This is a genomic window from Cupriavidus sp. UYPR2.512 (genome assembly GCF_000379565.1).
GTDB lineage: Bacteria > Pseudomonadota > Gammaproteobacteria > Burkholderiales > Burkholderiaceae > Cupriavidus.
Window position 1 is genome coordinate 1 of the sequence record NZ_KB902976.1, and the last position, 56,551, is coordinate 56,551.

Genomic DNA, 56,551 nt, shown 5'->3' on the forward strand with positions numbered 1-56,551 from the left:
GCGGTGGTGATGACGATGTCGGCCTGGACGGCGCGCTGGTGCACCAGCTCGGCCTGGCGCTTCATCCAGTCCGGCGGCATCGGGCGGGCATAGCCGCCCACGCCCTGGGCGATCTCGCGCTCTTCATCGGTGAGGAAGGGCACGTCGAGGAACTTGGCGCCGAGCGATTCGATCTGCTCCTTGACCGCGGGGCGCACATCGGAGGCCTCGATCACCGCGCCCAGCCGCTTGGCCGTGGCGATGGCCTGCAGGCCGGCGACGCCCGCGCCCAGGATCAGCACGCGTGCGGCCTTGACGGTGCCGGCGGCGGTCATCAGCATCGGCATGAAGCGCTGGTAGTGATGCGCGGCGACCAGCACGGCCTTGTAGCCGGCGATGTTCGCCTGCGACGACAGCACGTCCATGCTCTGCGCGCGCGTGGTGCGCGGCGCGGCTTCCAGGGCAAAGGCGGTGATGTTCGCGGCGGACATGCGCGCGTTGTTCTCGGCGTCAAAGGGATTGAGCATGCCGACCAGTACGGCGCCTGGCTTCATCTGCGCCAGTTCGGCGGCGTCCGGTGCGCGCACCTTGAGCACCAGCTGGGCGCCCAGTGCTTCGGCTGCGGTGCCGATGGTGGCGCCGACCGCCTCATACGCACCGTCGGGCTGGCTGGCGCTTACGCCGGCGCCGGCCTGCACGACCACCTTGTGGCCCTGGGCGACGTACTTCTTGACTGTCTCCGGGGTGGCGGCGACGCGAGTCTCGCCGGCCCGCGTCTCCTGCGGGATGCCGATGTACATCGTCAATTTCTCCTTTAGCTGGCGTCTTGTCTGGTTGGGCGGACCGACGTCTGGCCCGTGCGCGCTGCAGGCTTAAGCCGCAGCGCAACAATTTTTCGCAGCTTACAGGAATCTGACGTTCAATGGTGACCGGCCGGTCGGCTTTTGCGGCGACCGCCAAAGGGGGAGTTGCAGCTGGCATTTCAGCACCAGCCGGGCTTACCGGCCGGGGGCCAGGGCGGGTCGGCGGCGCTGCACGATGGGCCCGCAACCGGTAGAATGCGGGATTGCCTAAAAATTGAGCATCATGTCAAGTGACTGGAATGCCAGCGTGACCGTTGCCGCCGTGATCGAACGCGGCGGCCGCTTCCTGCTGGTCGAAGAGGAAACCGCCGACGGGCTGCGCCTGAACCAGCCCGCCGGGCACCTGGACCCGGGCGAGAGCCTGATCCGCGCCGTGATCCGCGAAACCCTGGAAGAGACCGCGCACACCTTTGAGCCGCGCGCGCTGCTGGGCTGCTACATGGGCCGTTCGCTGTCGTCGCGCACCGGCACCGATGTGACCTATGTGCGCTTTGCCTTTACCGGCGACCTGGGCTCGCTCGACGCCGGCCGCCAGCTCGACACCGGCATCGTGCGCACGGTCTGGATGAGCGCGGAAGAACTGCGTGCCTGCCCGGAACGCCACCGTTCGCCGCTGGTGATGGCCTGCGTCAACGACTACCTGGCCGGCAAGCGCTTTGCGCTGGACGCCTTGTACACGCACCCGTCGGCGCTGGCCGCGGCCGTCCCGCTGGGAGCACAGCCGTGAGTGGTGCCGGGAAACGTGTCGTCGTGGGCATGTCGGGCGGAGTCGACTCGTCCGTCACCGCGTGGCTGCTCAAGCAGCAGGGCTACGAGGTCATCGGCCTGTTCATGAAGAACTGGGAAGACGATGACGACAGCGAGTACTGCTCCACGCGCCAGGATTGGCTGGACGTGGTGTCGGTGGCCGACCTGATCGGCGTCGACGTGGAGGCGGTCAACTTTGCCGCCGAGTACAAGGACCGGGTCTTCGCCGACTTCCTGCGCGAATACTCCGCCGGCCGCACGCCCAACCCGGACGTGCTGTGCAATGCCGAGATCAAGTTCAAGGCCTTCCTGGACCATGCCATGTCGCTGGGGGCGGAAACCATCGCCACCGGCCACTATGCGCGCGTGCGGCAGAACGCGGCCGGCCGGTTCGAGCTGCTCAAGGCGCTGGACCATACCAAGGACCAGAGCTACTTCCTGCACCGGCTGAACCAGGCGCAGCTGTCGCGCACGCTGTTCCCGCTGGGCGAGATCCCAAAGACGCGGGTGCGCGAGATCGCCGCCGAGATCGGCCTGCCGAACGCGAAAAAGAAGGACTCCACCGGCATCTGCTTTATCGGTGAGCGCCCGTTCCGCGATTTCCTGAACCGCTACCTGCCGACCAAGCCGGGCCCGATGAAGACGCCCGAGGGCAAGGTCGTTGGCGAGCATATCGGCCTGGCCTTCTACACGCTGGGCCAGCGCAAGGGCATCGGCCTGGGCGGCAGCCGCGACGGCAACGGCGACGCCTGGTACGTGGCGCGCAAGGATATGGCGAACAATACACTTTACGTGGTGCAGGGCCACGAGCACCCATGGCTGCTGACGCCGATGCTGACCGCGTCGGACCTGTCCTGGGTGGCCGGCGAGCCGCCTGCCGCGGGCGCGGCGATGGCGGCCAAGACGCGCTACCGCCAGAGCGATGCGGGCTGCACGGTACAGGCGGTGGACGGCGATGCGCTGACGCTCGGGTTTGCCGAGGCGCAATGGGCGGTTACGCCCGGCCAGTCGGCGGTCCTGTATGACGGCGACATCTGCCTGGGCGGCGGCATCATCCAGTGAGCGCTGCCGCTGCAAGCAAAAACACCCGCTCGAGGCGGGTGTTTTCTTATCGGCCGCTGGGGATCAGCCGCGCGGCGGTTCCGTATCGATAAACGACTGGCGCTTGGACAGCTTTTCCTCCAGCGCCGCCAGGTTGGGATGGCGCTCGCGCCAGGCGATCTCGGGAAAGCGGAAGTCCAGGTAGGACAGCGCGCAGCCCACCGCCACATCGGCCAGCGAATAGTGCGTGCCGGTGCAGAAGGGGCGGTCGGCCAGGCCGTGCGCCATGGCCACCAGCGCCGCGTCGATCTTGCCGCGCTGGCGCTGCACCCAGCGCTCGCTGCGTTCATGCGGTTCGCGCTGGGTTGCCTCCAGGCGCACCAGCAGCGCAGCGTCGAGCAGGCCGTCGGCCAGCGCCTCCCAGCAGCGGACTTCCAGGCGTTCGCGGCCGCCCTGCGGGATCATCCGGCTCACCGGCGTCAATGTGTCGACATACTCGGCGATCACGCGCGAATCGTAGATCGCGCCGCCGTCTTCCATGACCAGGCACGGCACTTTGCCGAGCGGGTTGAACTGGCCGATCCTGGTCTCGGGTGACCAGACATCCTCTTCGATGAGCTGGCACTCGATCTTTTTCTCCGCCATCACCACGCGCACCTTGCGCGCGTAGGGACTGGTCCGGGATGCATACAGCTTCATGTTCTCCCCTTGAGCTTGTTATGAAGTGCATCGTCGCTCTGTGGCAGCGGCGGTGGGGCGCGCGGCTTGCCCGATGCACTTCATAACAGGCTACTGGAACGGCGTGCGCGAGTATACCCGTGGTCCATGGCGAATGCGGGCTTGCGCACCGATGCCCCGCGGCGGCGCTTTACCGCTGCCCGGAGCCGGGGCAGGGGTGGTAAAATCCCGCGTTGCGCAGCGCCGGCGGGCCTGCCGGCACAGCGTTTTGGACGCATCAGGCCGCATAAGATCGCTTTTTCGGTCCCTCCCGCCGCCAACGCTGACAGCGCCAGCCCCCGCGGCGCTCCTTGTTCGTCGCCTTCTTCCACTGCCTCCCTTTTCCCGGTTTCCAGCATGACCTCCTCTTCGCTTTCGCCGCTCACCGCCCTGTCCCCGATCGATGGCCGTTACGCCGCCAAGGCCGATGCGCTGCGCGAATGGCTGTCCGAGGCCGCTTTCATGCGCAACCGCGTCAAGGTCGAGGTGCACTGGCTGATCGCGCTGGCGCAGGCCGGCCTGCCCGACATGCCCAAGTTCTCGGCTGCCTCCGAGGCCGCGCTGCTGGCGCTGGTGGACAAGTTCAGCGAGGCCGATGCCGCCCGCATCAAGGAAATCGAGGCCGTCACCAACCATGACGTCAAGGCGGTCGAGTACTGGCTCAAGGAGCAGGTCAAGGGCAATGCCGAGCTGGAAGCCGCCAGCGAGTTCATCCACTTCGCCTGCACCTCGGAAGACATCAACAACACCTCGCACGGCATGATGCTCAAGGGCGCCCGCGAGGGCGTGGTGGTGCCGGCGCTCAAGCGCGTGCACGCCCGCCTGGTGGAGCTGGCCAGGCTCAATGCCGCGCAGCCGATGCTGTCGCGCACCCACGGCCAGCCGGCCAGCCCGACCACGCTGGGCAAGGAAATGGCCAATGTGGCCGCGCGCCTGGCGCGCGCGATCCAGCGCATCGAGCAGGTCGAACTGCTGGGCAAGATGAACGGTGCGGTGGGCAACTACAACGCCCACCTGTCGGCCTACCCGGCCTTCGACTGGGAAGCCTTCTCGAAGCAGGTGATCGAGACCCGCCTGGGCCTGGCCTTCAATCCGTACACCATCCAGATCGAGCCGCACGATTACATGGCCGAGCTGTTTGACGCGATCGCCCGCGCCAACACCATCCTGCTCGACCTGAACCGCGACGTCTGGGGCTATATCTCGCTGGGCTATTTCAAGCAGAAGACCAAGGCCGGCGAAATCGGCTCGTCGACCATGCCGCACAAGGTCAACCCGATTGACTTCGAGAACTCCGAAGGCAACCTGGGCCTGGCCAACGCGGTCCTGCGCCACTTGTCCGAGAAGCTGCCGCTGTCGCGCTGGCAGCGCGACCTGACCGATTCGACCGTGCTGCGCAATATCGGCGTGGCCTTCGGCTACAGCCTGCTGGCCTATGAGGCCTGCCTGCGCGGTCTGGGCAAGCTGGAAACCAACCCCGAGCGCCTGGACGAAGACCTGGACAACTGCTGGGAGGTGCTGGCCGAGCCGGTGCAGACCGTGATGCGCCGCTTCGGCGTGCCCAACCCGTACGAGCAGCTCAAGGAGCTGACCCGCGGCAAGGGTATCTCGCGCGAGGCGCTGCAGACCTTCATCAACGGCCTGGCGATCCCCGACGACGCCAAGAAGCTGCTGCTGGACATGACGCCCGCCAGCTATATCGGCAAGGCCGTGGTGCTGGCCGAGCGTATCTGACGCCATATTCCGCCCCTGAACCGGGCGACGTTCCGCAAAAGCCATCCGCCAGGATGGCTTTTTGCTTTTCTGATGCAGCCAGGTGGGGGCAGGGCGCTGCGGCTTTGTGCCGCTTGCGACAGAATGTCACTTCAAAGCATTTGAATAACTTAATTAAGTACTGTCCTTCATCGGCGCACAGCCCGCGGCAATAATGCGAGAATCGTAAGCGCACGGGCGGGCCAGTCCCCGCCGATGCCTTCCCCAAAATTGTGAAACGCTCCTGCGCGGGCGAGAGGAATCCGATGCGTTCTACTGCCAATGCCCCCACCGGCTACGGTGCCACCGCGATCGCCTTGCACTGGGTCATTGCGCTGGCGATCTTTGCCGCGTTCGGGCTCGGCCTGTACATGACCGGCATTCCGGGGCTGACGCCGACCAAGCTCAAGCTCTACTCCTGGCACAAGTGGCTGGGCGTGACGATCTTCGCGGTTGCCGCGCTGCGCGTGTTGTGGCGTGCTACCCATGCGGCACCGCCGGTGGCGCCCGGCACGCCGGCCTGGCAGGCCAGGGCCGCGGCCGGCGCCCACCACCTGCTGTACCTGCTGATCGTGATCGTGCCAATCAGTGGCTACCTGTACAGCTCGGCCGCGGGCGTGCCGGTGGTCTACCTGGGCCTGTGGAAGATGCCGGCGCTGCTGGAAAAGAACGACGAACTGAAAGAAGTACTGAAATTTGTCCATATCTGGCTGAACTACCTGATGGCGGCGGTGGTCGTTGTCCATGCGGCGGCGGCGCTCAAGCACCAGTTCGTCGACCGCGACGGCACGCTGGGCCGGATGCTGCCGTTCCTGCGCTGAGGCGCCGCCCCGGCCAACTTTTTCCGTACCGCGGCGCGCTGCGCCGACCCTGACAGGAGTTTTTTGAGATGAAACGCAATTCCCGCCGCGGCTCGCTCGTCATCGCCGCCGTCCTGGCCGCCTCCGGCATCGCCGCCAACCTGGCCTGGGCGCAGGTCGACGCCGCCAAGAGCTCGGTGACCGCGGTCGCGCGCCAGATCGGCGTGCCGATGGAAGGCAAGTTCAGGAAGTTCGATGCCGCGGTCAGCTTCGACCCGGCCAAGCTGGCGACCTCGTCGGCCAAGGTCGAGATCGATGTGTCCAGCTTCGAGATCGGCGACGCCGAGACCACCAAGGAAGTGAAGGGCAAGGACTGGTTTGACGCCGCCAAGTACCCCAAGGCCGTGTTCCAGTCCACCAGCATCAAGAACGGCACGCCGGGCAAGTACGACGTGGCCGGCAAGCTGACCATCAAGGGCAAGACCGTGGACGTGGTGGTGCCCGCCACCTACCGTCAGGAAGGCGCCGTCCAGGTGTTCGAGGGCGCCCTGCCGATCAAGCGCACTGTCTTCAATATCGGCGACGGCGAATGGAAGGACACTTCCGTGGTGGCCGACGACGTGCAGATCAAATTCCGTATCGTGCTGGCCAAGAAGTAAGAAGCAAGGCCGGCATTCCGCTGACGTACCCGAGGCGTTCCTGAGAACGTTCCGCCCCAACCTGATTTGTCGGGAGATTCCATGAAACTGCGTTTCCTCGTTGCCGCCGTCGCGGCCATTTCCGCAACTGCCGCTTTCGGCGTGGCTTCGGCCAATACCGTGACGTACAACCTCGATCCGACCCACACCTACCCGAGCTTCGAGGCCGACCACCTGGGCGGCCTGTCGACCTGGCGCGGCAAGTTCGAAAAGTCCAGCGGCGTGGTCACGCTGGACCGTGCCGCCAAGGCGGGCGCGGTCGAGGTCAAGATCGACCCGGCTTCGATCGATTTCGGCAATGCCAAGCTGAACCAGCACGCCAAGGGCCCGGACATGTTCGACGTGGAAGCCTTCCCCGAGGCCGTCTACAAGGGCAAGTTCTCCAAGTTCAAGGGCGACGTGCCGACCGAGGTTGACGGCGTGCTGACGCTGCGCGGCGTGTCCAAGCCGGTCAAGCTGGAAATCCGCGACTTCAAGTGCATCCAGCACCCGATGCTCAAGCGCGAAGCCTGCGGCGCCGACGCCGTGGGCCATTTCAACCGTGCCGACTTCGGCCTGGACTATGGCGTGAAAATGGGCTTCAAGCCCGAGGTCAAGCTCGCTATCCAGGTGGAAGGCGTGCGCGCGGACTGAGCGTGCCAGCCCGCTGCGCCGGGCTGCCAAGCTGACAAGGCCGGCCATGCCGGCCTTTTTTTTGTTGTCCGGCTTCATTCAGGCGCCCGCCAGGGCACTTGGTTGTACGACCCGCGACGGGCACAGTACAATGGCCCGCGGCAATCCCTCTTTGATCGGGGCGTTGCTACTCCTGCCATGGCGGGGGCAGCCATGCCCGCAACCGGCTAAAGCGCATCACTATGAGCATTCGCTGCATGTCCCGATACCGGTAGCCACCCCCGCGACCCCCTCGCCCCTCATGCTGTACCCGGCCGTTCCGCCCTGGCTGTATGGCCCGCAGCGTTTCTCGGTTTTCCCTGGCGCAATACCGTGTATTCCAAAACGCAAATCGATCCGGTAGTTAGTTTCCGCAACTCGCAGGGTGAGCAGGTGCGGGGCACGATTGTCAATCTCCAGAGAAAGTCCCTGGTGATGGAAATCTACAACCCGTATTCGATCGTGCAGGTCAGCGAGGTGCTGAGCGAACTCAGCGTCCGCATGGGCTCGAAGAATGCCTACCTCGGCAAGGCCGTGGTCATGAGCCTGGTGAACACCGGCCTGACCGCGGTGGTGTCGCTGACGCTGATCGACGAGTGGCTGGAGCTGAGCAACCTGGACAACGAGCCCAAATCGGTCGCGCGCGAGTCGCAGCGGTTCGTGCAGGACTGGAATGAGCGCTTCAATATCCGGCCCGACTACCAGATCGTGGTCAATGAAATGCGCGCGTTCCTGTCCGAGGTGTCGCGCTGGGTGGAGCAGGTCGACATGACCAGCACGCTGCCCAAGGAAGGCGACACGCTGCGCATGGACGTATTCGAGGAGCTGGCCACCCCGATCGCACTGAAGATCCGTGAATATTCCGCGCGGCTCGACGGCGAAGCCGCGCACGTGCCGGAAGAGGACACCGTGATGCACCGCACCTTCACGCAAGCGGCGCTGCATCCCTTGCTGCTGCGCTCGCCGTTCGTGTTCCGGACCTATACCAAGCCGCTCGGCTATGCCGGCGACTACGAGATGGTCAACCAGATCCTGTCGGATCCGCGCCAGGGCCCCACCACCTATTTCCAGATCGTCAACGCAACGTTCCTGCAGTCGTCCGTGGCCGCCGCCCACCGCAACCGCATCGACCTGCTGGTCGATTTCCTGGTGCGCATGGCCGACCAGGCCCGTGCCGCGGGCAAGCCGTTCCGGCTGCTCAACGTGGGCTGCGGCCCGGCGGTCGAGATCAACCGCTTCATTACCGAGTACCCGGAGCCGCACTGGCTGTCGTTCCAGTTGCTCGATTTCAGCCAGGAAACGCTGGAGTACGCCCGCGAGCGCATCGAAGAAAGCTGCCGCAAGGCGAACGCGAAGATCGAGGTGGAATATGTCCACCACTCGGTGCACGAACTGCTCAAGCGCCGGATTGACCACGATCCGTCGCTGCGCGAGTTCGACGGGGTCTATTGCGCCGGCCTGTTCGACTACCTGTCCGACCGCGTCTGCGCGCGCCTCCTGAGCTATTTCTCCACGCGCACCCATCCCGAGGGGCGCATCCTGGCGACAAACGTCCACGTTGACAACCCGGAACGGTACAGCATGGAACATATGCTGGAGTGGTACCTGATCTACCGCGATGAGGCCGGCATGCAGTCGTTGCTGCCGTCCAATACGCGCGACGGTCGCACCTACGTCGACCCGACCGGCGTCAACGTGTTTGTGGAAGCGATCGTGACTGATCCGGCCAAGGCCTGACCACCATGCTGAAACGGACTGCGAGCAGGTATTCCCCGTATGAGGCTGACCTGCGCGAGTTTCGCCTGGTCTCGAGCCGGGCGGGCGCGCTGACGGCCATCGTGCTGGTGATGGCCGGCGTCGGGCTTGACTACGGGATCTATCCCAGCCACCAGCTGCAGTTCTTTGTCGCCCGCCTGGTGGTCTCGGTCCTGATCGGGCTGATCTTTCTGCTGCTGGCCAACCAGGCCAGCCGGCGCTTCGTGCAGCCGCTCACGCTGGCCTGGCTGCTGCTGCCGCAGATGATGATCACATGGATGATCGCCACCACCGACGGCGCGTCGTCCATCTACTATGCCGGGCTGAACCTTGTCATCTTCGCGGTCGGCATCGCCATGCCCATGGGCCTGTGGCAGACCATCGGCTTCGGCGTGGTCACTTACCTGCTCTACCTGGGCGCCTGCCTGATCCATCCCGATGGCCTGGCGCAGCGTGCTCACTTCATCGTCAATTCGCTGTTCATCATGTTTTCGATCGTGGCCAGCGCGGTCTACACGTTCATGAACGAGCGCGGCCACTTCCACCTGATCCGACTCAAGGAAGAGCTGGCGCACAAGAACGATGAGCTTGCCGACACCAACCGCCGGCTGGCCGACATCAAGGGCCAGATGCTGCAGCAGGAGAAGATGGCCGCCATCGGTACGCTGGCGGCCGGGCTGCTGCACGAGGTGAACAACCCGGTCAACTTCTGCCTGATGGCGATCGAGGTGGCGATGGAAGAGCCGCAGGCCAAGGAGAATCCTTCGCTGGAAGAGTGCCTGGTCGACGCCAAGCAGGGGATGCAGCGCATCCAGCATATCGTCTCCGACCTCAAGACCTTTGCCTACCGCAAGCCGGGCGCCGAGGTGGAAGGCACGCCGTTCCTGTTCGAGAAGGCGCTCGATTCGTCGATCCGCCTGACCGCGCATGAGCTGCGCGGCGTCAGCCTCAGCCGCGAACTGCCTGGCGACACCCTGGTGCTGGGCGACGAGGCGGCCATCATCGGCGTGCTGATCAACCTGTTCTCGAATGCCGCGCTGGCCATGCGCAAGGCGGGCACGGCCGCGCCGGCGATTCATACCACGGCCCGCTGGGACAACCACCGCCTGCACGTCATGGTGCGCGACAACGGCCCGGGCATCCCCCAGGAAAACCTGGCGCGCGTGTTCGAGCCGTTCTTCACCACGCGCGAGGTGGGTCAGGGGCTTGGCCTGGGCCTGTCGATCAGCTACGCGGTGGTGGAACGCCACGGCGGGCAGCTGTATGCCGAGAGCGAACTGGGCCAGTGGACCGCGTTCAGCTTTGACCTGCCGCGTGCGGAGTAACCAGCCATGAGTGAAGCGAAGCAGGCACGGCTTGCCGTTCTCTATGTCGACGACGAGGAGATGGCGCGCAAGTATTTCGCCCGGGCCGCCGGCGGCGACTACGAGGTGTTGGTGGCAGACGGCGCCGACGAGGCCCTGGCGGTGCTGCGCGCGGACCCTGCCCGCGTGGCGGTGCTGGTGACCGACTTCCGCATGCCCGGGCGCGACGGCGGCCAGCTGCTGCGCCAGGTGGCGCAGCAATACCCGCAGATCGTGCGCATCCTGGTCACGGCCTATGCCGACAAGGACGTGCTGCTGGAAACCGTCAACAGCGGCGAAGTCTTCCGCATCCTGGAAAAGCCGCTGAGCGTGGCCGACCTGCGCGAGGTGCTGGCAAGCGCCGCCGAGCGCCACCGCGAGCGCACCCTGCGCCAGCACCGGCTGATGGCGATCGACGAGACGCTGGCTTTCCTGGCGCACGAGCTGAACACGCCGCTGGCGGCGATTGCCAACTTTGCCCACGGCATCCGCGGGCGTGTCGCCGGCGAATACAGTGCGCAGCGCCAGGCCGAGATCGGCCAGGCGGCCAGCGCCATGTACGACAACGCCCAGTATTGCCTGGCGGTGCTGTCATCGTTCCTGCAGTCAGTGCGCAACAGTGCCGGCAGCAGGCCGGCACGGCCCGATGCCGGCACCGAGGTCAGCGCTGGCACGCTGGTTACTTCGCTGCTGGACAGCTACCCGTTCGCGGGCGACCAGCGCAGCTGGGTGCAGGTGGAGATGCATGGCGATTTCCCGGTGCAGACGCTGCCCAACTGCGTGGCGCTGGTGCTCTCCTCGGTGATGAGCAACGCCCTGCGGGCGCTGGGCAGTGTCGGCACGCCGGCGTTGCGCTTTGTGGTGGTGGCGCAGCCGCGCCCGGAAATCCGCATCTGCGACAACGGGCCGGGCATTCCGCCGGAAGTGATGGAGCGGCTGCTGGTCGACCCTGTCACCACCCACGCCAGTGCCGGCGGCAGCGGCCTGGGCATGATTTTCTGCAACCGTGTCATGCAGTCGTTTGGCGGCGGCATACGGATCGAATCCGCATCCGGTGCCGGCACGACGGTGACGCTGGACTTTCCAAGTTTCAAGAGTCGAAAGCATAGGAGTGACCGATGACCGAACCGAATGCCACGCAGGCACCACCCCCGGCGATTCTGTTCGTCGATGACGAAGCGACTGCAGTCAAGTATTTCCAGCGTGCCATCGGGGCGCTGGCACCGGTGGCCACCGGCGGCTCCGTTGAAGAGGGCAAGGCATTGCTTGATGCCCACGCAGGCAGCCTGGCGGTACTGGTGTCGGACCAGCGCATGCCGGGCGAGTATGGCAATGAACTGCTGCGCTACGCGCGCGAGCGCTACCCGCATATCGTGCGCATCCTGACCACCGCGTATTCAGAGCTCGACCAGACCGTCGAGGCGGTCAACCAGGGGCAGATCCACCGCTACATCAAGAAGCCGTGGGACATTACCGCGCTGCGCATGGAGCTGAAGCAGGCGCTGGAAATGTCCGGCCTGCGCAAGGAACGCGACCAGCTGCTGCGTGAGAAGCTGTCCGTGCTGCAGACCCAGACCGTGGCCTCGCGCATCGGCATGGTGCATGCGCTGTGTGCCAGCCTGATCGGGCCGGGCCGGTTCCAGCCGGTCGAAACCTACCTCGCGGCAGTCGACCTGGCCGGCGCGGGCAGCGTCGAGCCGGACTGGCAGCGCATGGACTACGCCGACCTGGTGCGCGCAGAGGCCGAGCGCAGCGGCAGCTTCGGCCATGCCGTGGCTACGCGCCTGGCCGGCCTGCGCGGTGCCAATGCCGGCCGGGGCGCTGCCGATGCCGCGGCAGTGATTGTCGATGCGCTGGGCAGCGAGGTGGTGCGCCGCGACGGCGACACCGTGGTGTGGACCGCGCCGGCCACGCTGGCGGAGTTCCTCGCGCAGCCGATCGGCGCACCCGTGTCGGCGCAGCACTCGGCCTGGCTGGCCAGCCTGCTGTGGCTGGAAGAGGCTGGCGGCGCGCTGCAGTTTGCGCGCGACGGCAGCACCGTGGTGTGCCGCGCATGCCCGCGCAGCGAGGCCTTCGCGGCCGACCGGCTGGCGGCGTGGATCGAGCGGTTCTCGATGCCGGCCTGAAATTTCCCAGACTTTGCAGCCATGAAAAACGGCGCCCCGCGGGGCGCCGTTCTGTTTGGCCGGCAGGGCAGGGGTCAGGCCTGCGCGCCGTAGTTGGGGTCGTTGCGGTCGGTCGAGTCGCCCTTCTTGTCGCCCTTGACCAGGTCCTCGCGCTTGACGCCCAGCCACATCGCCAGCGCCGCGGCCACGAACACCGACGAGTAGATGCCGAACAGAATGCCAACTGTCAGCGCCAGGGCAAAGTAGTGCAGCGTGGGGCCGCCGAAGAAGAACATCGACAGCACCATCATCTGGGTCGAGCCGTGGGTGATGATGGTGCGCGAGATGGTGCCGGTGATCGCGCTGTCAATGACCTCGTGCGTGCTCATCTTGCGGAACTTGCGGAAATTCTCGCGGACCCGGTCGAAGATCACCACGGATTCGTTCACCGAGTAGCCCAGCACCGCCAGCACGGCCGCCAGCACCGACAGCGAGAACTCCCACTGGAAGTAGGCGAAGAAGCCCAGGATGATGACCACGTCGTGCAGGTTGGCGATGATGCCCGCCACCGCGAACTTCCATTCGAAGCGGAACGACAGGTAGATCATGATGCCGGCCACCACGCACAAGAGCGCCAGCAGGCCATCGGTAGCCAGCTCCTTGCCCACCTGCGGGCCGACGAACTCCACCCGTTGCAGCTTGACCTCAGGCGACGCTGCCTGCAGCGCGCCCATCACCTGCTCGCTCTGCTGGGCCGAGGTGACGGGCTTGCCCTCCGGGCCCTTCTGCAGCGGCAGGCGGATCATCACGTCGCGCGAGGTGCCGAAATTCTGCACCTGCACGTCGGTATAGCCCAGCTTGCCCACCTGGCCGCGGATCTTTTCCAGGTCGGCCGCCTGCTGGTAGCTGACCTCCATCACCGTGCCGCCGGTGAATTCGATCGACAGGTGGAGGCCCTTGTGCCAGAGGAAGAACACGGCCGCGGCAAACGTCAGGAAGGAGATCACGTTGAAGACCAACGCGTGCTTCATGAACGGAATGTCGCGCCGGATGCGGAAGAATTCCATGTTGAATCCTGTTCTGTACTGCTAGTTGTTGCTGCTCGCCTTACTTGGCGACCGGCGTGTCGGTGGTGTTGCCCGGCTTCCAGATCTGGCCGATGGCCACGCTCTGCAGCTTCTTCTTGCGGCCGTACCAGAGGTTGACCAGGCCGCGGTTGAAGAACACCGCCGAGAACATCGAGGTCAGGATGCCCAGGCAGTGCACCACGGCAAAGCCGCGCACCGGGCCCGAACCAAAGGCCAGCAGTGCCAGGCCGGCGATCAGCGTGGTCACGTTGGAGTCCAGGATGGTGGCCCAGGCGCGGTCGAAACCAACCGCGATCGCCATCTGCGGCGACGCGCCCGCGCGCAGCTCTTCGCGGATGCGCTCGTTGATCAGCACGTTGGCGTCGATGGCCATGCCCAGCACCAGCGCGATCGCGGCAATGCCCGGCAGCGTCAGCGTGGCCTGCAGCATCGACAGCACCGCGATCAGCAGCAGCAGGTTCACTCCCAGCGCAAATACCGAGAACACGCCGAACAGCATGTAGTACAGGACCATGAACACGGCGATCGCGGCAAAGCCGTAGGCGACCGAGTCAAAACCCTTCTGGATGTTGTCCGCGCCCAGCGACGGGCCGATGGTGCGCTCTTCAATGATCTCCATCGGCGCGGCCAGCGAGCCGGCACGCAGCAGCAGTGCGAGGTCGTTGGCGGCCTCGGTGGAGTAGGAGCCGGTGATCTGGAAGCTGGAGCCCAGTTCGGACTGGATCGTCGCCACCGTCAGCACTTCGCCCTTGCCCTTTTCGAACAGCACGATCGCCATCGGCTTCTTCAGGTTCTCGCGCGAGACGTCGCGCAGCACGCGGCCGCCCTGGGCGTCGAGCTTGATGTTGACCGAAGGATGCTGGTTCTGGTCGAAGCCGGCGGAGGCGCTTTCAATGCGGTCGCCGGTGAAGATGACCTGCTTCTTGAGCACCACGGGGGCGCCGTTGCCTTGCGTGAAGAGCTCGCTGCCGAACGGGATCGGGTCGCCCGGGCGCGGGCTGCGCGGGGCGTCGTTGTCGACCAGGCGCGCTTCCAGCGTGGCGGTACGGCCGATGATGTCCTTGGCCTTGGCGGTGTCCTGCACGCCCGGCAGCTGTACCACGATGCGGTCGGCGCCTTGTTGCTGGATGACCGGCTCGGCCACGCCAAGCTCGTTCACGCGGTTGTGCAGCGTGGTGATGTTCTGCTTGACCGCGGCGTCCTGCACGGCCTTGCGGGCGGCTTCGGTGAAGGTGCCGACGATATTGTTGCCGTCCATCGCAAAGGCGACTTCACGCAGGTTGTCGGCCAGCAGGGGGCGGGCGCGGCCGGCGTCCTCGGCGTTGTTGAAGCGCACTGTCAGGCGCTCGCCGTCGCGGTCGATGCCGCCGTGGCGGATGCTCTTGTCGCGCAGCAGCGTGCGCGCGTCGCCGGCCAGGCTGTCGAGCTTCTTGTCGACGGCGCCCTTCATGTCGACTTGCAGCAGGAAGTGCACGCCGCCGCGCAGGTCCAGGCCCAGGTACATCGGCAGCGCGTGCATGGCGGTCAGCCAGCGTGGCGAACCCGACAGCAGGTTCAGCGCCACCACGTAGGTGGGGTTGGCCGCATCGGGATTCAGCGTGCGCGACAGCACGTCCTTGGCCTTGAGCTGCTCGTCGGTGGTGCTGAAGCGCGCCTTGACCGAGCCGGACTGGCCGGAAATATCGAAGAAGACGCCGTCAGGCCGCAGCTGGCTCTGCGCCAGGATCTCTTCGACCTGCTTCTGCATCGACAGGTCGACCTTGACCGTGGCTTTGCCCGAGGACACCTGCACGGCGGGCGCCTCGCCGAAGAAGTTCGGCAAGGTATAGATGATGCCGATGGCCAGGGCCACCAGGATCACGAGGTATTTCCAAAGCGGATAACGATTCATCTCGGGCCAGTCATTCAGCGGTTGGCGGGGCCGGCGCTGGCGTGGCGCACCACGTCGGCGGGGCCGAACCGGTTTGGCAAACAGCCGCCTGGCAGCCACGGATCGAAGCCACGTGGGCTTCGTCGGGCTGGATCAGGCGGCTGCCGGGGCATGCGCGAACGGGCATGCCGGAAAAGACAAAGGCGGGAGTCGCGTGTGCGATCCGGAGATCAGAGCGCCTTGAGCGAGCCCTTGGGCAGCACGGTGGTCACGGCACTTTTCTGCACGGTGATTTCAGTGCCTTCGGCGATTTCCAGGCTGACATACTGGTCGGTGACCTTGGTCACCTTGCCCAGGATGCCGCCGGCGGTCACGACTTCATCGTTCTTGGCCAGTGCTTCGAGCATTGCCTTGGCTTCCTTCTGGCGCTTCATCTGCGGGCGGATCATGATGAACCACAGCACGCCAAACATCAGGATGATGGGCAGGAAGCTCATCAGGCCGCCAGCCGCGCCGCCGGCTCCGGCGGTCTGGGCAAATGCGTTAGAAATCAGCACGTTGTTTCTCCGTCACAAAAGTCAGTCAAATAATCGAGCATTCTACCATTCGCATTCCGCCCGCCCTTGGCATTCTAGGGCGGAATACGGGTTTGTTCGGGTGCGCTCGGGGCAACTTGCGGCAGGGGTCGGCATGGCCGGGCGCTGCGGATCTCGGGTCGCCTCCGGATAACCCGGCTATTCGACCGCCGGCAGCGCAAAAGTTCGCGCCAGCCGGCGTTGTCACCGCGTGCCGCGGGCGCGGTCGGCCGCAAACTGGCGGCGGAAGTCGGCAAAGCGGTGGTGCTCGATGGCTTCGCGCATCTCGCGCATCAGCTGCAGGTAGTAGTGCAGGTTGTGGATGGTATTCAGGCGCGCGCCAAGGATCTCGCCCACGCGATGCAGGTGGTGCAGGTAGGCGCGCGAGAAGTTGCGGCAGGTGTAGCAGGCGCAGCATTCATCCAGCGGGCGCGGGTCGTTGCGGTGCGCCGCGTTCTTGATCTTGACGTCGCCGAAGCGGGTGAAGAGCCAGCCATTGCGCGCGTTGCGGGTGGGCATCACGCAGTCGAACATATCCACCCCGGCGGCGACGCCGGCGACCAGGTCCTCGGGCGTGCCCACGCCCATCAGGTAGTGCGGCTTGTTGGCCGGCAGGCGCGGCGCCACGTGCTCGAGCACGCGCATCATATCTTCCTTGGGCTCGCCCACCGACAGCCCGCCGATGGCAAAGCCGTGGAAATCCAGTTCGGACAGGCCTGCCAGCGATTCGTCGCGCAGGTCTTCGTACATGCCGCCCTGGACGATGCCGAACAGCGCGTTGGGGTTGGCCAGGTGCTCGAACTCGTCGCGCGAGCGCTTGGCCCAGCGCAGGCTCATGCGCATCGACTTGGCGGCTTCTTCATGCGTGGCGGGGCGGCCATCGATCTCATATGGCGTGCATTCGTCGAACTGCATCACGATGTCGGAGTTCAGCGTGCGCTGGATCTGCATCGAGATCTCGGGCGACAGGAAGAGCTTGTCGCCATTGACCGGAGATGCGAACGTGACGCCATCTTCGGTGATCTTGCGCAGATCGCCGAGCGAAAACACCTGGAAGCCACCGGAATCGGTCAGGATCGGCTTGTCCCAGCCGATAAAGCGGTGCAGGCCCTCGTGGGCGTTGACCACGTCCAGCCCGGGGCGCAGCCACAGGTGGAAGGTGTTGCCCAGGATGATCTGCGCGTCGATTTCATTGAGCTCCAGCGGCGACATCGCCTTGACCGAGCCATAGGTGCCCACCGGCATGAAGATCGGCGTTTCGACCACGCCGTGGTTCAGCGTGACGCGGCCGCGGCGGGCGTTGCCGTCGGTGGTGAGGAGTTCGAAGTTGAGCATGGCGGGTAGTCGGAAATCAGGCCTCGGTGTCGGCACCGGGCTGGCGGGTCAGCAGCATGGCGTCCCCGTAGCTGAAGAAACGGTAGCGCTGCTCGACCGCATGGCGGTAGGCGGCGCGGATGGCTTCCACGCCGGCCAGCGCCGACACCAGCATCAGCAGCGTCGACTTGGGCAGGTGGAAGTTGGTGATCAGGGCATCGACCAGGCGGAAGCGGTAGCCGGGGGTGATGAAGATATCGGTGTCGCCGCTGCCGGCGGCGAGCGTGCCGTCGGCCTGCGCGGCCGATTCCAGCGCGCGCAGCGAGGTGGTGCCGACCGCGATCACGCGGCCGCCGCGCGCGCGGGTCTCGCGCACGGCCTGGGCCAGGTCTTCGGAGACGGCGTACCACTCCGAGTGCATCTTGTGCTCGGCCAGGTTCTCGGTGCGCACCGGCTGGAAGGTGCCGGCGCCCACGTGCAGGGTCAGGAAGGCGCGCCGCACGCCGGCGGCATCGAGCCGCGCGAACAGCGCATCGTCGAAATGCAGGCCCGCGGTGGGTGCGGCCACCGCGCCGGGGCTGCGCGCGTAGACGGTCTGGTAGCGGGTTTCGTCGTAGGCGTCCGGGTCGTGCGTGATATACGGCGGCAGCGGCAGGCGGCCGTAGCGCTCGATCAGGTCCAGCGCCGGCTCGGGGAAGCGCAGCGTGAAAAACTGGTCCACGCGCGGGCCCACGGTGACGGCAAAGGCGTCGTCGGCCAGATGCAGCGTGCTGCCCTCGGCCGGGGTCTTGGAGGCGCGCACCTGGGCCAGCACGGTGTGGGTATCGACCACGCGCTCGACCAGCACCTCGATCTTGCCGCCGCTGGGCTTGTGGCCGAAGAAGCGCGCCTTGATCACGCGGGTGTCGTTGAAGACCAGCAGGTCGCCGGGACGCAGGTAGTCGACGATGTCGCTGAAGGCGCGGTCGACCATGCGCACCGCGTCGGCGGTGTCGGCGGGGGCCAGCCGTTCGACCACCAGCAGCCGGCTCGCGCTGCGGTCGGGCAGCGCGCTCTGGGCAATCAGTTCTGGTGGCAGCGGAAAGTCGAAATCGGAAAGCGTCAACATCGTGGGAGCGAGGGGCTGCGCGATCCCCATGCAGGCCGGAGCGGGGCACAAAACGGCACTCCGCTGCCCGTGGTGGCAGCCGGCATGGGTACAATCGGCGAATCCGATATTGTAAGGCCATGGGCGCGCTTGCCGCCGGGCCGGGCGTGATACCGGCTATTCGCCGGCGCCGCGCCAGCCAACCCCGCAGCACGAGAGCGATCGCTGCCAAAATTTCTTGCCGATGCCCGGAACCGCCGAACCGATCCACGACCCCGCCGACGCCGCCAAGGACACGGCGGCGCCCGCGCGCGGCAAGGCCGGCGCAGCCAGGGGCAAGGCCGCCGCCTCCGGCACGTCTTCCGCGGCCGCGCGCCTGGCCAAGCTCGGCCTGCGCCGTCCCGTCGACCTGGTGCTGCACCTGCCGATGCGCTATGAGGACGAGACCACGCTGGCGCCGATCGCCGAGGCCATCCACCGCGCCGGGCTCGGGCTGCCGGCGCAGGTGGAAGGCGAGGTCATCTCCAACGAAGTCACGTTCCGGCCGCGCCGTCAGCTGGTGGTCAAGATTGCCGACGACAGCGGCGAGCTGACGCTGCGCTTCCTGAACTTCTACGGCAGCCAGACCAAGCAGATGGCCGAAGGCGTGCGCCTGCGCGTGCGCGGCGAGGTGCGCGGCGGCTTCTTCGGCGCCGAGATGGTCCACCCGACGGTGCGCCCGGTGGTGCCCGGCGAAGCGCTGCCCGACCGCCTGACGCCGGTGTATCCGTCTACCGCCGGCATCCCGCAGGCCTATCTGCGCAAGGCCATCGGCGGCACGCTGTCGCGCACGCCTATGCCCGAGACGCTGCCGCAGGCGGTGCTGGAGGGGCCGCTGGCACGCCTGCACCTGCGCCCCCTGGCCGACTGCCTGCGGCTGCTGCACGCACCCCCGCCGCAGGAGAGCGAGGCCGCGCTGGCCGACCGCTCGCACCCGGCCTGGCAGCGCATCAAGTTCGATGAACTGCTGGCGCAGCAGATCTCGCTGCGGCGCGCGCACGCGGCGCGGCGCGAAAAGACCGCGCCGACCATGCCGCGCCGCGAGGGCGGCCTGCTGACGCGCTTCCTGGCCGCGTTGCCGTTCCGGCTGACCGGGGCGCAGCAGCGCGTGGTGGAAGAAATCGCCGCCGACATGACGCGCCCGCACCCGATGCACCGGCTGCTGCAGGGCGACGTGGGCAGCGGCAAGACCATCGTCGCCGCGCTGGCGGCCTGCCAGGCCATCGATGCCGGCTACCAGGCCGCGCTGATGGCGCCCACCGAAATCCTGGCCGAGCAGCACTACCGCAAGCTGTCCGCGTGGCTGGAGCCGCTGGGCGTGCCGGTGGCGTGGCTGGCCGGCAGCCAGAAGGCGCGCGAGAAGCGCGAGGCCGTGGCACGCGTGGAATCGGGCGAGGCGCAGCTGGTGATCGGCACCCATGCGCTGATCCAGGACAGCGTGCGCTTTGCCAGGCTGGGGCTGTCGGTGGTCGACGAGCAGCACCGCTTCGGCGTGGCGCAGCGGCTGGCGCTGCGCGGCAAGGCCGGTGCCGCGGATGCCCCCGATGCAGCGGTAACCGCGGCCGAAACCGTGCCGCACCAGTTGATGATGTCGGCCACGCCGATTCCGCGCACGCTGGCCATGACTTACTACGCCGACCTCGATGTGTCGGTGATCGATGAATTGCCGCCGGGCCGCACCCCCATTGTCACGCGCCTGGTCAACGACGAGCGGCGCGACGAAGTGATCGGACGCATCCATCACGCCGCCGCCGAAGGCCGCCAGGTCTACTGGGTATGCCCGCTGATCGAGGAAAGCGAGGCGCTGCAGTTGCAGACCGCGGTGGAGACCTATGAAACGCTGGTGGCCGCGCTGCCGGACCTGCGCGTGGGCCTGGTGCACGGACGGCTGCCGCCGGCCGAGAAGGCATCTGTGATGGACGACTTCAGCGCCAACCGCATGCAGGTGCTGGTGGCCACCACCGTGATCGAAGTGGGCGTGGACGTGCCCAATGCCTCGCTGATGGTGATCGAGCACGCCGAGCGCTTCGGCCTGGCGCAGTTGCACCAGTTGCGCGGCCGGGTGGGGCGGGGCAGCGCCGAGTCAGTCTGCCTGCTGATGTATCAGGCGCCGCTGTCGCCCACCGCGCGCGAGCGCCTGGCGACCATGCGCGAGACCACCGACGGCTTCGAGATCGCCCGGCGCGACCTGGAGATCCGCGGCCCGGGCGAGTTCCTGGGCGCGCGCCAGTCCGGCGAAGCGATGTTGCGCTTTGCCGACCTGCAGACCGATGCGTGGCTGGTCGAATACGCGCAGGAGGCGGCTGAACTGATGCTGGCGCGCTACCCGGAAGCCGTGGAAGCGCACCTGTCGCGCTGGCTGGGTGGGCGCGAGCACTACCTCAAGGCTTGAATGCGGGCTGATTTTTCGATGGGATGTGCGCCAACCACCGCACCCGCCGGTTCGCCGCGGGCAATTCGGGCTGGCGCTCTGACAGAAGCGGCAATCGAAGGTAAAATCTATCGCCTACCGGAAATTGATAAGTCATGACGCTCACTGAACTCAAGTACATCGTCGCCGTGGCGCGCGAGCGCCATTTCGGCCGGGCCGCCGAAGCCTGCTTTGTGTCGCAGCCGACGCTGTCGGTCGCGATCAAGAAGCTGGAAGACGAACTCAACGTGCAGATTTTCGAGCGCGGCACCTCCGAGGTGTCGGTGACGTCGGTCGGCGAGCAGATCGTGGCGCAGGCCCAGCGCGTGCTTGAACAGACCATGGCCATCCGCGAGATCGCCAAGCAGGGCAAGGACCCGCTGGCGGGCCCGCTGCGCGTGGGCGTGATCTACACCATCGGCCCGTACCTGCTGCCGTCGCTGGTCAAGCAGATGATCGAGACCGTGCCGCAGATGCCGCTGATGCTGCAGGAGAACTACACCCACAAGCTGATCGAGCTGCTCAAGCAGGGTGAGATCGACTGCGCGGTGATGGCCGAGCCGTTCGCGGATTCGGGCCTGACGGTGCGCCCGCTCTACGACGAACCCTTTGTCGTCGCCGTGCCGCGCGGCCACCAGCTGGCGCAGGCGCGCGCCATCGACCCCGATGAACTGAAGCGGCAGACCATGCTGCTGCTGGGCAGCGGCCACTGTTTCCGCGACCATGTGCTGGGCGTGTGCCCGGAGCTGTCGCGCTTCTCGCAGGCGGCCGACGGCATCCAGAAGACCTTCGAGGGCTCGTCGCTGGAAACCATCCGCCATATGGTGGCCAGCGGGGTCGGCATCACCGTGCTGCCGCGCACCTCGGTGCCCGACCTGAAGGCCAAGGGCGACATGCTGTCCTATGTGCCGTTTGCCGATCCGGTGCCCGACCGGCGCGTGGTGCTGGCCTGGCGCAAGAGCTTCACCCGCCTGCCGGCCATGGAAGCGCTGGCCAACGCCGTGGCCGCGTGCGAGCTGGCCGGCGTGCGCAAGCTGGACGCCAAGGAGCTGGCCGAAGCGGCCTGATTGTCTTACCCCCGCAGTACCGGCAATTCCCTCGGCCGCACCGGAGATTCCGCTGCGGCCGTGTCGTTTCTGGCCCCGCAACGGGGCAACCTGGCTTCGGGCGGTCACTTTCCGCTGCGATAAGTTGCAGAAGTCCCAGATAGATTTGACCTAATACATAGGTATAAATGATTGAATTCTCAATTCGATAGATCATTGGTAGGCTGACTCCTGTCGGTGCAGATGGCATCGACCTGAGACAGGATCCGATGATGAGCACCAGCGCCCGGTTTTCACCAGCAACAACCAACGAGCGGCCGTTTCCCCTCCGCATGGGGCGCTGCCTGCTCGATTGCCTTGCCTGCTATGCCGCCGCGCTTTGATTCGGCGTTCCCTTTCAGCCTACCCACAAAGAGGAAAAGATGAGCAAGAAGGACACCCTTACCACTGCTGCCGGCGCACCCGTTGCCGACAACCAGAACTCGCAGACGGCAGGCCCGCGCGGCCCGATGCTGCTGCAGGATGTCTGGTTCCTCGAAAAGCTGGCCCACTTCGACCGCGAGGTCATCCCCGAGCGGCGCGTGCATGCCAAGGGCTCCGGCGCCTATGGCACGCTCAAGATCACCCATGACATCTCCAGGTACACCAAGGCTTCGGTCTTTGCCCAGGTCGGCAAGGAGACGCCGCTGTTCATCCGCTTCTCGACCGTGGCCGGCGAGCGCGGCGCGGCCGATGCCGAGCGCGACGTGCGCGGCTTCTCGATCAAGTTCTATACCGACGAAGGCAACTGGGACGTGGTCGGCAACAACACCCCGGTGTTTTTCGTGCGCGACCCGCTCAAATTTCCGGACTTTATCCATACGCAGAAGCGGAATCCGCGCAGCAACCTGCGCGACCCGATCGCGGTGTGGGACTTCTGGTCGCGCCATCCGGAATCGCTGCACCAGGTCACCATCCTGATGAGCGACCGCGGCCTGCCGCAGAACTACCGCCAGATCCACGGCTTCGGCTCGCACACGTACTCGTTTATCAATGCCAACAACGAGCGCTTCTGGGTCAAGTTCCACTTCAAGTCGCAGCAGGGCATTGCCAACTGGACCAATGAAGAGGCGGCCAGGGTAGTCGCCAACGACCGCGAGAGCGCGCAGCGCGACCTGTTCGAGAACATCGAGACAGGCAATTTCCCGCGCTGGAACCTGCGCGTGCAGATCATGCCGGAGGCCGATGCGGCCAGGTACCATATCAACCCGTTTGACCTGACCAAGGTCTGGCCGCACAAGGACTACCCGCTGATCGACGTGGGCGTGCTCGAGCTCAACCGCAACCCGGATAACTACTTTGCCGAGGTCGAGCAGGTGGCGATGAATCCGGCCAATATCGTGCCGGGCATCGGCTTCTCGCCCGACAAGATGCTGCAGGGGCGGCTGTTCTCGTACGGTGACACGCAGCGCTACCGCCTGGGGATCAACCACAACCAGATCCCGGTGAATGCGCCGAAATGCCCGTTCCACAACAGCTTCCACCGTGATGGCGCGATGCGCGTGGACGGCAACCAGGGCGGCAAGCTCAACTACGAGCCCAACCGCGAAAGCGCCTACGCTGCCAGCGAGCGCGCGATCGAGCCGCCGCTGGCGCTCGACGGCGCTGCCGACCGCTGGGACCACCGTGTCGATACGGACTACTACAGCCAGCCCGGCGCGCTGTTCCGCCTGTTCGACGAAGGCCAGCGCCAGCGCCTGTTCGCCAATATCGCGGCAGCCATGCAGGGCGTGCCCGAGGCGATCGTGCGCGTGCAGTTGGAGCACTTCACCAAGGCCGATCCGGCCTACGGCGAGGGCGTGAAGCGCGCGCTCAACCTGAAGTAGGCGGCAGCCTGGCGCGGCGCCCCCGGGCTGCCGCGCCGCGGAGAACGATGATGGCGATGATCCGGTTGTTTATCGACGAGTGGCGGCAATTGTGGCACGACGGGCATGACCAGCCCGCACGCGCCGATGCCGCGCGGCTGCGCCACAAGCTGTGGCGCAAGGAGGTCGGCGTTGCCGTGATCGTGCTTGGCGCCGCCGTGATGTTTATCGAAGTAGCACGGGGTTTGGCCGGGATTGCCGGCTAATGCAATAATGCGGGGTACCGCGCCGCCCGGCCCCAGATCGATGGCAAGCCCGGCGGCGCTCCTCGTGGCTTTACCAGAACGGAGCGTACCAACCATGGCAAAGAAGAATGAGATGAGCGTGAATATCGGTATTTCCGACAAGGACCGCAAGAAGATCGCGGAAGGCCTGTCCAAGCTGCTGGCGGACACCTACACCCTCTACCTCAAGACCCACAACTTCCACTGGAACGTGACGGGTCCCATGTTCAATACGCTGCATCTGATGTTCGAGACCCAGTACACCGAACTGGCGCTCGCCGTGGACTCGATCGCCGAGCGTATCCGCGCGCTGGGCTACCCGGCACCGGGCACCTACAAGGAATACGCCCGCCTGTCGTCGATCGCGGAAGAAGAGGGCGTGCCCGAGGCCACCGATATGATCCGCAAGCTGGTCGAAGGCCAGGAAGCGGTGGTGCGCACCGCGCGCTCCATCTTCCCGGTGATCGACGCCGCCGGCGACGAGCCCTCGGCGGACCTGCTGACCCAGCGCATGCAGACGCATGAAAAGACCGCGTGGATGCTGCGCTCGATGCTGGCCTGAGGCCTGCTGCCACCTCTGGCTGCACCGGCTGTCCCTTCTGCGGCGGCCGGGACTGCGCGTCGCAACCGTCCGGGCTGCGGCGCGTTTTCATTGAATCCTCCTTCCCGGATCCGCGCCGTGCACTCCCTCTCGCCGTTGCCCCCCACCCCCATGCTTGAACGCCTTTCCCTCTACGCGCGCCTGGTGCGCATCGACAAGCCGATCGGCACGCTGCTGCTGCTGTGGCCGACGCTGTGGGCCATGTGGATGGCCGCGGGCGGGCCGCCGGCGTGGGGGCTGTTCTGGATCTTCGTGGCGGGCACCTTCCTGATGCGCTCGGCCGGCTGCGCCATCAACGACTGGGCCGACCGCGACTTCGACAAGCACGTCAAGCGCACCAAGGAGCGGCCGCTGACCGCGGGCAAGATCGCCGCGTGGGAAGCGCTGGCCGTGGCCGCCGTGCTGGCCCTGGTGGCCTTTGCGCTGGTGCTGCCGCTCAATGCATTGACCAAATGGCTGGCGGTGGTGGCGGCGGTGGTGGCGGGCACTTACCCGTTCTTCAAGCGCTTCTTTGCGATTCCGCAGGCTTATCTTGGCATTGCCTTCGGCTTCGGCATCCCGATGGCCTTTGCCGCGATCCAGGACCAGGTGCCGCCGGTGGCGTGGCTGATGCTGCTGGCCAATGTGTTCTGGGCGGTGGCGTATGACACGGCGTATGCGATGGTGGATCGTGACGACGACCTGTTGCTTGGCATGAAGACTTCTGCCATTACCTTTGGCCGCTTTGACGTGGCGGCGATCATGATCTGCTACGCCGCGTTCCTGGCGCTGATGGCCTGGGTGGGGGTGTTGCTGGGGCTGGGGTGGCCTTACTGGGTGGGGCTGGTGGCGGCTGCGGGTTGCGCCGGCTATCACTACACGCTGATTCGCGATCGGGACCGGATGCGGTGTTTTGCGGCGTTCCGGCATAACAACTGGCTGGGGGCCTGTGTGTTCGCGGGGACGGCGGCGGCTTATGCGATTCGCTGATTAAGTCCTGGTGGTCTGCTTCCCTCTCCCCCGCTTGCGGGAGAGAGGGAAGAGACCAGTCGTGCAAGATTGTGCCTCAATCCTTCCCGAACTCCGCCCCCATCTCCTTGCCCCGGGCCGCGGCCGCGTGCATCGCGCGCACGAAGGCATCGGCGATGCCGGAGGCCTCCATCGACGTCAGCGCCGCATAGGTGGTACCACCCTTTGACGTCACGCGCTCACGCAGCGTCGACACCGGCTCAGGCGACTGACCCGCCAGGGTCGCCGCGCCACGGAAGGTCTCCACGGCCAGTTCGCGGCCCTGCTGTGCAGTCAGGCCCAGTTCCGTCGCGGCGCGTTCCATCGCTTCGATGAAATAGAACACATAGGCAGGGCCGCTGCCGGAAATGGCGGTGACCGCATCGATCTGGTCATCTCCATCCACCCACACGCATTTGCCGACGGCCTCGGCCACGGCGCTGGCAATCGCGCGGTCTTCGGCCGACAGCCCGGCCGGCGCGGCCAGCCCCGTCATGCCCATGCCCGCCAGCGCCGGCGTATTCGGCATCGCCCGCACCAGCCGGGTGCGCCCGTTCAGCCAGCGCTGCATGTCCTGCAGCCGGATGCCAGCGGCCACGCTGATCACCAGGTTGCCCTTGCCGCTGGCCGGCAAGATCGGCAGCAACTGCGCCGCGGCGTCGCGGAACTGCTGCGGCTTGACCGCCAGCACCAGCACGTCGCTGGCGCCCAAGGCGGCATCCGGCGCCCCGGCCGCATGCACGCCGAGATCGCGCGCCAGCCGTTGCTGGGCCTCGGGGAAGGGGTCGACCACGCGGATCGAGCCGGCCGGCACGCCGCGGGCGATCAGGCCGCCGATCAGTGCGGTGGCCATGTTGCCGCCGCCGAGAAAGCCAAAGGTAAGGGTATCGAGCATGGGGATCCGTTGGGGGGCTTGAAGGATATGGACCGGGCGCGCCGGGCTACGGATACTGGCGCGCTCCGAAAATGGCGGTGCCGATCCGCACCAGCGTGGCGCCCTCGGCGATGGCGGCTTCCATGTCGCCCGACATGCCCATCGACAGCGTATCGAGGTCCAGGCCGTCGGCGCGCAGCGCCTGCAGCATGGCGCGCATGGCCGCGAACGGGCAGCGCTGCGCGGCGGGTTCGTCCTCGGGCTCGGGGATGGCCATCAGCCCGCGCAGGCGCAGGCCGGGCAGCGCGGCGACGGCGTGTGCCAGTGCGGGTACCTCTGCCGGGGCGACGCCGCTCTTGCTGGCTTCGCCGCTGATATTGACCTGGATGCAGACCTGCAGCGCCGCCATGCCGGCCGGGCGCTGCGCCGACAGCCGCTCGGCGACCTTGAGCCGGTCGATGGCGTGCACCCAGTCGAAATGCTCTGCCACCAGGCGGGTCTTGTTGCTCTGCAGCGGGCCGATGAAATGCCATTGCAGGCGGTGGCGCAGGTCGGCCAGCGCGGCGATCTTGTCGACGCCTTCCTGGACGTAGTTTTCCCCGAATGCAAGCTGTCCGGCGGCGTATGCGGCCCTTATGCGGTCGGGGGGGACGCTCTTGGAAACGGCCAGCAGGGCGATGTCCCCGGGCTGTCTGCCGGCTTGTTGTGCGGCCGCCGCGATGCGCTGGTGAACGGCTTGCAAGTTGGCGGCAATTACAGACATAATCCGGCGAACATACAAAAGAGAGTACGCAAGGTACTGATAACTATTCAGGGTGGGGTCATTATAGATGGACATCGCGCAGCTATTGGCTTTCGCTGTCAAGAACAAGGCGTCTGATCTTCATCTGTCCGCGGACATGCCGCCGATGGTGCGGATTCACGGCGACATGCGCCGGATCAACGTCGCCTCGATGACGCACAAGGATGTCCACGCCATGGTGTACGACATCATGAGCGACACCCAGCGCAAGGCCTACGAAGAACGCCTCGAAATCGATTTCTCGTTCGAGATCGCCGGGCTGTCCCGCTTCCGGGTCAATGCCTATAACACCCAGCGCGGCGCCGCCGCGGTGTTCCGTACCATTCCCTCCAAGGTGCTCACGCTCGAAGAGCTGCGCGCGCCCGCGGTGTTTGCCGACCTGTGCATGAAGCCGCGCGGGCTGGTGCTGGTGACGGGCCCGACCGGCTCGGGCAAGTCCACCACGCTGGCGGCGATGGTCGACCATCGCAACGAGAACGACATGGGCCACATCCTCACGGTGGAGGACCCGATCGAATTCGTGCACAGCTCCAAGAAGAGCCTGATCAATCAGCGCGAACTGGGGCCGCATACGCATTCGTTTGCCAACGCGCTGCGCTCGGCACTGCGTGAAGACCCGGACGTGATCCTGGTGGGTGAGCTGCGCGACCTGGAAACCATCCGCCTGGCGCTGACCGCGGCCGAGACCGGCCACCTGGTCTTCGGCACGCTGCACACCAGCTCCGCGGCCAAGACCATCGACCGGGTGGTCGATGTGTTCCCGCCCGAAGAGAAGGACATGGTGCGCACCATGCTGTCGGAATCGCTGGAGGCGGTGATCTCGCAGACGCTGCTGAAGACGCGCGACGGCAATGGCCGCACCGCCGCGCACGAGATCATGATCGCCACGCCCGCGATCCGCCACCTGATCCGCGAGAACAAGATCGCGCAGATGTACTCCATGATGCAGACCAGCAGCGGGCTGGGCATGCAGACGCTGGACCAGTGCCTGTCTGACCTGATCAAGCGCAGCGCCATCAGCTACAACGACGCGCGCGCCATTGCCAAGAATCCCGACGCGTTCATGGGCTGAGGCCCGCTCCCTTGCAGGACACCGCCATGCTCGATCGCGAATCCGCCGCCAAGTACATCAACGACCTGCTGGAGCTGATGGTCGGCAACCGCGGCTCGGACCTGTTCATCACCTCTGACTTCCCGCCGGCGATCAAGGTCGACGGCAAGATCAAGCCGGTGTCGCAGCAGCCGCTGAATCCGACCCAGGCGCTTGGCCTGGTGCGCTCGGTGATGAACGAGCGCCAGGTGCAGGACTTCGACACCAGCCGCGAATGCAATTTTGCGATCACCGCGCCCAAGGCCGGGCGCTTCCGCGTGTCGGCCTTTATCCAGCAGGGCAAGGCCGGCATGGTGGTGCGCACCATCAATACGCGCATCCCCTCGGTGGCCGACCTGGACCTGCCGGCGACGCTGCATGAGGTGGTGATGGCCAAGCGCGGGCTGGTGATCGTGACCGGCGCCACCGGCTCGGGCAAGTCGACCACGCTGGCGGCTATGCTGGATCACCGCAACGCGCATTCGTACGGCCATATCATCACCATCGAGGATCCGATCGAGTACGTGCATGCGCACCAGAACTGCATCGTCACGCAGCGCGAGGTCGGCATCGATACCGAGTCCTGGCACGTGGCGCTGAAGAACACGCTGCGCCAGGCGCCCGACGTGATCCTGATCGGCGAAATCCGCGACCGCGAGACCATGGAGTACGCGATGCAGTACGCCGAGACCGGCCACCTGTGCCTGGCCACGCTGCACGCCAACAACGCCAATCAGGCGATCGACCGCGTGGTCAACTTCTTCCCCGAGGAAAAGCGCCAGCAGCTGCTGATCGACCTGTCGCTGAACCTGAAGGCGATGATTTCGCAGCGCCTGCTGCCGCGCGCGGGCCGCAAGGGGCGGGTGCCTGCGGTGGAGATCATGATCGGCACGCCGCTGGTGGCCGACCTGATCTTCAAGGGCGAGATCCACGAGCTCAAGGAAGTCATCAAGAAGTCGCGCGAGCAGGGCATGGTCTCGTTCGACCAGGCGCTGTTCGACCTGTACGAGGAAGGCAAGATCACCTACGAGGACGCGCTGCGCAACGCTGACTCGCTCAATGACCTGCGCCTGATGATCAAGCTGCACAGCGCGAGCGCCAAGGACACCGACCTGGGTGCCGGCACCGAGCATCTCAACGTCATCTGATTCGTGCACGGCGATGCGCATGGCGTTATGCTTGGGCCACGCAAGGGCCAGTTCCGGCCCCAGGAGTCTGCCATGAGCAATGTCTACCAGTTCGAAGCCAACTCGCTGGCCGGCCAGCCGGTGCCGCTGTCGCAGTTCCAGGGCAAGGTGATGCTGGTCGTCAACACCGCCAGTGAATGCGGGTTCACGCCGCAGTATGAGGGCCTGCAGAAGCTCTACGACGAATACCACGGGCGCGGCCTGGAGGTGCTGGGCTTCCCGTGCAACCAGTTCGGCAAGCAGGAGCCGGGCGATGCGCAGCAGATCGGCCAGTTCTGCGAAACGCGCTTTGCGGTGCGCTTCCCGATGTTCGCCAAGATCGACGTGAACGGTGCCGACGCCCATCCGCTGTACCAGTGGCTGACCACGGAAAAGCGTGGCGTGCTCGGTACCCAGGGCATCAAATGGAACTTCACCAAGTTCCTGCTGCGCCGCGACGGCACGGTGTTCAAGCGCTATGCGCCGACCACCAAGCCCGATGAGCTGCGCGCCGATATCGAGAAGCTGCTGTCCGATCCCGCGGCCTGAGGCTCAGGTTCCGCTGGCGCGCACCGCGCGCAGGAAACCATTGAGCGAGCGGTCGGGCGTTTCATGGAAGTGGTCGTCCAGCATGCGAAGGGCGCGGCAGCGGTCCAGCCGGAAGCTGCGGTAGTCCGAGCGCGTGGTGCACCACGTCGCCAGCAGCCAGGCATTGCCCCAGAAGAACAGGCCCAGCGGCATCACCACGCGTTCGGTGATGCGCTGCTGCGCGTCGCAGTAGTCGAGCAGCAGCAGCTTCTGCTCGCCCAGCGCGCCGTGCACCACGTCAAAGGCCTCGCGCACATGCGCCTGGTTGACGTATTCCGGCGCGAACACTCGGCTTTGCTGCGCCGCCAGCCGGCGCGGCGGCGGCAGCGCGGCCATCAGCTTTTCCAGCGCGGGATCGGCCGCGGCGGCCAGCGCGCCGCCGCCCCAGGCTTTCAGCAGGCGCAGGCCGGCGACCAGCGCTTCCACTTCCATGGCGGTGAACATCAGCGGCGGGACATCGAAGTCGGCGCGCAGCCGGTAGCCGATGCCGGCCTCGCCCTCGACCGGCACGCCTGACAGCGACAGCGCCTGGATATCACGGTAGACGGTGCGTTCCGACACCCCGAGCCGCTGCGCCAGCAGCGCCGCCGTGGTCAGCCGGCGGCCGCGCAGCACCTGCACGATCTGGAACAGGCGGTCGGCGCGGCGGCTCATCGGGGGTGGCTTGCCATTGGGTTCAACCGGCCACGGGCTCGTGCAGCCCGATGCGGTTGCCTTCGCTGTCGGTGATATGGGCGATGCGGCCGATCTCGCCCGGCAGGCGCAGCGGCCCGAACACGGTCTTGCCGCCGGCGCGCGCGGCGCGCTCCAGCAGCACATCCAGTTCCGGCGCATGCAGGTACGGCACCGCGCCGTAGTAGTTGCTGGGACGGTAGCCTTCGCCGGCCACCAGCGCGCCGCCCGGGTCGGGGTGGGGGAACACGGCCATGTCGACCTGGCTCATGGTCTCGCGGCGCAGCTGGATGTCGAACACCTGCTCGTAGAAGCCGACCGCGCGGTTCATGTCGACGACAGGGATTTCCAGCCAGTTGATCAGACGGTTGCTCATGACAGACTCCTTGGTTCCGGGTGAAGGGGAGTGAGGAGTTCGCATCATGCGCGGGGGCTGCTGACAGCGTCCTGTCAGGAGCGTGTCAGTGTGGCATCCACGCCGCCATCACCGGCACCATGATCGCCGTCAGCACGCCGTTCAGGCCCATGCCCAGCGCGGCAAAGGCGCCGCCTTCCTGGTTGACCTGGAAGGCCCGCGCGGTGCCGATGCCGTGCGCCGCCACGCCGGTGGCGAAGCCGCGCACGCTGTAGTCGCGGATGCGCAGCAGGTTCAGCACGCTGGTGGCGCTGACCGCGCCGATGATGCCGGTGGCCATCACCAGCACCGCCGTCAGCGACGGCAGCCCGCCGATCTTCTCGGCCACGCCCATGGCGATCGGGATCGTCACCGACTTGGGCGCGAGCGAGCGCACGGTCTCCGGCGATGCGCCCAGCAGGTAGGCAATGCCCACCGCCGAGACCACTGCCACCACCGAGCCCGCCACCAGCCCCGCCAGCAGCGGGAACACATGGGTGCGCAGCTTGGGCAGCTGCAGGTACAGCGGCACTGCCAGCGCCACCGTGGCCGGCCCCAGCAGGAAGTGCACGAACTGCGCGCCGTCGAAGTAGGTCTTGTAGGGCGTGCCGGTGACGGTCAGCACCGTGACCAGCAGCGCCACCGCGATCATCACCGGGTTGGCCAGCGGCGAGAAGCGCGATTTCTCGTAGATGCGGAAGGCGAACACATAGGCCAGCAGCGTGGCGGTCAGCCCGACCAGCGGGCTGGCCGCCAGGTAGACCCAGATCTCGTTCAGGCGGGGCGACATCATGCTTGTTCTCCCTTCGCATCGGCGTGCGGGGCGTCGGTGCGCTTGCGCATCAGCAGGCGCGTGACCACGGCGGTGGTGGCGATGGCCAGCCAAGTGGAGACCACCAGCGCCACCAGGATCGGCATCCATTCGCCTTCGATGCGGTTGGCGTGGACCATGATGCCGACGCCGGCCGGGACGAACAGCAGTGACAGGTGCTTGAGCAGTTCGCTGGTGGTGCCCTGGATGATGGGCAGCAGCCGATCGTCGAAGGCAAGCCAGCCGAACAGCAAGATCATGCCCAGCACGGGGCCGGGCACCGGCAGGGTCAGCGCGTAGCTGATCACCTCACCGACGGACTGGAAAACCAACAGGATTGCAAAGGTCTGGAGCATGGGGGCGTGGCGTTTGGTCACAGGTGCGCGGCGCGCGTCCGGAAGGGATGCGCGCTGCCGCCCATGCTGCCTGCCCGCGCTAGCCGAGCATCTTGTCGACCAGTTCGATCCAGTGCATCACCGGGGTGCCGGTGCCGCTCTGCAGGTGCGAGATGCAGCCGATATTGGCCGAGACGATGGCTTCGGGCTGCGTGGCCTGCAGTTTGGCGAGCTTGTCGTCGCGCAGGCGGTAGGCCAGTTCCGGCTGCAACACCGAATAAGTGCCTGCCGAGCCGCAGCACAGGTGGCTGTCAGCGCAGAGTTTGACTTCCACGCCGAGGCCGGTCAAGAGCGCTTCGACTTTGCCGCGGATCTGCTGGCCGTGCTGCAGCGTGCAGGGCGGGTGGTAAGCCACGCGCCGGTTGTCGCGCGGGACCGCGCCGGCCAGGGTGTGCAGCTCGTCGGCAAAGTCCGGCAAGACTTCGGACAGGTCGCGCGTCAGCGCCGATACGCGGCGGGCGCGCTCGGCGTACTTCGCATCATCGCGCAGCAGGTGGCCGTAATCCTTGACCATCGCGCCGCAGCCCGAGGCGGTCATCACGATGGCTTCGGCGCCGTCCTCGATATGCGGCCACCAGGCGTCGATATTGCGGCGCATATTGTCGAGGCCGCCGTCGTGGTCGCCGGTGTGGAAGCGGATCGCGCCGCAGCAGCCGGCTTCGCGCGCCACCAGCAGTTGTACGCCGACACGGTCGAACACGCGCGCAGTGGCGGCATTGATGTTGGGCGACATTGCCGGCTGCACGCAGCCGTCGAGCAACAACATCTTGCGTGCATGCACATTGCGCGGCCACGTGCCGGGCGCGGCGGTGCTGGACAGCGCCGGCACCTTGTTGCGCAGCGTGCCCGGCAGCAGCGGCCGCATCATCTGGCCCAGGCGCAGCGCCGTGCCGAACAGCGCCGGGCGCGTCAGCCCCTCGCGCAGCACCCAGCGCGCGATGCGCTCGCTGGCGGGGCGCCGCACGCCTTCGGCCTCGAGCTTGTCGTCGACCAGCTTGCGGCCGATATCGACCAGGCGGCCGTAGCGCACGCCCGACGGGCAGGTCGATTCGCAGTTGCGGCAGGTCAGGCAGCGATCCAGGTGCAGGCGCGTGCTTTCGGTGATGGCATGGCCTTCCAGCACCTGCTTCATCAGGTAGATGCGCCCGCGCGGGCCGTCCAGCTCATCGCCGAGCAACTGGTAGGTGGGGCAGGTGGCGGTGCAGAAGCCGCAATGCACGCACTTGCCGACGATGGATTTGGCTTCCTCGCCTTCGGGCGTGTCGCGGAGAAAATCGGCCAGGGTCGTTTGCATGGTGTGGAGAGGTTGTGCCTGAGCGTGTCTGGACCTGCAGGATCAGAGCCCGGGGTACATGCGCTGCGGGTTGAAGATGCCGGCCGGGTCGAAGGTCTCTTTCAGGCGGCGGTGGATCGCGGCCAGCGGCGAGGCCAGCGGCGTGAACACGCCCACTGACTTGTCGCCGTTGCGGAACAGCGTGGCATGGCCGCCGGCGGCCTGCGCCACCGCGCGCACGCTTTCGGCATCGGATTTGCCGGTGCCGTCCTCGGGCAGCCACCAGCGCTGGCCGCCGCCCCATTCGATCAGTTGCGAGCCGGGCAGCTCCAGCGGCGCGGCGGTGGTGGGCACCGCCAGGCGCCACAGCGCGCGGCCCGCCTGGGCGGGGGCGAAGAACGGGTGGGTCTGCTCGCGCAGCGATTGCCACAGCGCCGCGGCCTGCGCGGCGTCCACGCGTTCGCCGCCCAGCCTGGCGCACGCGGCACGCACGGCGGCGGTGGCGCCGGCCAGGCGCACATGCAGCACGCCCGCGTGCCAGGCGGAAGACGCCAGCGGCAGCGGCTGGCCGCCCCACCGGTTCAGGTGCCCGATGGCATCGGCCTGCGCCAGGTCGAAGCGCAGCGTGGCCTCGTCGAACGGTGCCGGCAGCACCTTGACCGACACCTGCAGGATCAGCCCGAGCGTGCCGAGCGAGCCCGCCAGCAGCCGCGACACGTCATAGCCCGCCACGTTCTTCATTACCTGGCCGCCGAAGTCCATCACCTCGCCGCGTCCGTCCATCAGCTGCGCGCCCAGCATGAAGTCGCGCAGCGCGCCCACCGACTGCCGGCGCGGGCCCGACAATCCCGCGGCCACGGCGCCGCCCAGCGTCGCGGTGCTGGCCTGGCCCGGCAGTGCGAAATGGGGCGGCTCGAAGGCCAGCATCTGGCGCCTTTCGGCCAGCGCCGCCTCGATCTCGGCCAGCGGCGTGCCGCAGCGCGCGGTGATCACCAGCTCGGCCGGGTCGTAGTCGACGATGCCGGCATAGGCGCGCGTGTCCAGCAGCTGACCTGCGGCGGGCTGGCCGTAGAAGTCCTTGCTGCCGCCGCCGCGCAGCCGCAGCGCGGTGCGGGTCTCGGTGGCTTGCCTGACGGCGTCGCGGATGGCGTCGAGGGTGGCTTGCATATGCGTCGTGGGGTAGGGAAGGCCGGCTCAGGAGCCGGCAGGTCCGCCGGGCACTTCCGGCCGGTCGTTCCGGTATTCGGGCAGCTGGCTGCCGCAATGCTTGCAGTAGCCGGCGTCGGGTTCGTGGCCCTCGGTCAGGCAATGCGTGCAGGTGCGCGTGGTGAGCGGCCGCTTGAGGATGCTGGCGGCCAGCTCGGCGCCGACGATGCCGGTGGGGAAGGCGATGATGCCGTAGCCCAGCAGGATGGTCAGCGAGGTGATGAACTGCCCCAGCGGGGTCTTGGGCACCATGTCGCCGAAGCCCGTCGTGGTCAGCGTCACCACCGCCCAGTACATGCTGACCGGGATGCTGGTGAAGCCGTGCTGCGGACCTTCCACCACGTACATCACCGTGCCCAGGATCACCGTGATGATGAACACCGTGCCCAGGAACACGAAGATCTTGCGCCGGCTGTTGACCAGCGCGCGGTACAGGATCTCGGCTTCCTCGAAGTACACGGTCAGCTTCAGGATCCGGAACACGCGCAGCAGCCGCAGCAGGCGCACGTCGATCAGGAAATGCAGCTCGGGCAGGAAGAAGGCCAGCCAGGTCGGCATGATCGAGATGAAGTCGATGATGCCGTAGAAGCTGAACACATAGCGCCACGGCCGGCGCACCACCAGGATGCGCATCACGTACTCGGCCGTGAAGAACAGCGTGAACATCCATTCCAGCACGGTGAACGGCAGCCCCAGGCGGTTGTTCACCGCGGGCAGGCTGTCGAGCATCACCACCATCACGCTGGCGACAATGGCCAGCAGCAGCGCGACATCGAAGAGCCGGCCCTCGCGGGTATCGGCCTCGAAGACAATGGTGTACCAGCGCTGGCGCCAGCCGGTCCCGGGCTGGCCCAGGCGCTGGCGGATGAACGCTTCCTGCTGCTGGCGTCGGCGTGGGGTGGACATGGCGTGGCTCAGAAGCGCGGCAGCTCCGGGTGCGGCAGCAGGCCCCGCTTCACATGCATCTTGCCGTATTCCGCGCAGCGCGCCAGCGTGGGGATGGCCTTGTCCGGGTTGAGCAGTCGCGCCGGGTCGAAGGCGGCCTTGACGCCGAAGAAGGCGTCGCGCTCGGCGGGCGAGAACTGCACGCACATCGAATTGAGCTTTTCCACGCCGACGCCGTGCTCGCCGGTGACGGTGCCGCCCAGCTCGACGCAGGTTTCCAGGATGTCGGCGCCGAACAGCTCGGCGCGGTGCCATTCGTCCTGGTCCGCGCCATCGAACAGCACCAGCGGGTGCATGTTGCCGTCGCCGGCATGGAACACGTTGATGCAGCGCAGGCCGTATTTGTGCTCCATGGCTTCGATGCGCTTGAGCAGCGTGCCGATGTGCTTGCGCGGGATGGTGCCGTCCATGCAGTAGTAGTCCGGCGAGATCCGGCCGGCGGCGGGGAAGGCGTTCTTGCGGCCGCTCCAGAAGCGCAGGCGCTCGGCTTCGTTCTGCGAGACCACGATGCGGGTGCAGCCCGACGCCGTCAGCACCGCGCTCATGCGTTCGATTTCCTCGGCCACTTCTTCCGGGGTGCCGTCGGATTCGCACAGCAGGATGGCGGCGGCATCCAGGTCATAGCCCGCATGCACGAACTGCTCGACCGCGGCGGTGGCGGGCTTGTCCATCATTTCCAGCCCGGCCGGGATGATGCCGGCGGCGATCACTTCGGCCACCGCGTTGCCGCCTTTCTCGACATCGTCGAAGCAGGCCATGATCACCTGCGCCAGCTGCGGCTTGGGAATCAGGCGCACCGTGACCTCGGTGACCACGGCCAGCATGCCTTCGGAGCCGATCAGCACCGCCAGCAGGTCCAGGCCCGGCGAGTCGGGGGCCTCGGAGCCGAATACCACCACCTCGCCCTCCATCGTCACCGCGCGCACGCGCAGCACGTTGTGCACGGTCAGGCCGTACTTCAGGCAGTGCACGCCGCCGGAGTTCTCGCTGACGTTGCCGCCGATGGTGCAGGCGATCTGCGAGGACGGGTCCGGCGCGTAGTACAGGTTGTGGGGTGCGGCGGCGTCGGAGATCGCCAGGTTGCGCACGCCCGGCTGGACCACCGCGGTGCGCGAGTACGGATCGACCGACAGGATGCGCTTGAACTTGGCCAGCGACAGCACCAGGCCCTCGGCGATCGGCATGGCGCCGCCCGACAGGCTGGTGCCGGCGCCGCGCGGCACCACCGGCACGCCCAGCTTGTGGCACAGCCGCAGGATCGCGCAGACCTGTTCCTCGGTATCGGGCAGGGCCACGGCCATCGGCACCTGGCGGTACGCGGCCAGGCCGTCGCATTCATAGGGAACGGTGTCTTCCGGCTTCCACAGCAGCGCGGCATCCGGCAGGATCTGCGCCAGGCCGGCCAGCAGCGCGCTGCGGCGGCCTTCGGCCGTGGCAGGGGCGCCGTCGGGGGCTATGGTTTGGGCTTCGTGCGGGGCATTCATGAACGACTCCTGTGGGGCCTCCCGGATGGCGGCCGGTGCGCGGCCTGCCGGTCGCGGCAATGCAGGGCCTGCCGCGGAGGACGGGTGACTATAGCGCAGGGCACCCGGCGCGGGCACCACGGGAGACGTGAATTCCGCATGGCAGGCCGATCAAAAATGCTCATCATGGCTGCGCGGGAAATCATGCCTGGCATGGGACGCAAGTCCAGCGTACACCGCGGCGCGGGTGCAGGGAAGCCGGCCCGGCCCGGCTCAGCGTGCCGGCGGCCGCGGCAGGAAGCAGACCATGTCGAGCTTGTCGTGGAAGTGCGGCGCGACGTACAGCGCATCCGGCTCCCGCCCCGTGCGCACGAACCCGAGCGACTCATACAGCCGCACCGCGCCCGTGCTGCCGGCATTGACGCACAGCGTCACCTGGCGCACGCCCGGCATGGCGGCGGCCTGTTCCATGGCCCGGTCCATCAGCGCGCGGCCGAGCTTGCGGTCGCGCCAGCCCGGGGCCACGTACATGCCCCAGATAAAGGCCTTGTGCCGGTGCTTGGCGTTTTCCTCGCGCATCACCCCGACCACGCCGGCCAGCGCGCTGCCATCGGTGCCGTCAACGAAGGCGCCGAACACGGCCTTGCCCTCGGTGGCGGCCAGGCGACCGGCGACGACTTCCAGCGGCCGGTCCTGTTCCTCCTCCAGGCTGGCTGCGAAGGCCTCCGGCGCTTCGGCCAGGCCTTGCAGCCGCAGCGCCTGGAAGGCGGCGGCATCGGCGGGGGTCAGCAGGCGGATTTCCATGGGGGCGGGTCTCCTACCAGTCCAGGCTCAGCAGCCAGTCGACGAAATAGCGCGCCTCGGGCTTGAGCGGGGCCTGTTCGCGCTCGACGATGTAGTAGCCGTGCGGCGAGACCGATTCCACATCCAGCAGCCGCACCATCTGCCCCAGCGACAGCCAGTGCCGCGCCATGCGCTGCCGTACCAGCGCCACGCCCTGGTTGGACGCGATCGCTTCCAGCATCAGGCCGATGTCATTGAACTGCGGCCCGGTCTGCGGCTCGGCCCAGTCCAGCCCGGCGGTCTCGAACCACGGCTTCCACGGCTCCAGCGGGCTGCGCAGCAGCACCAGGCCGTGCAAGTGCTCGGGTCTGGTGATGGCGCGGCCGTTGACGCGCTCATAGTATTCGCGGCCGCAGGCCGGGAACACCGGCTCGACCAGCAGCCGGGTGGTCTTCAGGTCGGGGTAGCGGCCGGTGCCGTAGCGGACCTCGACATCGGTGTCCTCGGCCTTGACGTCCAGGAACGGGATCGCCAGGTGCAGCTCGAGGTCGATATGCGGATACAGCGCGCCGAACTCAGGCAGGCGGGGCACCAGGTGCTGGCGCCCGAAGGTGGGCGGGATCGCCACCCGCAGCCGGGTGCGCAGCTTGTTGTACTCGGGCCGCGCCAGCTCATTGAGCGACTTGAGCGCGTCCTGCACGTTGCGCAGGTAGCGCGTGCCGGCGGCGGTCAGCCGCAGCGCGGCGTTGGCGCGCACGAACAGGTCTTCGCCCCACAGCTCCTCAAGATTCTTGATGCGGTGCGAGACCGCGCTGGGCGTGACCGACAGCTCTTCGGCCGCGCGCGCAAAGCTGCCCAGGCGCGCCGCTGCCTCGAAGGCGATCAGCAGGTGCAGCGGCGGGACGCGGTTGAACATGGCGGCCATCTGCCCGCTATGCCTTACCGCGTGCCCGCGCGCGCGGCGCTGAAGATCTTGCCCGGGTTCAGGATGTGGTTGGGGTCCAGCGCGTCCTTGATCGCGCGCATCAGGTCGAGCGCGTCCTCGCCGTGTTCTTCCGCCAGGAAGCGCTGCTTGTGCAGGCCCACGCCGTGCTCGCCGGTGCAGGTGCCGCCCATCGCCAGCGCGCGCTCGACGATGCGCTGGTTGATGGCCTCGGCCTCGGCCATTTCCTCGGGCTTGCCGGGGTCGACCAGGATTGCCACGTGGAAGTTGCCGTCGCCGACATGGCCGACGATGGGGCAGGGCAGCGCCGAGGCGTTCAGGTCCTTCTCGGTCTCGGTGACGCAGTCGGCCAGGCGCGAGATCGGCACGCACACGTCGGTGGTCACCGACTTGCAGCCCGGCTTGAGCTGCAGCATGGCGAAGTAGGCGGTATGGCGCGCGTTCCACAGCCGGCTGCGGTCCTCCGGGCGCGTGGCCCACTCGAAGCCCTGGCCGCCGTGCTCGGCGGTGATCTGCTGCACGGTCTCGGCCTGCTCGCGCACGCCGGCCTCGGTGCCGTGGAATTCGAAGAACAGGTGCGGGGTCTCGGGCAGGGTCAGGTTGTCGTGGCGGTTGATGGCGCGGATCGCCAGCGCATCAACAAACTCCACGCGCGCCACCGGCACGCCCAGCTGGATGGTCTGGATCACCGCCTGCACCGCGCTGCCCATGCTGGGGAAGGCGCACACCGCGGCGGAGATCGCTTCGGGCTGCGGGTAGAGCCGCACCGTTACCTCGGTGATGATGCCGAGCGTGCCTTCGCTGCCGATAAAGAGCCGGGTCAGGTCATAGCCCGCCGCCGACTTGCGCGCCTGGGTGCCGGTGCGGATCACGCGGCCGTCGGCGGTCACCACCGTCAGTGCCAGCACGTTCTCGCGCATGGTGCCGTAGCGCACCGCGTTGGTCCCGGAGGCGCGCGTGGCGCACATGCCGCCCAGCGAGGCATCGGCGCCCGGATCGATCGGGAAGAACAGTCCGGTGTCCTTGATTTCCTGGTTGAGCTGCTTGCGCGTGACGCCGGGCTGCACGGTCACGGTCAGGTCCTCGGACTGCACCGCGAGCACGCGGTTCATCTGCGACAGGTCCAGGCTGATGCCGCCTGCCACGGCCAGCAGATGGCCTTCCAGCGACGAGCCGGCGCCGTACGGGATCAGGGGCACGCCATGCTGGTTGCACAGGCGCGCCACCTCGGCCACTTCCTCGGTGCTGTGGGCGAAGACCACGGCGTCGGGCACGGCCGGCGGGAACGGGGATTCGTCACGGCCGTGGTGTTCGCACACGCCGGCGGAGGTGGTGAAGCGGTCGCCGAAGCGCGCCGCCAGGGCTGCGCTGAAGGCGGGCGGCAGCGGACGGCGGGCGAGGGTGGCGGGCGGCGTGGGGTGGTTCATGCGGGTCTCCGGCGGGTCGGCGCGACGGTGGTGCCGGCGGCGGCGCTCCGGAGCAAGCTCCGGTCTGGCCGGCAGGGGCGCGACCCGGTTATCGAATGGACGATGAATGGGGCTACCGGCATTCTACGCCGCGCGGCGACTCACGCACCCTGGCGGGGCGCGGCGGCGGCTGGCGGCCGGCAGGTACTGGCCGATAGCCGCACAGCAAGCGCCGGGACACAAGAGCTTGGCCCGCCGAGGCGGCCGGCGCGATAATGCGTCTTTCCCCCCTGGCGCCACGCGTTGCAGGGCGGACCACGACTATCACACGCTTACGAGGAGACCGGCATGGGCAACCGCCTGTCCAAGATTGCCACCCGCACCGGCGACGCCGGCACCACCGGCCTGGGCGATGGCAGCCGCACCGGCAAGGACAGCCTGCGCATCGCCGCCATCGGCGACGTCGACGAGCTGAACTGCCACGTCGGCGTGCTGCTGACCGAGGCCCTGCCGGACGACGTGCGCGCCGCGCTGCTGCATATCCAGCACGACCTGTTCGACCTCGGTGGCGAGCTGTCCATCCCGGGCTACACCCTGCTCAAGCCTGAGCAGGTGGCGCAGCTCGACACCTGGCTGGCCGGCTACAACGCCAACCTGCCGCGGCTGGCCGAATTCATCCTGCCGGGCGGCAGCCGCGCCGCGGCGCAGGCCCATGTCTGCCGCACCGTGTGCCGCCGTGCCGAACGCGCGCTGGTGGCGCTGGGCGCGGCCGAGCCGCTGAACGAGGCCCCGCGCCAGTACCTGAACCGGCTGTCGGACCTGATGTTCGTGCTGGCGCGGGTGCTGAACCGCGCCGGGGGTGGTTCGGACGTGCTGTGGCAGCGCGATCGCGACGCGCCTGGAGGTATGGAATAAGCCACTTGTGGCGACGGCGCCGCGCCGCCGGCTTAACCTGCGGCGGCGGATGCCGTTGAAAGCGTGCAGAAACCGAGAAAATTACTCGGATTTGCCGCTTCTGCCCTTGAAAAGCCCCCGGACGGCCACATTTCGGCCTCAGGTTGAATTGCAGCCGCGCAGATAGCGCTGGCTCAAGAGGAGAGAATAATGGGTAAGATCATCGGTATCGACCTCGGTACCACCAATAGCTGCGTCGCGATCCTGGAAGGCAACACCCCCAAGGTCATCGAAAACTCGGAGGGTGCCCGCACCACCCCGTCGATCATCGCCTACATGGAAGACGGCGAAATCCTGGTCGGCGCGCCGGCCAAGCGCCAGGCCGTCACCAATCCGCGCAACACCCTGTACGCGGTCAAGCGCCTGATCGGCCGCAAGTTCGAAGAGAAGGAAGTCCAGAAGGACATCGGCCTGATGCCGTACGCCATCGTCAAGGCTGACAACGGCGACGCATGGGTGTCGGTGCGCGACCAGAAGCTGGCCCCGCCGCAGGTGTCCGCCGAAGTGCTGCGCAAGATGAAGAAGACGGCCGAGGATTACCTCGGCGAGCCGGTGACCGAAGCCGTGATCACCGTGCCGGCCTACTTCAACGACTCGCAGCGCCAGGCCACCAAGGATGCCGGCCGCATCGCCGGCCTGGACGTCAAGCGCATCATCAACGAGCCGACCGCGGCTGCGCTGGCGTTTGGCATGGACAAGAACGAGAAGGGCGACCGCAAGATTGCCGTGTATGACCTCGGCGGCGGCACCTTCGACATCTCGATCATCGAGATCGCGGACGTGGACGGCGAGAAGCAGTTCGAAGTGCTGTCGACCAACGGCGATACCTTCCTGGGCGGCGAAGACTTCGACCAGCGCATCATCGACTACATCATCAGCGAGTTCAAGAAGGACCAGGGCGTTGACCTGTCCAAGGACGTGCTCGCGCTGCAGCGCCTGAAGGAAGCCGCTGAAAAGGCCAAGATCGAACTGTCGAGCTCGCAGCAGACCGAAATCAACCTGCCGTACATCACGGCCGATGCCTCGGGTCCGAAGCACCTGAACCTGAAGATGACCCGCGCCAAGCTCGAATCCCTGGTGGAAGAGCTGATCACGCGCACCATCGAGCCGTGCCGCATCGCCATCAAGGACGCGGGCGTCAAGGTCAGCGACATCGACGACGTGATCCTGGTCGGCGGCATGACCCGCATGCCCAAGGTGCAGGAACAGGTCAAGGAGTTCTTCGGCAAGGAAGCGCGCAAGGACGTGAACCCGGATGAAGCCGTGGCCGTCGGTGCCGCGATCCAGGGCTCGGTGCTGTCGGGCGACCGTACCGACGTGCTGCTGCTGGACGTGACGCCGCTGTCGCTGGGGATCGAGACCCTGGGCGGCGTGATGACCAAGATGATCACCAAGAACACCACCATCCCGACCAAGCATGCGCAGGTGTTCTCGACCGCTGACGACAACCAGCCGGCCGTGACCATCAAGGTGTTCCAGGGCGAGCGTGAAATGGCCACCGGCAACAAGCTGCTGGGCGAGTTCAACCTGGAGGGCATCCCGCCCGCGCCGCGCGGCACGCCGCAGATCGAGGTCTCGTTCGACATCGACGCCAACGGCATCCTGCACGTGGGCGCCAAGGACAAGGCCAGCGGCAAGGAAAACCGGATCACCATCAAGGCGAACTCGGGCCTGTCGGAAGACGAGATCCAGCGCATGGTCAAGGACGCCGAGGCCAACGCCGAGGAAGACAAGAAGGCCCGCGAGCTGGCGGATGCCCGCAACCAGGCCGACGCGCTGATCCACTCGACCAAGAAGGCGCTGACCGAGTACGGCGACAAGCTGGACGCGGGTGAGAAGGAAAAGATCGAAGCCGCGATCAAGGAACTGGAAGACGCCGCACGCGGCGGCGACAAGGCCGAGATCGACGCCAAGGTCAACGCGCTGTCCGAAGTCAGCCAGAAGCTGGGCGAGAAGGTCTATGCCGACATGCAGGCCAAGGCCGGTGAAGGTGCCGCGCCCGGTGCTGCCGGTGCCGGTGCGGCCGGTGGCCAGCAGCAGGCCCAGCCGCAGGACGACAACGTTGTGGACGCCGAATTCAAGGAAGTCAACGACAAGAAGTAATCGGGACCCGCGGGCGGCGGCGCAGGCACTGGCCGGCACCGCTCCCGCCCCGACGCCGGGCGACGGCCATCAGACCCGCGGGAAACCGCCGTCGGATGCCGCGCTCGGCTTTTTTGCTATTCGCCGGCAGGTGCCGCATGCGCCGGCCGGCCAATGAGGTAATGAGCCACCATGGCAAAACGTGACTACTACGAAGTGCTCGGGGTAGGCAAGAACGCGAGCGACGACGAGATCAAGAAGGCTTATCGCAAGCTCGCGATGAAGTACCACCCGGACCGCAATCCGGACAACAAGGAATCCGAGGAAAAATTCAAGGAGGTCAAAGAGGCCTACGAGATGCTTTCCGATGCCGAGAAGAAGGCAGCCTACGACCAGTATGGCCATGCCGGCGTGGATCCGAACATGGCTGGCGGCTTCGGCGGCGGCCAGGGCTACGGCGGCTTTGCCGAGGCCTTTGGCGACATCTTTGGCGACATCTTCGGCCAGCAGGCCGGTGGCCGCCGCGGTGGCGGCGGCCCGCAGGCCTATCGCGGCGCCGACCTGCGCTACAGCATGGAGATCTCGCTGGAGCAGGCTGCGCACGGCCACGAGGCGCAGATCCGCGTGCCGCACTGGGACGACTGCGACCACTGCCACGGCAATGGCGCGGAGCCGGGCTCGAGCGTGGAAACCTGCCCGACCTGCCACGGCGCCGGCCAGGTGCGCGTGTCGCAGGGCTTCTTCACCATGCAGCAGACCTGCCCGAAGTGCCACGGCAGCGGCAAGTTCATCCCCAAGCCCTGCACCAAGTGCCACGGCCAGGGCAAGCTGAAGTCGCAGAAGACGCTGGAAGTGAAGATCCCGGCCGGCATCGACGAAGGCATGCGCATCCGCTCGTCGGGCAACGGCGAGCCGGGTATCAACGGCGGTCCCCCGGGCGACCTGTATGTGGAAGTCCACATCAAGCCGCACGCGGTGTTCGAGCGCGACGGCGACGACCTGCACTGCCAGATGCCGATCTCGTTCGCCACCGCGGCGCTGGGCGGCGACCTGGAAGTGCCGACGCTGAGCGGCAAGGCCACCTTTCCGGTGCCTGAAGCCACCCAGTCGGGCAAGACCTTCCGCCTGCGCGGCAAGGGCATCAAGGGCGTGCGCTCGGGCTATCCGGGCGACCTCTATGTGCATGTGAACGTGGAGACGCCGGTCAAGCTGACCGAGGCGCAGAAGGACATGCTGCGCCAGTTCGACCGCTCGGTGCATGAGGGCGGCTCGCGCCACAGCCCGCAGGAGCAGTCCTGGCTGGACAAAGTGAAGAGCTTCTTCAGCTGACCGGGTCTGCAGTATCGGACCGGCCACGTGCGAGCGTGGCCGGTCTTGTTTTTGGCGCGCGATAATGCCAAGGTTGTCGCCGCCGATTCCTTTCAGACGATTTCCCCGTGGTAGCAAGCATCCAGCCCCCGCCCTCACCCCCGGCCCCTCTCCCGCGAGCGGGAGAGGGGAGCAAGCAGCCAGGGGGAGGAGAGGTCTTCGTTCTTCTCGACGACGCCACGGCTGCGGCGGCGCAAGCCGCATCACGCCTCTACACCGGCCTTGTCCGCGAAGACGTGCTGCCCGCCGGCAGCGACATCGCGCAGCTCGACACGATGCTTGCCGAGGGCTGGCGCCAGGGCTGGCATGCCACCCTGTTTGCCCCCTACGAATTCGGCGGCGCACTGGTCGATGCCCCGGTGCATACCGGTAACGAGATGCCGTTCCACGACGGCGCGCTGCGCCTGCTGTGGTTCCGCAACCTGCGCCGGCTCGATGCCGCGGCGGTCACGGCGTGGCTGCAGTCGAACGCCGACCCGAAGCCAGCGGGCCTGATGGACGTGGCCTCCGATACCTCCCGCGAGGCCTTCGACGATGCCATCGCCCGCATCCACCAGTGGATCGAAGCCGGCGACACCTATCAGGTCAACTATACCCAGCGCCTGCACTTCGATGCCTATGGCGACCCGGTGGCGCTGTATGCCGCGCTGCGCGCCGCGCAGCCGGTGCCGTATGGCGTGCTGGCACGCCTGCAGGATGGCGCCTCGGTGCTATCGCTGTCGCCCGAGCTGTTCGTGCGCCACGACGGCCAGGGCCACCTGCTGACCCGGCCAATGAAGGGCACCGCGCCGCGCTCGGGCGATGCCGTGCGCGATGCGCAGGCCGCCGCCGCGCTGGCCGCCGATGCCAAGAACCGCGCCGAGAACGTGATGATCGTCGACCTGCTGCGCAATGACCTGGGGCGCATCGCGCAGCCGGGCAGCGTGGCGGTGCCGGAGCGTTTTGCGGTGCAGCCGTTTGGCGCGGTGCTGCAGATGACCTCTACCGTCACCGCGACGGCGCGGCCCGGCACGCGGTTTGGCGCGCTGATGGCGGCGCTGTTCCCGTGCGGCTCCATCACCGGCGCGCCCAAGCGGCGCACCATGCAGATCATTGCCGAACTGGAAGACACGCCGCGCGGGCTGTACACCGGGGCGACCGGCTGGATCGATGCGCCGGCCGGTGATGCCGCAGCCGGCCAGTTCGCGCTGTCGGTGGCGATCCGCACGCTGGTGCTGGCACCCGCCGCGGCCAATGGCCTGCGCGCCGGCGAGATGGGCGTGGGCGGCGGCATCGTCCATGACAGCGTGGCAGCGGAGGAGTTTGCCGAATGCGGCTGGAAGGCGCGCTTCCTGACCCGGCACGACCCCGGCTTTACGCTGTTCGAGACCATGCGCGTGCAGGACGGCGAATGCCGCTACCTGGCGCGGCACCTGGCGCGGATCGGGGCCTCGGCGCTGGCATTTGGTTTTGCCTTCGATGCGGACGCGGCACGCGCGGCCGTGGCCGCACAGGTGGCGCAACTGGGCGCAGGCACGTGGCGCCTGCGCCTGAGCGTGGACAAGGCCGGCACGCTTGCGTTTGCCAGCGGCGCGCTGGCGCCCTTGCCGCCGGGGCCGGTCGGGATCGGCATTGCCGCCGATGTGCTGCCCGCCGCCGATCCGCTGCGCCGCCACAAGACCAGCGCGCGCGCCGTGTTCGATGCGGGCTGGCAGGCCGCCGAGCGTGCCGGCGGCTTTGACCGGCTGTTCTTCAACACGCGCGGTGAAGTGCTGGAAGGCGGGCGCAGTTCGGTCTTCGTCCGCATCGATGGCCGCTGGCTGACGCCGCCGCTGTCGGCCGACATCCTGCCCGGCGTGATGCGCGCGGTGGTGCTGGACGAGGGCGGGGCGGCCCTGGGCGCCCCCGGCGAAGCGGTGACGGAAGCCGTGATCACGCGCGCGATGCTCGCGCGCGCCGAGGCCATCGTGCTGGTCAACGCCTTGCGCGGCGCGATGCCGGCGACGCTGGGCCAGTAAGCCCGAAGATCAAGGGTGGTGCGTGTCGAGCACGCCGTCGCCCAGCTTCCAGCGCACCACGCCCGGCAGGTTGATCAGCTCGCGGTCGTGGCAGATCATCACCACGGTGCGGCCTTCGGCGGCCAGGTCGCCGACCAGCGCAATCACCTGCTCGCGCGCGTGTCCGTCCAGGCTCGAGGTGGGTTCATCCAGCAGCAGCAACTCCGGCTCCAGCACCTTGGCGCGCGCCAGCGCCACGCGCTGGATCTCGCCGCCGGACAGGTATTCGGGCGCGGTGTCCTGCAGGTGCGACACGCCGGCCCAGCCCAACGTTTCGCCCACGCGGCGGGCGATCTCGTCGCGCGGCATTCCGCGTGCGTGCAGGCCATAGGCAATGTTTTCGCGCACCGAGGTGCGGAACAGGTAAGGGTGCTGGTGCAGGTAGGCGATGCGCTGGCGCAGCGCCGGCGGCAGCGGGGTGAGGGGTGCGTCGTGCGCCTGGCCCTGGGCGTCGGTCCACTGCGCGCTGGCGCCGGGTGCCGGCTCCAGCCCGGCCAGCATGCGCAGCAGCGTGGTCTTGCCGGCGCCGTTCATGCCGGTCAGCACGATCGCGGTGGCGCGCGGGATCACCAGTCTGTCGATGGCAAAGAGCTTGCGCAGGCCGATGGTGCGCGCCAGCCCGCGCACGATCAGCAGCGGGCTGTGGTCATGGGCAGCGGCGGGGGTCATCGGCGGAAGCCTCCGGCACCCTGCAGCCAGGCCATGCCGATATTGACCAGCAGCGCCAGCGCCACCAGCACGATGCCCAGCGCAATGCCCTGCGCGAACTCGCCCTTGCTGGTTTCCAGCGCAATGGCCGTGGTGATGGTGCGGGTGGAGCCTTCGATATTGCCGCCGATCATCAGCGCCGAGCCGACCTCGGCAATCACGCGCCCGAAGCCGGCGACCACCGCCGCCATCAGCCCGAAGCGCAGCTCGCGGATCACGGTCAGGAAGGTGCGCCAGCGGCCGGCGCCCAGCACCCAGGCGGTCTCGCGCAGTCGCACGTCCGCGCCCTGCAGGGTCGACAGCGCAAACGCCAGCACCACCGGGAAGCCGATCACCGCCTGCCCCAGCACCATGCCCGCCGGCGTGAACAGCAGGTGCAGGCTGCCCAGCGGGCCCTGGCGCGTCAGCAGCAGATACAGGACCAGCCCGACCAGCACGGTCGGGAACGACAGGAAGGCCTGCGCCACCACCACCACCGCGCGCCGGCCCGGGAACTGCCGTGTGGCAATCAGCCAGGCAGCGGCGATGGCCGGCACGGTGGCCAGCGCCAGCCCCAGCACCGCCACCATCAGCGAGGTCCAGACAATGAACCACAGGCCGGCGTCGCCGCTGGCCAGCAGGCGGAAGGCGTCGGCGGTGGCGGTGCCGATCTCCACCGGGTCAGGCGGAGAAGGTGTGCTCGGCGGCGGGGAAGCTGCCATCCTTGACGGCGGCAACGTAGGCGCGCACGGCTGCCTCGACCGAGGTCTGGCCGTCCATGAAGTTGCGCACGAACTTGGCCTTGCGGCCCGGGTAGATATTGAGCATGTCCTGCAGCACCAGCACCTGGCCGGTGCAGTCCGCGCCCGCGCCGATGCCGATGGTGGGGACCGTCAGCGATTGCGTGATCTCGCCGGCCAGCGCCGCGGGCACCGCTTCCATCAGCACCACCTGCGCGCCGGCGGCCTGCAGCGCCAGCGCATCGCGCTTGAGCTGGGCCGCGCCGGCGTTGGTCTTGCCCTGCACCTTGAAGCCGCCCAGCGCGTGCACCGACTGCGGCGTCAGGCCGATATGCGCGCATACCGGGATGCTGCGCTCGACCAGGAACTTGACGATGGGCGCCAGCCAGTCGCCGCCCTCGAGCTTGACCATCTGCGCGCCGGCCTTCATCAGCGTGACTGCGCTGGCAAACGCGGCCTCAGGCGTGGGATAGGTGCCGAACGGCAGGTCCGTCAGCAGCAGCGCGGTCTGGTTGCCGCGCGCCGCGCATTCGGTGTGGTAGGCCATCTGTTCCAGCGTGACTGGCAGCGTGGTCTGCTGGCCCTGCATCACATTGCCCAGCGAGTCGCCGACCAGGATCATTTCCACGCCGCAGTAGTCGAGCAGCGCGGCGAAGCTGGAGTCGTACGCGGTCAGCATGGCGATTTTCTCGCCGGCGTCGCGCATCGCCTGCAGTTTGGGAATCGTGATGGTCTTGCGGGAGGGATCGAGGAGGTAGCTCATGGCAGTGCCCATGTAGACGGCTTTGCCGGTGCCGGGAGGGCCGCCCGCACGGCAACGACGGCCGTCGTTATTGTGTTGGGTCTGGCAGGCGGAGCCTGTCAGGGCGCAGCGAGATTGAGAAAGGCCTTGCGGCCGCGCATGTTTTCGATGCGCGACAGTAGTGTACGGAAATCGTCATCATTGTCCACCGGATTGAAGTGGGCGGTGTCGACGACCAGCACCGGGGCGTCGTCGTACCGGTGGAACAATTCGCCGTAGGCGCCGGCCAGGCGCTGCAGGTAGTGTTCGTCGATGCCGGCCTCGCCAGGCTCGCCGCGGCGCACAATGCGCTCGCGCAAGAGCGACGGGGTGGCCTGCAGCACGATCACCAGGTCGGCGCGCTGCGGCGGCAGGTCAAGGCGTGCGGCGATGGCGTCGTAGAGCGCCAGTTCGTCGTCGGACAGCGTCAGCGCCGCGTGCAGCCGGTCCTTGGCCATCAGGAAATTGGTGACCATGCGCTGGCCGGCCAGCACCCCCGCCTGCCATTGCTGCAACTGCACCGCGCGCTGGGTCAGGCACCACAGCTGCAGCGCCAGCGCATGGCGCGCGGGATCGCGGTAGAAGGGTTCGAGGAAGGGGCTGCGGCGTGCGCTGTCGGGCAGTTCCTGGGCCTGCAGCGTGCGCGCCAGGCGCTGGGCCAGCGAGGTCTTGCCGGATCCGACGGGGCCTTCGACGACGATGCGGCGCAGGTGATCGAGCATGGCGCTCCGGGCTTCAGTGGGGTGGATGGCAGCGCCGCGGGCGCCGCCGGGCGGGGTCAGCCTGGGGTGCCGCCATCGCCGGTCTCGCCAGCGGCGGCCTGCATGCGCAGGCACTTGCAGGTGGACACCTTCTCGATGCGCTGCGCGCCCACGCCGGCCAGGTAGTCGGCGGCGCGTCCGCGCCCCGGGATGGCCAGCGCGGCGTCCAGCTCCAGCAGCGGCACCAGCGTGAAGGCGCGCTCGGTCAGGCGCGGGTGCGGCACCGTCAGATGCTCGTGGTCGTGCTGCTCGTCGCCGAACAGCAGCAGGTCCAGGTCCAGCGTGCGCGGCGCGTTGCGGAATGGCCGCTCGCGGCCGAACTGGTCTTCGATGTGGTGGCAGATGCGCAAGAGCTGCGCTGCGGTGAACGAGGTCTGCACCTTGACCACCGCGTTGTAGTAGTCGTCGCCGCCGGCATCGACCGGGGCGGTGCGATAGAGCGATGAGCGCGCCAGCACCGTGATGCCGACCTGCTGGGCCAGGCACACGATGGCGTCCTTGATGGCCTGGCGGGCATCGCCAAGATTGGCCCCGATGCCGATGAAGGCAAGCGTCATTTAGGTTTCCTCCGGCTGGCCGGGGCCGGCATGTGCTGCCTCGCCCGCGCCCGTGTCGCTCCGGGAAGAAACTTTATCCGATTTCCGCGGACTGCGTCGGCGGCGCTTCTTTCGCGCCGGGCCTTCGCCCTCGGTGCCCTGGCCCTCCTGGCCGCCCTGACTGCCTTGACCGCCGTGGCCGCCGTGGCCGCCGTGGCCGCCGTGGCCGCCGTGGCCACGCGCGCCGCGCACCGCGTCGATCAGGTCCTCGCGCTCGCCCGGGTCGGCGTCCTGGAAGTCCTGCCACCAGGTGGCCAGTTCCTCGGGCAGCTCGCCCGACTGGCAGCGCAGGTGCAGGAAGTCGAAGCCGGCACGGAAGCGCGGAGATTCCAGCAGCCGGAACGGCATGCGGCCCACGCGTTTTTCAAAGCGCGGCTGCATGCCCCAGATATCGCGCATGTCGGTGACAAAGCGGCGCTGGATGGCCAGCTGGCCGGTCTGCTTTTCCAGCACCATGTCCATGGCGGTGTTGAGCGCGGCGATGGCATGCTCGCCTTGCTCGCGCAGCCTGGTCCAGCGCTGCAGCACGTGGTGCCACAGCAGCGCGGCAAACAGGAAGCCCGGCGAGACCGGCTTGCCGGCCTGCACGCGGCGGTCGGTGTTGTCCAGCGCCAGCTGCACGAAGCGCTGGCCCATGGGCTGCTCCAGCGCCACGTCCAGCAGCGGCAGCAGGCCCTGGTGCAGGCCGGCCTTGCGCAGCTCCTGCAGCGAGGCCCAGGCGTGGCCGGACATCAGCAGCTTGAGCATCTCGTCGAACAGGCGCGCGCTGGGCACGTTGTGGATCAGCTCGGCCAGCCCGGCGATCGGCTCGCGCGTAGCCTCGTCGATGTCGAAACCGGTCTTGGCGGCAAAGCGCACCACGCGCAGCATCCGTATCGGGTCTTCGCGGTAGCGCGTGACCGGGTCGCCGATCATGCGCAGCGTGCGTGCGCGGATGTCTTCCATGCCGTGATGGTAGTCATGCACGGTCTGCGCGGCCGGGTCGTAGTACATCGCGTTGATGGTGAAGTCGCGGCGTTCCGCGTCTTCTGCCTGCGAGCCCCACACATTGTCGCGCAGCACCCGGCCCGAGGCGTCGATCGCATGGGTCTTGCTGTCGAGCTCGGCGCGCTTCAGGCGGCGGCCTTCGGGCAGGGTCTCGCTGGCGATGGCGTCGACCAGCGCGCGGAAGGTCGAGACCTCGATGATTTCCTGCTCGCGTCCGCCGTAGAAGGTCACGTGAACGATCTGGAAGCGCCGCCCGATGATGCGCGAGCGCCGGAACAGCGCCTGCACCTGGTCGGGCGTGGCATTGGTCGCGACGTCGAAGTCCTTGGGCTTGATGCCGAGCAGCAGGTCGCGCACTGCGCCGCCCACGATGTAGGCCTGGTAGCCGGCCTGCTGCAGCGTGGAGGTGACCTTGACGGCATTGCGCGACAGCAGCGCGGGGTCGATCTGGTGTTCGTCGGCGCCGACAATGCGCGGCGTATGGGCACGGCCGGTGCGGCGCTGCTTGGGGCCGGGTTTGCCCAGCAGGCGGGTAATGAGCTTCTTGATCACGTCAGAACAGATCCATGATGCGCCAGCCTGCCGCGGCGGCGTGGTGGCGCAGGCGATCGTCCGGGTTGGTGGCGATCGGCTCGGAGACTTTTTCCAGCAGGGGCAGGTCGTTGGCCGAGTCGCTGTAGAAGGTGGTTTTCTCGAAATGGTCCCACTGCGCGCCCTGGCTCTTGAGCCAGGCCTCGACGCGGGTGATCTTGCCTTCGCGGAAGCTGGGCACGCCCTCGACCTCGCCGGTGAACTGGCTCTCGGGCTTGCCGTCGACGGTGGCGGGGTCGGTCGCGATCAGGTGCTTGATGCCGAAGGCCGTGGCGATCGGGGCGGTGACGAAGCTGTTGGTGGCGGTCACCACGGCGCACAGGTCGCCGGCTTCCAGGTGCTTGTAGACCAGCGCGCGCGCCTGCGGCGTGATCACGGGGTCGATCACCTCGTGCATGAAACGCACCCGCATGGCATCCAGCCGGTCGCGCGGGTGGGCCGCCAGCGGCGCCAGCGCAAAGCGCAGGAAGGCCTGGATATCGAGGGTGCCGGCCTTGTAGTGGCCGTAGAACTCGTCGTTCTTCTGCCGGTAGGTTTCCTCGTCGACGACGCCCAGGCGGACCAGGAAGCGGCCCCATTCATGGTCGCTGTCGGTCGGGATCAGGGTGTGGTCGAGATCAAAGAGTGCCAGATTCATGGGCGGCGATTTTACCTTAAGGCGAGAGGTCGGGCGGGCAGGCAGGCGCCGTGGCCGCTTTGGGTGCGATTTGGGCGCCGATGCCGGCGCTAATCCCGGAATTCAGCAAACATTTCACGCAGCAGCGGCAGCGTCACCGGCCGCTTGCGTTCCAGCGAGTAGGTGTCGAGCGCGTCCAGCAGCGCCATCAGGCTTGGCATGTCGCGATAATGCCGCGTCACCAGCCAGTGCGTGATCTCCGGCGACAGCTGCAGCCCGCGCTCGCGTGCCGCATGAAGCACAACGGCCTTCTTGTCGTCGTCCGACAGCGGAGCGACCTGGTACACCAGGCCCCAGCCCAGGCGCGTGCGCAGGTCTTCGCGCACCGGCATCGCGCGCGGGGCCAGGCCGCCGGCCACTACCAGCGCGGTGCGCACGTGGGCGCGCACCTCGTTGTAGAGCGAAAACACCGCGATCTGGCGCGCTTCATCCAGCAGCTCGACGTCATCCACGGTGTAGAGCTGGCACCAGGGGTCGAACAGGAAGTCCGACAACGGGTGGTGCGGGCTCAGGTAGCGGCTGCGGATGCCGTGCTGCGGCCCGGCCTCGCATACCGCATGCAGCAGGTGGGTACGGCCGCAGCCGACCTCGCCCCACAGGTAGACCAGCCGGTCGCTGGCGTGCTCCTGGGCGAGCGCGGCGGGCAGCTCGCGCAGGCGCTGCACCGCCTCGCGGTTGGATGCCACCACGAAATTCTCGAAGGTCGAAGGCGGCGGGCTGCCCAGCTCGAGCGACAGTTGCTTGGGACGCGGGGACATGACGTATGGCTAACTTGCAGGTGTGGGCAGCAGTGGGGCAGCCGTTATTTTCGGTACAGGTCGCTGGCCAGGTAAACCCGCCGCAGCTGCCGCGCACCGACCAGCAGCACGGCACAGGTCGGCAACGCCAGCAGCACGCCGAAGAAGCCGAACAGCTGGCCGAAGGCGAGCAGCGCGAAGATCACCACCAGCGGGTGCAGGCCGATGCGTTCGCCCACCAGGCGCGGGGTCAGGTAAAAGCTTTCGATAAACTGGCCGAAGCCGTAGACCACCGCCACCGCGGCCAGCCCGTACCAGTTGCCGAACTGCAGCAGCGCGGCCAGGACCGCCATGACCAGCCCGACACCAAAGCCAATATACGGGATAAACACCGCCAGCCCGGTGAAGACCCCGACCGGCACGCCGATATCGAAGCCGGCGATGGTCAGCCCGATCGAGTAGATCGCCGCCAGGATCACCATCACCAGGATCTGGCCGCGCAGGTATTGCGACAGCAGCGCGTCGGTCTCGTTGGTCAGTTCGCGCACCTTGGGCACCCAGCGGCGCGGCACCACGCCCTCGATGCGGCGCATCACCATGTGCCAGTCCATCATCAGGTAAAACATGACGATGGGCACGATAAAGGCGATGCCGGCCACCGTGATCAGCGCCGAGCCCGACATCTTGACGTAGTTGAGCAACACCACCAGCAGGTCTTCCGGGCTGGCCGAGAAGCGGTCCGACAGCATGTTGCGCAGGCCGGGGAAGTCAAAGCGCACGCGTACGCCGAACTCGGCCAGCCGGGGCGAAACCACCGAATTGAGCTTCTTCAGCAGGATCGGCAACTGCTCGCGCACCTGCGGGATCTCGCGCTGCAGCACTGCAATCAGCAGCAGCACCAGCATCACGCAGATCACCGTCAGCAGCAGGATCATCAGCGTCACGCCGACCGCGCGCGGCACGCGGCGGCGTTGCAGCCAGTCCACGCCCGGGTTCAGGATATAGGCGAAGATGAACGCGAACAGGAACGGCGTCAGCACCGGCGCCAGCGCGATGAGGGCGGCGAACAGCGCGACGGCCACGACGATCCAGAGCAGGATGCGCTTGGCCTCTTGGTTCAACAGCGGGGCATTCATCAATAGTTGGGGGGGACGGGCGACAGCGCCGTTTGCGGCGGAATCTCGCCGGAAACTGGAAGCGGGGGGCCTCTATCCGTTAAAATTGCAATTCTACTGGACTCGCGCCCGCCTTCCGATGCCAAGCAAGGGAAGCTGCGGTGGCCCGAGCGCCGAATTCCTCACTTTATTTCCTCCAGGACAAGCAGGTTCCCATGAGCGCATCCCCGACCGCCGGCCAGGCAGGCCTTTCCTACCGCGACGCCGGTGTTGATATCGATGCCGGCGACGCACTGGTCGACCGCATCAAGCCGTTTGCCAAGCGCACCATGCGCGAGGGCGTGATGGCGGGCATCGGCGGGTTCGGTGCGCTGTTCGAACTGTCGAAGAAGTTCCAGGAGCCGGTGCTGGTGTCGGGCACCGACGGCGTGGGCACCAAGCTCAAGCTCGCCTTCCAGCTCAACCGCCATGACACCGTCGGCCAGGACCTGGTCGCCATGAGCGTCAACGACATCCTGGTGCAGGGTGCCGAGCCGCTGTTCTTCCTCGACTACTTCGCCTGCGGCAAGCTGGACGTGGACACCGCCGCCACCGTGATCCAGGGCATCGCCCGCGGTTGCGAACTGGCCGGCTGCGCCCTGATCGGCGGCGAAACCGCCGAAATGCCGAGCATGTACCCGGACGGCGAATACGACCTGGCCGGCTTTGCCGTCGGCGCGGTCGAAAAGAAGAAGATCATCGACGGCAGCACCATTACCCCGGGCGACGTGGTGCTGGGCCTGGCTTCGTCGGGCGCGCACTCCAACGGTTACTCGCTGGTGCGCAAGATCATCGAAGTGGCCAAGCCGGACCTGAATGCCGACTTCCACGGCCAGCGCCTGCAGGACGCGATCATGGCGCCGACGCGGATCTACGTGAAGCCGCTGCTGTCGCTGATCGAAACCCTGCCGGTCAAGGGCATGGCCCATATCACCGGCGGCGGCCTGACCGAAAATGTGCCGCGGGTGCTGGCGCAGGACGTCACCGCCGTGCTGAAGCGCGATGCCTGGACGCTCCCGCCGCTGTTCCAGTGGCTGCAGGCGCAGGGTCGCGTGGCCGACGATGAAATGCACCGCGTGTTCAACTGTGGCATCGGCATGGTGGTGATTGTGGCCAAGGAAGATGCTGAGCGTGCTATTCGTCATCTGCAGGCGGCTGGTGAGGCGGTGTGGGAGATTGGTGAAATCCGCGCACGTGCGGAAGGCGAGGCGCAGACCATCGTGGTGTAATCGTTTCGGTGGTTTTGTTGTGAGAGCGGCGCATGCCTTTGGGTGTGCGCCGTTTTTGTTTATTGGCTTGGCTTGGCTGCATGCGGTCGGTTGTCGTACTTGGCGGGCGTGGGCTGTTTCGCCGGCGTAGCCGGCGAGTCACTTTTTGTCCGAGCGACAAAAAGTAACCAAAAAACGCGTCGCCTGAGCGGCTGGCAATCCATTCCTCGGCGTTGGCCCGTTCGCGCGGCGGTGCTTGCCGTTCGATGTGGTTGCCCGTTCGAGCCTGCTATGCCATGTGAGTCAGGGATCGTGCCTGCGATAACCCCCTATTGGACGATCCCCATGCAGGGCGTAGGCCGCCTGCTGCCAGCCGTATCGCGGGGACGCCTACGGCTGCGCTGCGCGCCGGCCCTAAGCAGAGCGACCGTCCGACCACTTCCTGACAGCATTAGGTTCGCCATCATCCGCGACCACGCGGTGCGAGCGCAGCGATGCCCTCTGTGCCCGGGCCTCCGACCTGAGATGAAGCGTGCGCGCAGCGCAGCCGAAGGCGTCCCACCGATAACCTGGTTAGCAGGCTGCCAACAACCTAAAGTCGGGTTCGTCCAATAGTCCGTCGACGCAGGCACCAGACAGGGAGCGTAGCTGGCTCGAACCACCAATCACATCAGCGGAAATCACCACCGCCCGAACCACCAACGCCGATAACTTTATTGCCAGCCGCATAGGCGACGCGTTTTTTGGTTACTTTTTGTCGCTCGGACAAAAAGTGACTCGCCGGCT

General features: G+C 67.1%; 53 protein-coding genes. 24 read left to right on the forward strand and 29 right to left on the reverse strand.

The annotated features are described in order from the left end of the window. The coding region (locus A3A5_RS0115605; RefSeq protein ID WP_018311491.1) for a hypothetical protein at positions 1 to 779 on the reverse strand (779 nt) is incomplete at its 3' end. Between the two features lie 286 nt (positions 780 to 1,065). Between A3A5_RS0115605 and A3A5_RS0115610 the strand changes: the two genes are divergently transcribed. After that, on the forward strand, positions 1,066 to 1,569 hold the full coding sequence (locus tag A3A5_RS0115610; RefSeq protein WP_018311492.1) for an NUDIX hydrolase: 504 nt from the start codon (positions 1,066 to 1,068) through the stop codon (positions 1,567 to 1,569). Then, positions 1,566 to 2,651 carry a tRNA 2-thiouridine(34) synthase MnmA gene (mnmA, locus tag A3A5_RS0115615; RefSeq protein WP_026200820.1) on the forward strand — a complete coding sequence of 362 codons (1,086 nt, stop codon included), beginning with the start codon at positions 1,566 to 1,568 and terminating at the stop codon, positions 2,649 to 2,651. Before A3A5_RS0115610 ends, mnmA begins: the two co-directional genes overlap by 4 nt. Positions 2,652 to 2,714: 63 nt before the next feature. On the opposite strand, the gene A3A5_RS0115620 is transcribed toward mnmA, so the two are convergent. After that, the gene (locus tag A3A5_RS0115620; protein WP_018311494.1) at positions 2,715 to 3,329 is read right to left on the reverse strand and encodes a glutathione S-transferase C-terminal domain-containing protein; all 615 of its coding nucleotides are present in this window, start codon (positions 3,327 to 3,329) and stop codon (positions 2,715 to 2,717) included. Between the two features lie 375 nt (positions 3,330 to 3,704). Here A3A5_RS0115620 and purB point away from each other — a divergent pair, with 375 nt between their 5' ends. The 8 genes from purB to A3A5_RS0115660 all read left to right on the forward strand — a co-directional run bounded on the left by purB (position 3,705) and on the right by A3A5_RS0115660 (position 12,472). Beyond that, complete coding sequence (gene purB / locus A3A5_RS0115625; RefSeq protein ID WP_018311495.1) at positions 3,705 to 5,081, forward strand: adenylosuccinate lyase; 1,377 nt, start codon at positions 3,705 to 3,707, stop codon at positions 5,079 to 5,081. A 284-nt stretch (positions 5,082 to 5,365) separates the two neighbouring features. Continuing rightward, positions 5,366 to 5,920 (forward strand): cytochrome b, encoded by a 555-nt coding sequence (locus A3A5_RS0115630; RefSeq protein WP_018311496.1) that lies wholly within the window; start codon positions 5,366 to 5,368, stop codon positions 5,918 to 5,920. Between the two features lie 68 nt (positions 5,921 to 5,988). Beyond that, positions 5,989 to 6,558: a YceI family protein gene (locus A3A5_RS0115635; RefSeq protein WP_010815070.1), complete on the forward strand. Its 570-nt coding sequence runs from the start codon at positions 5,989 to 5,991 to the stop codon at positions 6,556 to 6,558. Between the two features lie 81 nt (positions 6,559 to 6,639). Beyond that, complete coding sequence (locus tag A3A5_RS0115640) at positions 6,640 to 7,230, forward strand: YceI family protein (RefSeq protein WP_018311497.1); 591 nt, start codon at positions 6,640 to 6,642, stop codon at positions 7,228 to 7,230. A gap of 351 nt (positions 7,231 to 7,581) precedes the next feature. Beyond that, a complete protein-coding gene (locus A3A5_RS0115645) occupies positions 7,582 to 8,985 on the forward strand; it encodes a bifunctional 2-polyprenyl-6-hydroxyphenol methylase/3-demethylubiquinol 3-O-methyltransferase UbiG (protein WP_026200821.1) in 1,404 nt (467 codons plus the stop codon). Positions 8,986 to 8,990: 5 nt separating this feature from the next. Next, a complete protein-coding gene (locus A3A5_RS0115650) occupies positions 8,991 to 10,328 on the forward strand; it encodes a sensor histidine kinase (protein ID WP_018311499.1) in 1,338 nt (445 codons plus the stop codon). A 6-nt stretch (positions 10,329 to 10,334) separates the two neighbouring features. After that, positions 10,335 to 11,468, forward strand: a complete 1,134-nt coding sequence (locus A3A5_RS0115655; RefSeq protein WP_018311500.1) for a hybrid sensor histidine kinase/response regulator — start codon at positions 10,335 to 10,337, stop codon at positions 11,466 to 11,468. Next, complete coding sequence (locus A3A5_RS0115660) at positions 11,465 to 12,472, forward strand: response regulator (RefSeq protein ID WP_018311501.1); 1,008 nt, start codon at positions 11,465 to 11,467, stop codon at positions 12,470 to 12,472. Before A3A5_RS0115655 ends, A3A5_RS0115660 begins: the two co-directional genes overlap by 4 nt. A 74-nt stretch (positions 12,473 to 12,546) precedes the next feature. Here A3A5_RS0115660 and secF read toward each other — a convergent pair whose 3' ends face one another. The 5 genes from secF to queA all read right to left on the reverse strand — a co-directional run bounded on the left by secF (position 12,547) and on the right by queA (position 18,406). Continuing rightward, entirely contained in the window at positions 12,547 to 13,518 is a 972-nt protein-coding gene (gene secF / locus A3A5_RS0115665) for a protein translocase subunit SecF (RefSeq protein WP_018311502.1), read from the reverse strand. 40 nt (positions 13,519 to 13,558) lie between these two features. Beyond that, a complete protein-coding gene (gene secD / locus A3A5_RS0115670; protein WP_026200823.1) occupies positions 13,559 to 15,430 on the reverse strand; it encodes a protein translocase subunit SecD in 1,872 nt (623 codons plus the stop codon). Positions 15,431 to 15,639: 209 nt separating this feature from the next. Further along, entirely contained in the window at positions 15,640 to 15,966 is a 327-nt protein-coding gene (gene yajC, locus A3A5_RS0115675; RefSeq protein WP_013957943.1) for a preprotein translocase subunit YajC, read from the reverse strand. A gap of 222 nt (positions 15,967 to 16,188) precedes the next feature. After that, a complete protein-coding gene (gene tgt, locus A3A5_RS0115680) occupies positions 16,189 to 17,319 on the reverse strand; it encodes a tRNA guanosine(34) transglycosylase Tgt (protein WP_018311504.1) in 1,131 nt (376 codons plus the stop codon). A 16-nt stretch (positions 17,320 to 17,335) separates the two neighbouring features. Beyond that, complete coding sequence (queA, locus tag A3A5_RS0115685; protein WP_026200824.1) at positions 17,336 to 18,406, reverse strand: tRNA preQ1(34) S-adenosylmethionine ribosyltransferase-isomerase QueA; 1,071 nt, start codon at positions 18,404 to 18,406, stop codon at positions 17,336 to 17,338. 223 nt (positions 18,407 to 18,629) lie between these two features. On the opposite strand from queA, the gene recG reads away from it, so the two are divergent. The 6 genes from recG (at position 18,630) to ubiA (ending at position 25,578) form a co-directional block, all read left to right on the forward strand. Beyond that, positions 18,630 to 20,816, forward strand: a complete 2,187-nt coding sequence (recG, locus tag A3A5_RS0115690; RefSeq protein WP_018311506.1) for an ATP-dependent DNA helicase RecG — start codon at positions 18,630 to 18,632, stop codon at positions 20,814 to 20,816. A gap of 134 nt (positions 20,817 to 20,950) precedes the next feature. Beyond that, on the forward strand, positions 20,951 to 21,901 hold the full coding sequence (locus tag A3A5_RS0115695) for a LysR substrate-binding domain-containing protein (RefSeq protein WP_018311507.1): 951 nt from the start codon (positions 20,951 to 20,953) through the stop codon (positions 21,899 to 21,901). Positions 21,902 to 22,302: 401 nt separating this feature from the next. Further along, positions 22,303 to 23,745 (forward strand): catalase, encoded by a 1,443-nt coding sequence (locus A3A5_RS0115700; RefSeq protein WP_018311508.1) that lies wholly within the window; start codon positions 22,303 to 22,305, stop codon positions 23,743 to 23,745. A 47-nt stretch (positions 23,746 to 23,792) separates the two neighbouring features. Continuing rightward, positions 23,793 to 23,990, forward strand: a complete 198-nt coding sequence (locus A3A5_RS0115705) for a hypothetical protein (protein ID WP_018311509.1) — start codon at positions 23,793 to 23,795, stop codon at positions 23,988 to 23,990. 94 nt (positions 23,991 to 24,084) lie between these two features. Next, on the forward strand, positions 24,085 to 24,570 hold the full coding sequence (locus A3A5_RS0115710; RefSeq protein WP_018311510.1) for a Dps family protein: 486 nt from the start codon (positions 24,085 to 24,087) through the stop codon (positions 24,568 to 24,570). Between the two features lie 150 nt (positions 24,571 to 24,720). Further along, positions 24,721 to 25,578 (forward strand): 4-hydroxybenzoate octaprenyltransferase, encoded by an 858-nt coding sequence (gene ubiA, locus A3A5_RS0115715; protein WP_018311511.1) that lies wholly within the window; start codon positions 24,721 to 24,723, stop codon positions 25,576 to 25,578. A 76-nt stretch (positions 25,579 to 25,654) separates the two neighbouring features. Here ubiA and proC read toward each other — a convergent pair whose 3' ends face one another. Further along, the gene (proC, locus tag A3A5_RS0115720) at positions 25,655 to 26,491 is read right to left on the reverse strand and encodes a pyrroline-5-carboxylate reductase (RefSeq protein ID WP_018311512.1); all 837 of its coding nucleotides are present in this window, start codon (positions 26,489 to 26,491) and stop codon (positions 25,655 to 25,657) included. A gap of 46 nt (positions 26,492 to 26,537) precedes the next feature. Then, positions 26,538 to 27,233 carry a YggS family pyridoxal phosphate-dependent enzyme gene (locus tag A3A5_RS0115725; protein ID WP_018311513.1) on the reverse strand — a complete coding sequence of 232 codons (696 nt, stop codon included), beginning with the start codon at positions 27,231 to 27,233 and terminating at the stop codon, positions 26,538 to 26,540. Between the two features lie 67 nt (positions 27,234 to 27,300). Here A3A5_RS0115725 and A3A5_RS0115730 point away from each other — a divergent pair, with 67 nt between their 5' ends. The 3 genes from A3A5_RS0115730 (at position 27,301) to A3A5_RS0115740 (ending at position 30,077) form a co-directional block, all read left to right on the forward strand. Then, positions 27,301 to 28,344, forward strand: coding sequence for a type IV pilus twitching motility protein PilT (locus tag A3A5_RS0115730; protein ID WP_018311514.1), 1,044 nt, complete (start codon positions 27,301 to 27,303; stop codon positions 28,342 to 28,344). A 26-nt stretch (positions 28,345 to 28,370) separates the two neighbouring features. Then, a complete protein-coding gene (locus A3A5_RS0115735) occupies positions 28,371 to 29,510 on the forward strand; it encodes a PilT/PilU family type 4a pilus ATPase (RefSeq protein ID WP_018311515.1) in 1,140 nt (379 codons plus the stop codon). Positions 29,511 to 29,582: 72 nt separating this feature from the next. Further along, a complete protein-coding gene (locus A3A5_RS0115740; RefSeq protein ID WP_018311516.1) occupies positions 29,583 to 30,077 on the forward strand; it encodes a glutathione peroxidase in 495 nt (164 codons plus the stop codon). 3 nt (positions 30,078 to 30,080) lie between these two features. Here the strand turns inward: A3A5_RS0115740 and A3A5_RS0115745 are convergent, their stop codons facing one another. The 11 genes from A3A5_RS0115745 to A3A5_RS0115795 form a co-directional block, all read right to left on the reverse strand. Then, positions 30,081 to 30,770 carry a YafY family protein gene (locus A3A5_RS0115745; RefSeq protein WP_018311517.1) on the reverse strand — a complete coding sequence of 230 codons (690 nt, stop codon included), beginning with the start codon at positions 30,768 to 30,770 and terminating at the stop codon, positions 30,081 to 30,083. Positions 30,771 to 30,792: 22 nt separating this feature from the next. Beyond that, entirely contained in the window at positions 30,793 to 31,164 is a 372-nt protein-coding gene (locus tag A3A5_RS0115750) for a VOC family protein (protein ID WP_018311518.1), read from the reverse strand. Between the two features lie 85 nt (positions 31,165 to 31,249). Continuing rightward, entirely contained in the window at positions 31,250 to 31,975 is a 726-nt protein-coding gene (locus A3A5_RS0115755) for an LrgB family protein (RefSeq protein WP_018311519.1), read from the reverse strand. Continuing rightward, on the reverse strand, positions 31,972 to 32,349 hold the full coding sequence (locus tag A3A5_RS0115760) for a CidA/LrgA family protein (protein WP_018311520.1): 378 nt from the start codon (positions 32,347 to 32,349) through the stop codon (positions 31,972 to 31,974). Before A3A5_RS0115760 ends, A3A5_RS0115755 begins: the two co-directional genes overlap by 4 nt. Positions 32,350 to 32,428: 79 nt before the next feature. Then, positions 32,429 to 33,682 (reverse strand): glycolate oxidase subunit GlcF, encoded by a 1,254-nt coding sequence (gene glcF, locus A3A5_RS0115765; RefSeq protein ID WP_018311521.1) that lies wholly within the window; start codon positions 33,680 to 33,682, stop codon positions 32,429 to 32,431. Between the two features lie 42 nt (positions 33,683 to 33,724). Continuing rightward, positions 33,725 to 34,828 (reverse strand): glycolate oxidase subunit GlcE, encoded by a 1,104-nt coding sequence (glcE, locus tag A3A5_RS0115770; protein ID WP_018311522.1) that lies wholly within the window; start codon positions 34,826 to 34,828, stop codon positions 33,725 to 33,727. Between the two features lie 27 nt (positions 34,829 to 34,855). Next, a complete protein-coding gene (locus A3A5_RS0115775) occupies positions 34,856 to 35,773 on the reverse strand; it encodes an ion transporter (RefSeq protein ID WP_018311523.1) in 918 nt (305 codons plus the stop codon). A gap of 8 nt (positions 35,774 to 35,781) precedes the next feature. After that, the gene (locus A3A5_RS0115780; protein ID WP_018311524.1) at positions 35,782 to 37,296 is read right to left on the reverse strand and encodes an FAD-linked oxidase C-terminal domain-containing protein; all 1,515 of its coding nucleotides are present in this window, start codon (positions 37,294 to 37,296) and stop codon (positions 35,782 to 35,784) included. 252 nt (positions 37,297 to 37,548) lie between these two features. Continuing rightward, on the reverse strand, positions 37,549 to 38,079 hold the full coding sequence (locus A3A5_RS0115785) for a GNAT family N-acetyltransferase (RefSeq protein ID WP_018311525.1): 531 nt from the start codon (positions 38,077 to 38,079) through the stop codon (positions 37,549 to 37,551). Positions 38,080 to 38,092: 13 nt separating this feature from the next. Beyond that, entirely contained in the window at positions 38,093 to 38,983 is an 891-nt protein-coding gene (locus A3A5_RS0115790) for a LysR substrate-binding domain-containing protein (RefSeq protein ID WP_018311526.1), read from the reverse strand. A 14-nt stretch (positions 38,984 to 38,997) separates the two neighbouring features. After that, entirely contained in the window at positions 38,998 to 40,428 is a 1,431-nt protein-coding gene (locus A3A5_RS0115795) for an FAD-binding oxidoreductase (protein ID WP_018311527.1), read from the reverse strand. A 327-nt stretch (positions 40,429 to 40,755) separates the two neighbouring features. Between A3A5_RS0115795 and A3A5_RS0115800 the strand changes: the two genes are divergently transcribed. The 4 genes from A3A5_RS0115800 (at position 40,756) to A3A5_RS0115815 (ending at position 46,808) form a co-directional block, all read left to right on the forward strand. After that, positions 40,756 to 41,322, forward strand: a complete 567-nt coding sequence (locus A3A5_RS0115800; RefSeq protein ID WP_018311528.1) for a cob(I)yrinic acid a,c-diamide adenosyltransferase — start codon at positions 40,756 to 40,758, stop codon at positions 41,320 to 41,322. 189 nt (positions 41,323 to 41,511) lie between these two features. Beyond that, entirely contained in the window at positions 41,512 to 43,464 is a 1,953-nt protein-coding gene (gene dnaK, locus A3A5_RS0115805) for a molecular chaperone DnaK (RefSeq protein WP_018311529.1), read from the forward strand. Positions 43,465 to 43,635: 171 nt separating this feature from the next. After that, complete coding sequence (gene dnaJ / locus A3A5_RS0115810; protein ID WP_018311530.1) at positions 43,636 to 44,772, forward strand: molecular chaperone DnaJ; 1,137 nt, start codon at positions 43,636 to 43,638, stop codon at positions 44,770 to 44,772. A 107-nt stretch (positions 44,773 to 44,879) separates the two neighbouring features. Next, on the forward strand, positions 44,880 to 46,808 hold the full coding sequence (locus A3A5_RS0115815) for a chorismate-binding protein (protein ID WP_026200826.1): 1,929 nt from the start codon (positions 44,880 to 44,882) through the stop codon (positions 46,806 to 46,808). 9 nt (positions 46,809 to 46,817) lie between these two features. On the opposite strand, the gene A3A5_RS0115820 is transcribed toward A3A5_RS0115815, so the two are convergent. The 9 genes from A3A5_RS0115820 to A3A5_RS0115860 form a co-directional block, all read right to left on the reverse strand. Then, positions 46,818 to 47,516 carry an energy-coupling factor ABC transporter ATP-binding protein gene (locus tag A3A5_RS0115820; protein ID WP_018311532.1) on the reverse strand — a complete coding sequence of 233 codons (699 nt, stop codon included), beginning with the start codon at positions 47,514 to 47,516 and terminating at the stop codon, positions 46,818 to 46,820. Next, positions 47,513 to 48,211 carry an ABC transporter permease gene (locus A3A5_RS0115825; protein ID WP_010815030.1) on the reverse strand — a complete coding sequence of 233 codons (699 nt, stop codon included), beginning with the start codon at positions 48,209 to 48,211 and terminating at the stop codon, positions 47,513 to 47,515. The genes A3A5_RS0115820 and A3A5_RS0115825 overlap by 4 nt, the downstream gene beginning before the upstream one ends. 4 nt (positions 48,212 to 48,215) lie before the next feature. Beyond that, positions 48,216 to 49,037, reverse strand: coding sequence for a 3-methyl-2-oxobutanoate hydroxymethyltransferase (panB, locus tag A3A5_RS0115830; protein WP_026200827.1), 822 nt, complete (start codon positions 49,035 to 49,037; stop codon positions 48,216 to 48,218). Between the two features lie 98 nt (positions 49,038 to 49,135). Next, complete coding sequence (locus A3A5_RS0115835) at positions 49,136 to 49,777, reverse strand: deoxynucleoside kinase (RefSeq protein WP_018311534.1); 642 nt, start codon at positions 49,775 to 49,777, stop codon at positions 49,136 to 49,138. Positions 49,778 to 49,833: 56 nt separating this feature from the next. Further along, positions 49,834 to 50,373 (reverse strand): 2-amino-4-hydroxy-6-hydroxymethyldihydropteridine diphosphokinase, encoded by a 540-nt coding sequence (folK, locus tag A3A5_RS0115840; protein WP_018311535.1) that lies wholly within the window; start codon positions 50,371 to 50,373, stop codon positions 49,834 to 49,836. Then, the gene (gene pcnB, locus A3A5_RS0115845) at positions 50,374 to 51,951 is read right to left on the reverse strand and encodes a polynucleotide adenylyltransferase PcnB (protein ID WP_018311536.1); all 1,578 of its coding nucleotides are present in this window, start codon (positions 51,949 to 51,951) and stop codon (positions 50,374 to 50,376) included. It lies immediately after the preceding gene. Between the two features lies 1 nt (position 51,952). Then, positions 51,953 to 52,627, reverse strand: a complete 675-nt coding sequence (locus A3A5_RS0115850) for an HAD family phosphatase (protein ID WP_018311537.1) — start codon at positions 52,625 to 52,627, stop codon at positions 51,953 to 51,955. Positions 52,628 to 52,716: 89 nt separating this feature from the next. After that, positions 52,717 to 53,424, reverse strand: coding sequence for a DnaA regulatory inactivator Hda (gene hda / locus A3A5_RS0115855; RefSeq protein ID WP_018311538.1), 708 nt, complete (start codon positions 53,422 to 53,424; stop codon positions 52,717 to 52,719). Positions 53,425 to 53,468: 44 nt separating this feature from the next. Next, a complete protein-coding gene (locus tag A3A5_RS0115860; protein WP_018311539.1) occupies positions 53,469 to 54,539 on the reverse strand; it encodes an AI-2E family transporter in 1,071 nt (356 codons plus the stop codon). Positions 54,540 to 54,733: 194 nt separating this feature from the next. On the opposite strand from A3A5_RS0115860, the gene purM reads away from it, so the two are divergent. After that, positions 54,734 to 55,786 carry a phosphoribosylformylglycinamidine cyclo-ligase gene (purM, locus tag A3A5_RS0115865; protein ID WP_013957906.1) on the forward strand — a complete coding sequence of 351 codons (1,053 nt, stop codon included), beginning with the start codon at positions 54,734 to 54,736 and terminating at the stop codon, positions 55,784 to 55,786. The last annotated feature ends 765 nt before the right edge of the window (positions 55,787 to 56,551 follow it).

Coding starts and splice junctions, on each gene's coding strand:
- dnaJ (WP_018311530.1), top strand. CDS start 43,636: ATGGCAAAACGTGACTACTACGAAGTGCTCGGGGTAGGCAAGAACGCG.
- A3A5_RS0115735 (WP_018311515.1), top strand. CDS start 28,371: ATGCTCGATCGCGAATCCGCCGCCAAGTACATCAACGACCTGCTGGAG.
- A3A5_RS0115820 (WP_018311532.1), bottom strand. CDS start 47,516: ATGACCCCCGCCGCTGCCCATGACCACAGCCCGCTGCTGATCGTGCGC.
- secD (WP_026200823.1), bottom strand. CDS start 15,430: ATGAATCGTTATCCGCTTTGGAAATACCTCGTGATCCTGGTGGCCCTG.
- A3A5_RS0115725 (WP_018311513.1), bottom strand. CDS start 27,233: ATGTCTGTAATTGCCGCCAACTTGCAAGCCGTTCACCAGCGCATCGCG.
- glcE (WP_018311522.1), bottom strand. CDS start 34,828: ATGCAAGCCACCCTCGACGCCATCCGCGACGCCGTCAGGCAAGCCACC.
- A3A5_RS0115660 (WP_018311501.1), top strand. CDS start 11,465: ATGACCGAACCGAATGCCACGCAGGCACCACCCCCGGCGATTCTGTTC.
- dnaK (WP_018311529.1), top strand. CDS start 41,512: ATGGGTAAGATCATCGGTATCGACCTCGGTACCACCAATAGCTGCGTC.
- recG (WP_018311506.1), top strand. CDS start 18,630: ATGCCCGGAACCGCCGAACCGATCCACGACCCCGCCGACGCCGCCAAG.
- A3A5_RS0115760 (WP_018311520.1), bottom strand. CDS start 32,349: ATGCTCCAGACCTTTGCAATCCTGTTGGTTTTCCAGTCCGTCGGTGAG.
- purB (WP_018311495.1), top strand. CDS start 3,705: ATGACCTCCTCTTCGCTTTCGCCGCTCACCGCCCTGTCCCCGATCGAT.
- A3A5_RS0115795 (WP_018311527.1), bottom strand. CDS start 40,428: ATGAACCACCCCACGCCGCCCGCCACCCTCGCCCGCCGTCCGCTGCCG.
- A3A5_RS0115785 (WP_018311525.1), bottom strand. CDS start 38,079: ATGGAAATCCGCCTGCTGACCCCCGCCGATGCCGCCGCCTTCCAGGCG.
- hda (WP_018311538.1), bottom strand. CDS start 53,424: ATGTCCCCGCGTCCCAAGCAACTGTCGCTCGAGCTGGGCAGCCCGCCG.
- A3A5_RS0115655 (WP_018311500.1), top strand. CDS start 10,335: ATGAGTGAAGCGAAGCAGGCACGGCTTGCCGTTCTCTATGTCGACGAC.
- A3A5_RS0115740 (WP_018311516.1), top strand. CDS start 29,583: ATGAGCAATGTCTACCAGTTCGAAGCCAACTCGCTGGCCGGCCAGCCG.
- A3A5_RS0115695 (WP_018311507.1), top strand. CDS start 20,951: ATGACGCTCACTGAACTCAAGTACATCGTCGCCGTGGCGCGCGAGCGC.
- A3A5_RS0115630 (WP_018311496.1), top strand. CDS start 5,366: ATGCGTTCTACTGCCAATGCCCCCACCGGCTACGGTGCCACCGCGATC.
- tgt (WP_018311504.1), bottom strand. CDS start 17,319: ATGCTCAACTTCGAACTCCTCACCACCGACGGCAACGCCCGCCGCGGC.
- A3A5_RS0115710 (WP_018311510.1), top strand. CDS start 24,085: ATGGCAAAGAAGAATGAGATGAGCGTGAATATCGGTATTTCCGACAAG.
- queA (WP_026200824.1), bottom strand. CDS start 18,406: ATGTTGACGCTTTCCGATTTCGACTTTCCGCTGCCACCAGAACTGATT.
- A3A5_RS0115780 (WP_018311524.1), bottom strand. CDS start 37,296: ATGAATGCCCCGCACGAAGCCCAAACCATAGCCCCCGACGGCGCCCCT.
- A3A5_RS0115745 (WP_018311517.1), bottom strand. CDS start 30,770: ATGAGCCGCCGCGCCGACCGCCTGTTCCAGATCGTGCAGGTGCTGCGC.
- proC (WP_018311512.1), bottom strand. CDS start 26,491: ATGCTCGATACCCTTACCTTTGGCTTTCTCGGCGGCGGCAACATGGCC.
- A3A5_RS0115700 (WP_018311508.1), top strand. CDS start 22,303: ATGAGCAAGAAGGACACCCTTACCACTGCTGCCGGCGCACCCGTTGCC.
- A3A5_RS0115620 (WP_018311494.1), bottom strand. CDS start 3,329: ATGAAGCTGTATGCATCCCGGACCAGTCCCTACGCGCGCAAGGTGCGC.
- A3A5_RS0115850 (WP_018311537.1), bottom strand. CDS start 52,627: ATGAATCTGGCACTCTTTGATCTCGACCACACCCTGATCCCGACCGAC.
- A3A5_RS0115635 (WP_010815070.1), top strand. CDS start 5,989: ATGAAACGCAATTCCCGCCGCGGCTCGCTCGTCATCGCCGCCGTCCTG.
- A3A5_RS0115775 (WP_018311523.1), bottom strand. CDS start 35,773: ATGTCCACCCCACGCCGACGCCAGCAGCAGGAAGCGTTCATCCGCCAG.
- panB (WP_026200827.1), bottom strand. CDS start 49,037: ATGAGCTACCTCCTCGATCCCTCCCGCAAGACCATCACGATTCCCAAA.
- A3A5_RS0115730 (WP_018311514.1), top strand. CDS start 27,301: ATGGACATCGCGCAGCTATTGGCTTTCGCTGTCAAGAACAAGGCGTCT.
- A3A5_RS0115835 (WP_018311534.1), bottom strand. CDS start 49,777: ATGCTCGATCACCTGCGCCGCATCGTCGTCGAAGGCCCCGTCGGATCC.
- A3A5_RS0115750 (WP_018311518.1), bottom strand. CDS start 31,164: ATGAGCAACCGTCTGATCAACTGGCTGGAAATCCCTGTCGTCGACATG.
- folK (WP_018311535.1), bottom strand. CDS start 50,373: ATGACGCTTGCCTTCATCGGCATCGGGGCCAATCTTGGCGATGCCCGC.
- secF (WP_018311502.1), bottom strand. CDS start 13,518: ATGGAATTCTTCCGCATCCGGCGCGACATTCCGTTCATGAAGCACGCG.
- ubiA (WP_018311511.1), top strand. CDS start 24,721: ATGCTTGAACGCCTTTCCCTCTACGCGCGCCTGGTGCGCATCGACAAG.
- A3A5_RS0115755 (WP_018311519.1), bottom strand. CDS start 31,975: ATGATGTCGCCCCGCCTGAACGAGATCTGGGTCTACCTGGCGGCCAGC.
- A3A5_RS0115640 (WP_018311497.1), top strand. CDS start 6,640: ATGAAACTGCGTTTCCTCGTTGCCGCCGTCGCGGCCATTTCCGCAACT.
- A3A5_RS0115860 (WP_018311539.1), bottom strand. CDS start 54,539: ATGAATGCCCCGCTGTTGAACCAAGAGGCCAAGCGCATCCTGCTCTGG.
- A3A5_RS0115610 (WP_018311492.1), top strand. CDS start 1,066: ATGTCAAGTGACTGGAATGCCAGCGTGACCGTTGCCGCCGTGATCGAA.
- A3A5_RS0115650 (WP_018311499.1), top strand. CDS start 8,991: ATGCTGAAACGGACTGCGAGCAGGTATTCCCCGTATGAGGCTGACCTG.
- glcF (WP_018311521.1), bottom strand. CDS start 33,682: ATGCAAACGACCCTGGCCGATTTTCTCCGCGACACGCCCGAAGGCGAG.
- A3A5_RS0115705 (WP_018311509.1), top strand. CDS start 23,793: ATGATGGCGATGATCCGGTTGTTTATCGACGAGTGGCGGCAATTGTGG.
- purM (WP_013957906.1), top strand. CDS start 54,734: ATGAGCGCATCCCCGACCGCCGGCCAGGCAGGCCTTTCCTACCGCGAC.
- A3A5_RS0115800 (WP_018311528.1), top strand. CDS start 40,756: ATGGGCAACCGCCTGTCCAAGATTGCCACCCGCACCGGCGACGCCGGC.
- A3A5_RS0115790 (WP_018311526.1), bottom strand. CDS start 38,983: ATGGCCGCCATGTTCAACCGCGTCCCGCCGCTGCACCTGCTGATCGCC.